General features: G+C 46.5%; 52 protein-coding genes (2 of these 52 cut by a window edge). 19 read left to right on the forward strand and 33 right to left on the reverse strand.

Annotated features, from left to right (window positions below; translation table 11 throughout):
* Both AC0VXX_RS10205 and pdsO read right to left on the reverse strand, forming a co-directional pair.
* A protein-coding gene (locus AC0VXX_RS10205; protein ID WP_475514145.1) for a marine proteobacterial sortase target protein crosses the window boundary here: on the reverse strand, nt 1–1,918 show its 5' portion. It extends 398 nt beyond the left edge of the window; the window shows 1,918 of its 2,316 coding nt (coding positions 1–1,918); the start codon lies at nt 1,916–1,918; the stop codon falls past the left edge of the window.
* Nucleotides 1,919–1,948: 30 nt separating this feature from the next.
* Nucleotides 1,949–2,731 carry a sortase-associated OmpA-like protein PdsO gene (gene pdsO, locus AC0VXX_RS10210; RefSeq protein WP_475514146.1) on the reverse strand — a complete coding sequence of 261 codons (783 nt, stop codon included), beginning with the start codon at nt 2,729–2,731 and terminating at the stop codon, nt 1,949–1,951.
* Nucleotides 2,732–2,962: 231 nt separating this feature from the next.
* Between pdsO and pdsR the strand changes: the two genes are divergently transcribed.
* From pdsR to AC0VXX_RS10225, 3 genes are all read left to right on the forward strand, one after another.
* Nucleotides 2,963–3,655 (forward strand): proteobacterial dedicated sortase system response regulator, encoded by a 693-nt coding sequence (pdsR, locus tag AC0VXX_RS10215; protein WP_475514147.1) that lies wholly within the window; start codon nt 2,963–2,965, stop codon nt 3,653–3,655.
* Nucleotides 3,656–3,657: 2 nt separating this feature from the next.
* The gene (gene pdsS / locus AC0VXX_RS10220) at nt 3,658–5,832 is read left to right on the forward strand and encodes a proteobacterial dedicated sortase system histidine kinase (RefSeq protein ID WP_475514148.1); all 2,175 of its coding nucleotides are present in this window, start codon (nt 3,658–3,660) and stop codon (nt 5,830–5,832) included.
* A gap of 90 nt (nt 5,833–5,922) precedes the next feature.
* On the forward strand, nt 5,923–7,098 hold the full coding sequence (locus tag AC0VXX_RS10225; protein WP_475514149.1) for a cystathionine beta-lyase: 1,176 nt from the start codon (nt 5,923–5,925) through the stop codon (nt 7,096–7,098).
* Nucleotides 7,099–7,354: 256 nt separating this feature from the next.
* Here AC0VXX_RS10225 and AC0VXX_RS10230 read toward each other — a convergent pair whose 3' ends face one another.
* Entirely contained in the window at nt 7,355–7,804 is a 450-nt protein-coding gene (locus AC0VXX_RS10230) for a CreA family protein (protein ID WP_475516991.1), read from the reverse strand.
* A 414-nt stretch (nt 7,805–8,218) separates the two neighbouring features.
* Complete coding sequence (gene yegD, locus AC0VXX_RS10235) at nt 8,219–9,589, reverse strand: molecular chaperone (RefSeq protein WP_475514150.1); 1,371 nt, start codon at nt 9,587–9,589, stop codon at nt 8,219–8,221.
* A gap of 391 nt (nt 9,590–9,980) precedes the next feature.
* On the opposite strand from yegD, the gene AC0VXX_RS10240 reads away from it, so the two are divergent.
* Both AC0VXX_RS10240 and AC0VXX_RS10245 read left to right on the forward strand, forming a co-directional pair.
* Nucleotides 9,981–11,492, forward strand: coding sequence for an NfeD family protein (locus AC0VXX_RS10240; RefSeq protein ID WP_475514151.1), 1,512 nt, complete (start codon nt 9,981–9,983; stop codon nt 11,490–11,492).
* Nucleotides 11,479–12,390, forward strand: a complete 912-nt coding sequence (locus AC0VXX_RS10245; protein ID WP_475514152.1) for a slipin family protein — start codon at nt 11,479–11,481, stop codon at nt 12,388–12,390. Before AC0VXX_RS10240 ends, AC0VXX_RS10245 begins: the two co-directional genes overlap by 14 nt.
* 70 nt (nt 12,391–12,460) lie before the next feature.
* On the opposite strand, the gene AC0VXX_RS10250 is transcribed toward AC0VXX_RS10245, so the two are convergent.
* From AC0VXX_RS10250 to trhO, 4 genes are all read right to left on the reverse strand, one after another.
* On the reverse strand, nt 12,461–13,492 hold the full coding sequence (locus AC0VXX_RS10250; protein WP_475514153.1) for a DUF2955 domain-containing protein: 1,032 nt from the start codon (nt 13,490–13,492) through the stop codon (nt 12,461–12,463).
* A gap of 7 nt (nt 13,493–13,499) precedes the next feature.
* Nucleotides 13,500–14,558: an HlyD family secretion protein gene (locus AC0VXX_RS10255; RefSeq protein WP_475514154.1), complete on the reverse strand. Its 1,059-nt coding sequence runs from the start codon at nt 14,556–14,558 to the stop codon at nt 13,500–13,502.
* A 10-nt stretch (nt 14,559–14,568) separates the two neighbouring features.
* Nucleotides 14,569–15,033 (reverse strand): transcriptional regulator SlyA, encoded by a 465-nt coding sequence (gene slyA / locus AC0VXX_RS10260; protein ID WP_475516992.1) that lies wholly within the window; start codon nt 15,031–15,033, stop codon nt 14,569–14,571.
* A gap of 1,127 nt (nt 15,034–16,160) precedes the next feature.
* On the reverse strand, nt 16,161–17,141 hold the full coding sequence (trhO, locus tag AC0VXX_RS10265) for an oxygen-dependent tRNA uridine(34) hydroxylase TrhO (protein ID WP_110458981.1): 981 nt from the start codon (nt 17,139–17,141) through the stop codon (nt 16,161–16,163).
* Between the two features lie 345 nt (nt 17,142–17,486).
* Here trhO and AC0VXX_RS10270 point away from each other — a divergent pair, with 345 nt between their 5' ends.
* From AC0VXX_RS10270 to AC0VXX_RS10290, 5 genes are all read left to right on the forward strand, one after another.
* Nucleotides 17,487–18,167, forward strand: coding sequence for a glutathione S-transferase (locus AC0VXX_RS10270; RefSeq protein WP_475514155.1), 681 nt, complete (start codon nt 17,487–17,489; stop codon nt 18,165–18,167).
* Nucleotides 18,168–18,373: 206 nt separating this feature from the next.
* A complete protein-coding gene (locus AC0VXX_RS10275) occupies nt 18,374–19,621 on the forward strand; it encodes a multidrug effflux MFS transporter (protein WP_239473341.1) in 1,248 nt (415 codons plus the stop codon).
* 432 nt (nt 19,622–20,053) lie between these two features.
* Entirely contained in the window at nt 20,054–21,775 is a 1,722-nt protein-coding gene (locus AC0VXX_RS10280) for an acetolactate synthase 3 large subunit (RefSeq protein WP_475514156.1), read from the forward strand.
* Nucleotides 21,775–22,269: an acetolactate synthase small subunit gene (gene ilvN, locus AC0VXX_RS10285; RefSeq protein ID WP_475514157.1), complete on the forward strand. Its 495-nt coding sequence runs from the start codon at nt 21,775–21,777 to the stop codon at nt 22,267–22,269. Before AC0VXX_RS10280 ends, ilvN begins: the two co-directional genes overlap by 1 nt.
* A gap of 424 nt (nt 22,270–22,693) precedes the next feature.
* Nucleotides 22,694–23,647 (forward strand): LysR family transcriptional regulator, encoded by a 954-nt coding sequence (locus AC0VXX_RS10290; protein ID WP_475514158.1) that lies wholly within the window; start codon nt 22,694–22,696, stop codon nt 23,645–23,647.
* Nucleotides 23,648–23,881: 234 nt separating this feature from the next.
* Here AC0VXX_RS10290 and AC0VXX_RS10295 read toward each other — a convergent pair whose 3' ends face one another.
* Nucleotides 23,882–25,867 (reverse strand): DNA topoisomerase III, encoded by a 1,986-nt coding sequence (locus AC0VXX_RS10295; protein ID WP_475514159.1) that lies wholly within the window; start codon nt 25,865–25,867, stop codon nt 23,882–23,884.
* A 176-nt stretch (nt 25,868–26,043) separates the two neighbouring features.
* On the opposite strand from AC0VXX_RS10295, the gene AC0VXX_RS10300 reads away from it, so the two are divergent.
* Nucleotides 26,044–26,307 carry a hypothetical protein gene (locus AC0VXX_RS10300; protein WP_475514160.1) on the forward strand — a complete coding sequence of 88 codons (264 nt, stop codon included), beginning with the start codon at nt 26,044–26,046 and terminating at the stop codon, nt 26,305–26,307.
* 208 nt (nt 26,308–26,515) lie between these two features.
* On the opposite strand, the gene AC0VXX_RS10305 is transcribed toward AC0VXX_RS10300, so the two are convergent.
* From AC0VXX_RS10305 to trmJ, 20 genes are all read right to left on the reverse strand, one after another.
* Nucleotides 26,516–28,633 (reverse strand): methyl-accepting chemotaxis protein, encoded by a 2,118-nt coding sequence (locus tag AC0VXX_RS10305; RefSeq protein ID WP_475514161.1) that lies wholly within the window; start codon nt 28,631–28,633, stop codon nt 26,516–26,518.
* A gap of 187 nt (nt 28,634–28,820) precedes the next feature.
* Nucleotides 28,821–30,335 carry an amidophosphoribosyltransferase gene (gene purF / locus AC0VXX_RS10310; protein ID WP_475514162.1) on the reverse strand — a complete coding sequence of 505 codons (1,515 nt, stop codon included), beginning with the start codon at nt 30,333–30,335 and terminating at the stop codon, nt 28,821–28,823.
* 98 nt (nt 30,336–30,433) lie between these two features.
* Nucleotides 30,434–30,922, reverse strand: a complete 489-nt coding sequence (locus tag AC0VXX_RS10315; RefSeq protein WP_475514163.1) for a CvpA family protein — start codon at nt 30,920–30,922, stop codon at nt 30,434–30,436.
* A gap of 292 nt (nt 30,923–31,214) precedes the next feature.
* Nucleotides 31,215–31,811, reverse strand: coding sequence for an SPOR domain-containing protein (locus AC0VXX_RS10320; RefSeq protein ID WP_475514164.1), 597 nt, complete (start codon nt 31,809–31,811; stop codon nt 31,215–31,217).
* 6 nt (nt 31,812–31,817) lie between these two features.
* Nucleotides 31,818–33,077 carry a bifunctional tetrahydrofolate synthase/dihydrofolate synthase gene (folC, locus tag AC0VXX_RS10325; protein ID WP_475514165.1) on the reverse strand — a complete coding sequence of 420 codons (1,260 nt, stop codon included), beginning with the start codon at nt 33,075–33,077 and terminating at the stop codon, nt 31,818–31,820.
* A 107-nt stretch (nt 33,078–33,184) separates the two neighbouring features.
* The gene (truA, locus tag AC0VXX_RS10330) at nt 33,185–33,970 is read right to left on the reverse strand and encodes a tRNA pseudouridine(38-40) synthase TruA (protein WP_475514166.1); all 786 of its coding nucleotides are present in this window, start codon (nt 33,968–33,970) and stop codon (nt 33,185–33,187) included.
* A 249-nt stretch (nt 33,971–34,219) separates the two neighbouring features.
* Entirely contained in the window at nt 34,220–37,021 is a 2,802-nt protein-coding gene (locus AC0VXX_RS10335) for a FimV/HubP family polar landmark protein (RefSeq protein ID WP_475514167.1), read from the reverse strand.
* A 190-nt stretch (nt 37,022–37,211) separates the two neighbouring features.
* A complete protein-coding gene (locus AC0VXX_RS10340; protein ID WP_475514168.1) occupies nt 37,212–38,228 on the reverse strand; it encodes an aspartate-semialdehyde dehydrogenase in 1,017 nt (338 codons plus the stop codon).
* Between the two features lie 2 nt (nt 38,229–38,230).
* Nucleotides 38,231–39,361: a 4-phosphoerythronate dehydrogenase gene (locus AC0VXX_RS10345; protein ID WP_475514169.1), complete on the reverse strand. Its 1,131-nt coding sequence runs from the start codon at nt 39,359–39,361 to the stop codon at nt 38,231–38,233.
* A 171-nt stretch (nt 39,362–39,532) separates the two neighbouring features.
* On the reverse strand, nt 39,533–39,964 hold the full coding sequence (gene ndk, locus AC0VXX_RS10350) for a nucleoside-diphosphate kinase (RefSeq protein WP_475514170.1): 432 nt from the start codon (nt 39,962–39,964) through the stop codon (nt 39,533–39,535).
* A 223-nt stretch (nt 39,965–40,187) separates the two neighbouring features.
* A complete protein-coding gene (gene iscX, locus AC0VXX_RS10355) occupies nt 40,188–40,388 on the reverse strand; it encodes a Fe-S cluster assembly protein IscX (protein WP_475516993.1) in 201 nt (66 codons plus the stop codon).
* Nucleotides 40,389–40,675: 287 nt separating this feature from the next.
* Nucleotides 40,676–41,011: an ISC system 2Fe-2S type ferredoxin gene (fdx, locus tag AC0VXX_RS10360; RefSeq protein WP_110458878.1), complete on the reverse strand. Its 336-nt coding sequence runs from the start codon at nt 41,009–41,011 to the stop codon at nt 40,676–40,678.
* Nucleotides 41,012–41,019: 8 nt separating this feature from the next.
* Nucleotides 41,020–42,882 carry a Fe-S protein assembly chaperone HscA gene (gene hscA / locus AC0VXX_RS10365; RefSeq protein ID WP_475514171.1) on the reverse strand — a complete coding sequence of 621 codons (1,863 nt, stop codon included), beginning with the start codon at nt 42,880–42,882 and terminating at the stop codon, nt 41,020–41,022.
* 62 nt (nt 42,883–42,944) lie between these two features.
* The gene (hscB, locus tag AC0VXX_RS10370) at nt 42,945–43,466 is read right to left on the reverse strand and encodes a co-chaperone HscB (RefSeq protein ID WP_475514172.1); all 522 of its coding nucleotides are present in this window, start codon (nt 43,464–43,466) and stop codon (nt 42,945–42,947) included.
* A gap of 17 nt (nt 43,467–43,483) precedes the next feature.
* Complete coding sequence (gene iscA / locus AC0VXX_RS10375) at nt 43,484–43,807, reverse strand: iron-sulfur cluster assembly protein IscA (RefSeq protein ID WP_475514173.1); 324 nt, start codon at nt 43,805–43,807, stop codon at nt 43,484–43,486.
* Nucleotides 43,808–43,821: 14 nt separating this feature from the next.
* Nucleotides 43,822–44,205 carry a Fe-S cluster assembly scaffold IscU gene (gene iscU / locus AC0VXX_RS10380; protein ID WP_110458874.1) on the reverse strand — a complete coding sequence of 128 codons (384 nt, stop codon included), beginning with the start codon at nt 44,203–44,205 and terminating at the stop codon, nt 43,822–43,824.
* Nucleotides 44,206–44,243: 38 nt separating this feature from the next.
* Nucleotides 44,244–45,458: an IscS subfamily cysteine desulfurase gene (locus AC0VXX_RS10385; RefSeq protein WP_475514174.1), complete on the reverse strand. Its 1,215-nt coding sequence runs from the start codon at nt 45,456–45,458 to the stop codon at nt 44,244–44,246.
* Between the two features lie 80 nt (nt 45,459–45,538).
* Nucleotides 45,539–46,000, reverse strand: a complete 462-nt coding sequence (gene iscR / locus AC0VXX_RS10390; protein ID WP_110458872.1) for a Fe-S cluster assembly transcriptional regulator IscR — start codon at nt 45,998–46,000, stop codon at nt 45,539–45,541.
* Nucleotides 46,001–46,195: 195 nt separating this feature from the next.
* Entirely contained in the window at nt 46,196–47,017 is an 822-nt protein-coding gene (cysE, locus tag AC0VXX_RS10395; RefSeq protein ID WP_475514175.1) for a serine O-acetyltransferase, read from the reverse strand.
* 4 nt (nt 47,018–47,021) lie between these two features.
* On the reverse strand, nt 47,022–47,789 hold the full coding sequence (gene trmJ / locus AC0VXX_RS10400; protein ID WP_475514176.1) for a tRNA (cytosine(32)/uridine(32)-2'-O)-methyltransferase TrmJ: 768 nt from the start codon (nt 47,787–47,789) through the stop codon (nt 47,022–47,024).
* A gap of 155 nt (nt 47,790–47,944) precedes the next feature.
* Here trmJ and suhB point away from each other — a divergent pair, with 155 nt between their 5' ends.
* From suhB to AC0VXX_RS10425, 5 genes are all read left to right on the forward strand, one after another.
* Nucleotides 47,945–48,748 (forward strand): inositol-1-monophosphatase, encoded by an 804-nt coding sequence (gene suhB, locus AC0VXX_RS10405; RefSeq protein WP_475514177.1) that lies wholly within the window; start codon nt 47,945–47,947, stop codon nt 48,746–48,748.
* Between the two features lie 483 nt (nt 48,749–49,231).
* A complete protein-coding gene (locus AC0VXX_RS10410; protein WP_475514178.1) occupies nt 49,232–49,636 on the forward strand; it encodes a phosphate-starvation-inducible protein PsiE in 405 nt (134 codons plus the stop codon).
* A 120-nt stretch (nt 49,637–49,756) separates the two neighbouring features.
* Nucleotides 49,757–50,056, forward strand: coding sequence for a PilZ domain-containing protein (locus AC0VXX_RS10415; protein ID WP_475514179.1), 300 nt, complete (start codon nt 49,757–49,759; stop codon nt 50,054–50,056).
* 82 nt (nt 50,057–50,138) lie between these two features.
* Nucleotides 50,139–50,807, forward strand: coding sequence for an AAA family ATPase (locus tag AC0VXX_RS10420; RefSeq protein ID WP_119979091.1), 669 nt, complete (start codon nt 50,139–50,141; stop codon nt 50,805–50,807).
* On the forward strand, nt 50,794–51,138 hold the full coding sequence (locus AC0VXX_RS10425) for a replication protein RepA (RefSeq protein WP_475514180.1): 345 nt from the start codon (nt 50,794–50,796) through the stop codon (nt 51,136–51,138). The genes AC0VXX_RS10420 and AC0VXX_RS10425 overlap by 14 nt, the downstream gene beginning before the upstream one ends.
* 63 nt (nt 51,139–51,201) lie before the next feature.
* Here AC0VXX_RS10425 and AC0VXX_RS10430 read toward each other — a convergent pair whose 3' ends face one another.
* Complete coding sequence (locus AC0VXX_RS10430; protein ID WP_475514181.1) at nt 51,202–51,444, reverse strand: YecH family metal-binding protein; 243 nt, start codon at nt 51,442–51,444, stop codon at nt 51,202–51,204.
* 181 nt (nt 51,445–51,625) lie between these two features.
* Here AC0VXX_RS10430 and AC0VXX_RS10435 point away from each other — a divergent pair, with 181 nt between their 5' ends.
* From AC0VXX_RS10435 to AC0VXX_RS10445, 3 genes are all read left to right on the forward strand, one after another.
* Entirely contained in the window at nt 51,626–53,320 is a 1,695-nt protein-coding gene (locus AC0VXX_RS10435) for a LytS/YhcK type 5TM receptor domain-containing protein (RefSeq protein ID WP_475514182.1), read from the forward strand.
* The gene (gene btsR / locus AC0VXX_RS10440; protein ID WP_475514183.1) at nt 53,317–54,027 is read left to right on the forward strand and encodes a two-component system response regulator BtsR; all 711 of its coding nucleotides are present in this window, start codon (nt 53,317–53,319) and stop codon (nt 54,025–54,027) included. Before AC0VXX_RS10435 ends, btsR begins: the two co-directional genes overlap by 4 nt.
* Nucleotides 54,028–54,214: 187 nt before the next feature.
* Nucleotides 54,215–55,663, forward strand: coding sequence for a carbon starvation CstA family protein (locus tag AC0VXX_RS10445; protein ID WP_475514184.1), 1,449 nt, complete (start codon nt 54,215–54,217; stop codon nt 55,661–55,663).
* An 80-nt stretch (nt 55,664–55,743) separates the two neighbouring features.
* Here AC0VXX_RS10445 and AC0VXX_RS10450 read toward each other — a convergent pair whose 3' ends face one another.
* The 3 genes from AC0VXX_RS10450 to AC0VXX_RS10460 form a co-directional block, all read right to left on the reverse strand.
* Nucleotides 55,744–56,298 carry a YaeQ family protein gene (locus AC0VXX_RS10450; RefSeq protein ID WP_475514185.1) on the reverse strand — a complete coding sequence of 185 codons (555 nt, stop codon included), beginning with the start codon at nt 56,296–56,298 and terminating at the stop codon, nt 55,744–55,746.
* Nucleotides 56,299–56,387: 89 nt separating this feature from the next.
* Entirely contained in the window at nt 56,388–57,299 is a 912-nt protein-coding gene (locus AC0VXX_RS10455; protein WP_475514186.1) for a precorrin-2 dehydrogenase/sirohydrochlorin ferrochelatase family protein, read from the reverse strand.
* A gap of 297 nt (nt 57,300–57,596) precedes the next feature.
* A protein-coding gene (locus tag AC0VXX_RS10460; protein ID WP_475514187.1) for a putative signal transducing protein crosses the window boundary here: on the reverse strand, nt 57,597–57,671 show its final stretch. It continues 243 nt past the right edge of the window; the window shows 75 of its 318 coding nt (coding positions 244–318); its start codon lies beyond the right edge, outside the window; its stop codon occupies nt 57,597–57,599.

Genomic DNA, 57,671 nt, shown 5'->3' on the forward strand with positions numbered 1-57,671 from the left:
CGACTCGCCGTTGCCACTGCGAGCCACCAAAGTTACCCGAAACGATAAGCTCATTACTCTGGTATTGATGTTGATTCGATTTGAGTTTGACCGCCACCATCACAGGCTCGCCTAAATAGAGATCGCCAATATTAACGGGCCAATAATCAGGAATAGTGCCATCGCTCAAGCGTAAATCGATATTGCTCACCAAGGGATGTTCGATCTTGGCCAGCAGCTGGCCAACTTGCGTGCTAACCTCATCCAGTTTGCCGACATAGGTGTATGTGCCACGTCCGGTTTGCGCCGCTCGTTGCATGAAAAAACCATTAGGCGCGGCGCCAATCCCCACAGTAAACAGACGACTCTGGCCAATATGATCGGCAATCAGCTCAAACAGCTGCTGCTCGTTAGCAATTGCGCCATCGGTAATAAACACCACTTGCTTAAGACGAGTATCAATTGATGGCTGTAACTCATATGGACTCGAATGGGCAAAGGCACGCAGTAACGCTGGGGCCATTTCGGTGCCACCATCGGCCACGAGATGTTGAATAAACTGATTAGCCAACCCTAAATTCGTCGCCGTGGCTGGTAATGCAGATGTCGATAATGTCTGCACTGTCGATTCGAACGCGATCACATTAAACGTGTCCGCTGGAGTCAGCCCCGCGAGCGCATATTGCAAAGCGCTTTTAGCTTGCGCCATTGAATCGCCGTGCATCGAGCCCGACGTGTCGATCACCAACAAGAGTTCCCGCGCCATCTTATCGGCGTACTCCGCTTGCGGCGGCATCACCATAACAATGGCATAGTCATTTTCGCCACCTTGCTTATCGGCAAGCACTCTATCTTCAGCCGTTGCCCGGCGGTGAGTTTTACCCGACTGAGCAAAAGCAACGGCGGTCGGTGCTCGTGTCAGTTCAGGACGCCAGCGCAAGACAAAGTCTTTATCTGCCGCTAGAGTCTGGGTTAATTGCAGCGCCATAGCCCCCTGTTCAAGTGGCGCTTGCTTGAGCCTATGATAGGGCGCATCAATACTGGCTAAAGGTAGACCCGCATCGAGATGAATATTGAGGCTAACCTTGCCAACCAAAGACGCAGAGCCGGCTTTTTTTGCCGCTAACAGCTTTGCTTGAGCATAAGTACCATTGCCATTAGCTGGGGATGAGGCCACAGCGAGAACATTATCGTAGCGAGGCGTGATCGCCAGCGGAAAACGTAAGCTAAACTCCCCCGCTTGGTAATTGACCAATTGCTGATATGCAATCTCTACTACTAAGGTTTCACCTGGGGCTAAGTTAGCCACCTCGGTGGTAAACATATTCGGCCGCTGCTGCTCGAGTAAGCTAGCTTGTTTCCCACTGGTTTTTGCCTGCTCAAACTGCTGTTTCGCCTCTGCTTTAGGAAATATCTCACCTTGCAAGCGTCGCTCACCAATATGCAATGTCATACTGTCGATGGCGGCATCGTGGGGTAACGGAAACAGGTACATGCCGTTAAGCCACTGAGCGGTGTCGTTGCGAAAAAATTGCTTCACCTGCACTCGGTTGACCCAGCCCGATATCTGCATATCGACTTGAGTATCAATCGGCAATGCACTGAACGCGAAGGCATTGGGGTGTGAAGTCCCGGATAATAAAGCCTTAGCTGACTCAGTTAACGGCTCTGATGATGACGCGGGTGAAGGACTAGATAATGAATAGATAAGCTGACTGCTCCCCAATAAGGTTTCATCATCAGACTGCGCCAGCACACTGCGGGGCAATAGGCCACTAAGGGTTAAAGTGGTGCACATCGTCAGGGCTAGCCAGCGCTGCCATTTGTGGTGATTAAGCCATAATAAAAGCGCTACAAGATTGAGTCGCGCAGCCCCCTGAGATAAAAAAGCCCCCCTCAGGGGGCAAAGGTGGGTAGAACGGTAATAGCCAATATCCATGTCTGTGTTCCTTGTCACTCGCGCTTGAGCCTAGTTGGCCGCAATGGCGGTATCAGCATTTAACAGTTGGATGGTCACGCGGCGGTCAAAGAAATCATTTTCAAAACTCTGCTCATCGTTAACCGGTGCACTGGCGCCATAGGCTTTGGCGTCAAGGCGCGTCTCATCCACACCCTGCTTAACAAGGTAACGGCGAACTTCAGCCACCCGCTGCTCAGACAAGGCTTGGTTATAACTCGAGTCACCACGGCGATCGGCGTAACCGGTTAAATCTAATGTTAATTCTGGCGACAGTGACATCAGATCCGCCACATCATTAAGCTGGCTTTGAAAATGAGGTTCTATCTCCGATGAACCGGTTTTAAACTGTACATTTAAGCCTAATGCCAGCTCTTCAAGGCCCGCTTGCTGATGCTGCTTTAATTGAGCTAACTCACGCTGCGCATGGTTGTATTGCTCACTGACCTGCTCAAATTCACGGTTTTGTTGGTTGAGCATGGCAATCTGTTGCTCTTGTTCAGTGAGCAACGCATGCTGGGTTTTTATTTCACTGTCATCGGCCACCGCTTGGCCTATCATACCGCCAGTAAAAGCCCCGATAATCGCCCCGACAGGTTCACCCACAACGGCGCCCAATATGATACCTGAGCCGACGCCAATTAGCGCTTCGGTGTCTGAGGAGGCTTCAACACTTGCTGGAGCACTGCCACCTAAATTGCCACTCTCTAAATTACTGTTATCTTGAGCACTGTAAGCAAAAGAAGAGGTCAATAGCGCGCTGGCGATCAGTACGGCAATAATCTGCTTTTTCATCTTGTTATCCTTAATGTAATGTCCCGGCAAAAATGATGGTGAAGCAAAACCGGGGACATGATGTCGATGAGTTCATTAAAACGCAGTTAAGTGGCGCAGGCAGGGAACAAAAGTGGCATTACAGCGACCAATTGTGGCAACAAAATGGCAATTCCCTTAAGTCACTTTTATCAATAAAAATTTGCTGTATAGTCACCATCCATTAAATAGTCATACTGCGATGAGAGAGCAATGAAGCGTATTGCAATAGTGGAAGATGAAGCGGCTATCCGTGAAAACTATAAAGAGGTGCTGCAGCAGCAAGGTTACAGCGTTCAAGCTTATGCCAATCGCCCCAGTGCGATGCAAGCTTTCACCACCCGTCTGCCCGACTTAGCGATTATTGATATTGGCCTTGAAAATGAAATAGATGGCGGCTTTACCCTGTGTCAATCACTGCGAGCCATGTCTAGCCAGCTGCCGATTATTTTTTTAACTGCTCGTGATAGCGATTTTGATACTGTCTGCGGCTTACGCTTAGGCGCCGATGATTACCTGAGTAAAGATGTGAGTTTTCCTCATCTTATCGCGCGTTTAGCCGCGCTGTTTCGCCGCTCAGAAATACAAGAAAGCAGCACGCAACATGCCCAGCTCATTGAGCATGGTCATCTGTCTATCGACGTTAACCGCATTCAGGTGTACTGGAAGAATCAGCCCATTGAGCTCACCGTCACTGAGTTTTGGATGGTGCATGCCTTAGCCAAACATCCGGGGCATGTGCGCAGCCGCCAAGCCTTGATGCAAGACGCCAAAATCTATGTTGACGACAGCACCATCACATCGCATGTCAAACGGATCCGCAAAAAGTTTATCGCCCAAGACGACACCTTTGACTGTATCGATACCGTCTATGGCATGGGTTATCGCTGGGATAACCAAGGCTAGTTATGTTTCCTTTGCCTATTGGGCTGCGCACCAAAGTCGCCATACTGTCTCTATTTTTGCTCTGCCTACCCTGGCTGGGCTATCAATATGTGTGGGAGATGGAAAAATACCTACGCCACGGTCAAGAAAAAACCCTCGAAGGCACGACCCAAGCATTAGCGACCGCGCTGCATGAGCGACCAAAACTGTTCGACAAACAGGCCAGTTTTTTGTCACGAGTGGAGCAAGGACGAGACTTGTACGCCTATCCACTGGCAAGCCCTATCCAGCTCGATGGCAAACTCAGCGATTGGGGTAATTATCGCCACCGCAGCCTGCATTACGGCCAAGAGCATCAACTGTTCAACCTTGACGATAATCATCCACCCGCGATCCACTTTAACCACATGGTCGGCAAGTATTCGGGCTACCTGTATGCCTTTTTTGAAGTCACAGATCCGTATGTGGTATACCGCGGCACCAATAGCTTAAGCATTGAAACTAATGACTACTTAGCCATTGCAACTCAGGCTCCCGACGGAAAATTTAAGCGTTATATTGTCGCCACCATCCGTGATGGCTGGATAAGCGCATTCCAACTGCCTGAGAACCCTAAGCGAAAAACCCCTGTCACTCCAGAGCTGAAAATTCAAGGTAAATGGCGTAAGACAAAACAAGGTTATAATATTGAGCTGCGGATCCCACTGGACATGGTGGGCAGTAAATTGGGATTTGCCATCGCCGATGTTAACGATAAACGCCACCGACAGGTAGAAGCCATTGTCGGCACCTCGGCCACAGACGATGTGAATGAATTGGGCACTGTATTGGTTCCGTCTCCTGAAATTGAAAGTATTATCAAAGGCATGAGCCATAACAGCTCACGCATTTGGGTGGTAGACAAACATGGGCGAGTCTTGGCTAAATCGGGTGATATTCACAGTAACAATAACGTTTGGGCTCAGGCGGCAACCGAGCGCAGCGATGAAAGTGCATGGGAGCATTTTAAACAAGAATATTTACACCCACTCTACTATCGCGTACTGACCACGCCAGCAAAAGACTTTGTCGACTCGCTACAAGATTCAGCTGTGCTCGAAGGTAGCCATATTAAGCGTGCCTTATCGGGCAAGTTTGGCTCAACGTGGCGCTTAACCCCCGACGGTAAAGCGGTGGTCTTGGCTGCTGCCAGCCCGATTTGGATTGACGATACCGTCATGGGTGTGGTGATTGCCGAAGAAACCACTCATGGTATTCGCACCCTGCGCAACAAGGCACTCGAAAAACTGTTTAACGTGATCATTACGGTGATGAGTATGGGGACTCTTGCCCTGTTCTTTTTCGCCTCGAGCATCTCCAGTCGCATCCGCAAACTCAGGGATGAAGCCGAACAAGCCATCGACAGCCAAGGCCGGATTAAACGGGCCATTGTGGGCTCAAAGGTGCGCGATGAAATTGGCGATTTATCACGTAGCTTTGCCAGTATTGTCAGCAGGTTAGGTCAATATACCCATTACCTTGAAAACATGTCATCACGATTATCCCATGAACTGCGCACCCCAGTTGCCGTAGTGCGTTCATCGCTGGAACACCTCAACGCCCAATCGTTGCCACCTGAGCATCAAAAATATGTCGATCGTGCCCAAGAAGGCGTCAGCCGCCTTAATATGATCCTCAATAACATGAGTGAGGCAACTCGGCTAGAAGAGGCCCTCACCCACGCCGAAGTGGATACTTTCCCACTGGCAAAAGTGATTTCGGGTTGCATGCAGGGTTATCAAATCACTTACCCTAAGCAGACGTTCGAGGTCGATATTTGCCCCGAGCCGCTTAACATGCAAGGGGTGCCAGAATATATTGCCCAGTTGATGGATAAGCTGGTCGCTAACGCCATTCAGTTTAGCCTGCCCGCAACGCCAATTGAGGTGAAACTGCACGCTAAAGGCCGTATCGCCATGCTGAGCGTTTACAACCAAGGGCCCGCACTACCTGAAAATATGAGTGAGCAAATTTTTGAATCTATGGTCTCGGTGCGCCGCCAGCCTAATCAAGATAAACCCCACTTAGGCTTAGGGTTATACATAGCGCGGCTGATCACCGATTTCCATCAGGGCAGCATTGAAGCTAAAAACATCCAGCAGGACGGCCAACACCAAGGCGTGATGATCAGCATCAAACTCCCGATCAGCGCGGTATAAAATATCTGTGTTCATTGCCCATCCGCCCTTTTATTTGGCCATTTAGATGTTAAGATGGCTAAAAATAAAATAAGGGTGGGAGTCGCTACAATGAAAAAAGAGACGCAAATAGTTAGCCTAGGCAGAGACAAAAAGTGGACTAAAGGGGTGATTAACCCACCCGTATTTCGCGCATCAACCGTGATCTTTGACACTATGGAAGAGATGCGCTTTGCCACCAAAAACCGCGCCAATGGCGAGATGTTTTATGGCCGTCGCGGCACCCCTACCCACTTTGCGTTTCAAGCCGCCATCGCCGAACTGGAAGGCGGCGTTGGTACCGCGTTATACCCTTCGGGCTCTGCTGCCATCTCGGGCGCATTATTATCGTTTTTAAAAGCAGGCGATCATCTCTTGATGGTCGATAGCGCCTACGAGCCCACCCGCGATCTGTGCGACAAGCTGCTCAAAGGCTTCGGCATTGACACCACCTATTACGATCCCATGATGGGCGCCGACATCGCCACGCTTATCCAGCCCAATACCAAAGTGTTATTTCTCGAATCCCCCGGCTCTATCACCATGGAAGTGCAGGATGTGCCCACCCTCAGCCGTATTGCCCACCAGCATAATATGGTGGTCATGTTAGATAATACCTGGGCATCACCTATCAACTCGCGTCCATTTGATATGGGGGTCGATATTTCGATTCAGGCTGCTACCAAGTATATTGTAGGTCACTCAGATGTGATGCTGGGCACGGCCACGGCAAACAGTCTGCATTGGGATCAACTACGGGAAAACAGTTACTTAATGGGCCAGTGTACCTCTGCCGACGATGTCTATCTTGCCAGCCGCGGACTGCGGACCTTAGGCGTACGTATGGCGCAGCATGAACAAAATGCGCTTAAAGTCGCTAATTGGTTAGCCAGCAGACCCGAGGTGGATCATATTCGTCACCCTGCATTTGCAAGCTGTCCAGGTCATGAGTTTTTCAAACGCGATTTCAGCGCATCCAATGGGTTATTTTCATTTGTGTTAAAGCAAGGCAACCTCAAATCGGTTACCGCACTGGTCGAAAATATGGAACACTTTAAGATGGGCTTTTCTTGGGGCGGTTATGAAAGCCTGATCTTGGGCGTATTTGGAATCGATAAACTGCGCACAGCAACCCACTGGGACAGCAGTAAACCCTTAATCCGTTTACACATAGGACTGGAAAACCCGGACGATCTCATTGACGATTTAGCCCGCGCTTTTGAGCGATTCAATCAAGCCCAAGGCTAAATGAGGCGTTAGCGCACTCAGGCTGAGGAATTAAGCAAAGCACAGGGCTAAAGGTTTAATCAGAGATTGTAATGGTTAAACCCGATGCCCCTAAGTCTGATCTGTGTCACTAAAATACCCAATGATAAACTGACCAGACTAACACTTGGCCAGTACATTGGAGGCTGAAGCGATAAATCTCGCGCCTTTACAACCTACATCACCTGCGAACTAGCGCTCACTCATTGCAACTATAAAATGGGTTAGCACATCCTTTTTAACGCACGGAGTTATCAGTCTTAGTTGCTGGGTCTTGCCAAGCTTGTGAGCCGTATAACGGCACGGTCGAGATAGCGTGCTTATGGCTGCCATTGGTTTCTTTGGTTGAGTACGACAGGTAAATTAAAGTTTGATTTTCAGCATCATAGATACGGCGCACCTTAAGCACCTTAAATAAAATACTCAGAGAGGCCTTAAACACCACCTCGCCATTTTTACTCTTATCGATTGTAGCAATATTCGCGGCGGTTATTGGCCCAGTTTGACGACAGGCGATACCCATATCAGAGGGATCGGCAAAATCAAGATTGGCTTCAATACGGCTAATATGACAGGTGACACCCGGCACTTTTGGATCGTCCAAAGCATCGATAAGCACATCTTTAGTGGTAAACAGGCCAAGGCTCACCTTGCCTACATCATCGCCGCAGCCTGTGGCCATTAACATCACGCTAGCAAGTAACAAGGAGGTTAACCCCTTAGATGAATAGGATTGGGCTGTTGGCGCTTGCGACAAAAATGATGTAAAAAATGACATAGTAGCTTCCCTGTAACTTGAACCTGAGTAACTTGAGCCTGAATAATTTGAGCTTGGGTGACTTAAATGTGAGTAGCTTGAGCTTTAGTGGCTTCACTTGAGCAACTAGCATCTGAATCACTCAAATATGAGCCTCTTGAATACGCATTTAAACGCGTACTTGAATATGAGTCACTGGATGATAATGCCTTTTAACGGTAAATACCTAAATTAATCCTATTTACCGTTAAAGGCTTAACGCGTCCGCCTTGAGTTAACAGCCTGTCTCAGAATAAAATAACCTTGGTTATCAGGCATTCATTAACCGGCTTTAATTAATCGGCTTTAATTAAAGATGCGTTGCGACCAGCGGGTTAATCCTGCCGTGACGCTACCAAAGTGATCGCCAACGACAATATCGATTGCAGGATAGATGGCCGCGATACTGTTGTAGATAGCCGGGCTTTTGGCTGTCCCGCCCGTCACGTAGATAATATCGGGCATGACACCGGATTCGGCTAACGCAGCAGCCATCAAAGATTGAATTTGCGCCACAGGCTGACTAATGGCATCGATAAACATCTGCTCGTCGACATTGGCATCCAATTGCTGGCAAATATAATCCAGCGTCACAGTGGTTTCGCTTGTCTCTGACAAGGCAATTTTCGCAGTTTCAGCACTTCTGACAATACGATAACCGAGCTGATCTTGCTGCACTTTTAACAAGCGCTGTAGCAAGTCCGCGCGCTCGGCATCGGTAATAAGCTCTTTAATCATATTGCGCGAACTCAGGCTAGCAAAATCTCGCTGAGCACTGATGTCGTTGACAGCAACCGCATTCCAAAACGGCTTACTTGGCACAGGTAGGCCATTGACCATATGACTGCCAAGGCCCATGTGCTGCATAAAGGCTTTCATCGATAAGGCGATATCCAGATCGTTACCCCCGATCCGCTGACCACTATGACCTAAGAAATCGTCGCTGCGATCGGCTTTGTCGATATGCGATGGGCCCATTTTGACCACTGAGCAGTCTGTGGTGCCGCCACCAACGTCGACAACCAACACCGTTTTATCATCGGTTAGGCTGGCTTCATAATCCATACCTGCCGCTAGCGGCTCAAACAAAAAGGCCACGGCTTCAAATCCAGCTCGGCTGGCCGCTAAACGCAAGATACCTTCGGCTTGAGCATTACTCTCTTCGCCGCCAATGCCTTGAAAATTAACCGGACGGCCAATCACCGCGTGAGTCACTTTTTGGCCGCGGCTCGCCAGCTTGGCATCGGCGAGTTGTTTGATATGTAACATCATCATAGTGACGATATCTTCGAACAAGGCCACTTGATCGGCTCGTAATCCTGTCGCACCTAAAAACGATTTCGGTGAACGGACATAAAAGCCCTCTTCTGGCATCTCAAGGTAATGTTGCACCGCTTGTTCGCCAACAAAAACCGCCTGTTCATCTGTATCTAGGTCTAACTCTCGGCGAGCTTGGCGGGCACGGCTTAGCTGCGCTGAACGTGCTGTGGCATAGGCGCTTTGCTGCTCAGCCGGCAGCGCTTTAAGCACCGCCTCACAAATAAGATCCCGGTCGAGAGCATACAAAGTTGAAACCAGATAATTTGAATCAGTTGACAAGGGTAATAGCGTTACAGTGTCTTGATCCATTATCCCCACGGCGCAATTGGCGCTACCGTAATCGAATCCAACAAACATGCTTAAGGCTCCAACGAGTAAAAAGCCGTGCAAAATAACACACTCGCACTAAAAGACAACCAGCGTCGTAAAATAATAGCGGCACCAACAGGTAAATAACCTAGCTTCGGCGTCATTGGGAGATGCATAACGCCGTGTAACTCACTGTAGCACTTGGTCACCTGCTGCCACTGAATGTGTCACTGCCGCTTTTTTCACTGCTTGTGATTTAGTGACCACATAGCGGCTACTCAATGAAGGTTAATAGACTAAACTTAACATTGGCTCGACTTAGGACGCCGTTATGACTGCACTATTACAATCAGCGAGATGGGTTAGCAAGGGTGAGTGGCTAACCCACCGCAGGCAGATAAATTGGCAATGGACTCACCGCCAACGGGCCTGCAGGATAATGACCAGAATCATAAGTTTGTTTGTGCTGCTATTACTGAGTATCTGTGCGTCTAGCTCTGCGATGGCACAGGTTGATACCAGCGCCATTTTTTCTGAGCAACCCAATGATTTATCTCCACAAGCCTCCATACAGCAGAGCGTGCCATTATTACGTTTTGAAGGGGCTATTGGTCCAGCAGTCAGCGAATACTTGGTCAGCGAAATCACTCAGGCGAATCAGCTCCCGTTATCGCAGCGCCCCCCCCTAGTGATGATCACTATGGATACGCCCGGCGGGCTTGTCAGTAGTTTACGCACCATCAATCAAGCCATATTGGCGTCAACAATACCTATCGCGTGTTTAGTCTCACCCGCCGGTGCCAGAGCCATGAGCGCAGGAACCTATATTTTGTACGCCTGCCATGTTGCGGCAATGGCGCCAGCCACAACCTTAGGTGCTGCAACGCCGGTCAAGATGGGTGGGCCTATGTCACCGCCCCCCAATGCGCCCTCGCCGAGTGCCCCTGCTCCTAATGAGTCCAGCCCCGGCGATCAAGGTGACAAAAATGGCGCAGATAACAATCGTGATAAACAGACTGCCACCGATAATAGCAGTGCAATGGAGCGTAAGGTGTTAAATGATGCCGTCGCTAGCATTCGCGCCTTAGCGACTCTGCGCAATCGTAACATCGACTTTGCCGAACGTGCCGTCACCGAAGCTGCCACCTTGACTGCAACAGAAGCCTTAGCTCAAAACGTGATCAATTTTATTGCAGATGATGCAGTCGATCTGCTGGCTCAACTTGATGGCACCCAAGTGGATATGGGGGAGCAACAGCTGACATTAACCTTAAGTAATGCCCAACTCATAGCGCATCAGCGCAGCTGGCGTAATCACTTTATTGCGACCATTACCGACCCCAATATCGCCTACATTTTAATGTTGATTGGTATTTACGGTTTATTGCTCGAGTTTTATAGCCCAGGTGTCGGCGTGGCTGGAGTGACTGGCGCCATATCACTGCTTATTGCTTTGTATGCTTTTCAACTCCTGCCGATCAATTATGTCGGATTAGGCTTGATGCTATTAGGTATCAGCTTGTTAATTGCCGAATCTATGGTGCCAAGTTTTGGTATTTTCGGTTTAGGGGGCGCGGTCGCATTTGCTCTAGGTTCCGTTTTCCTTATCGACAGTGATGTAGAGCATTTTGCAATTTCGCTGCCGCTCATTGGCGCTGTAACCGTTACTGCGCTGCTATTTTCGCTGTGGGTATTAACCACCCTGTGGCGGCAACGGCAGCATAAAGCCGTGAGTGGTGATGATGCAATTGTCGGCGCACAGGCCATAGTCGTTGAGGGATTTATTGAAAAAGGATTTGTCAGCCTTGATGGCGAACATTGGGCCGCAGTGAGCGATAAACCGACCCATACGGATCAGCGGGTTTTGGTGGTTGCTCGAGACCACCTAACCCTAACAGTCACCCCGACTCCAGCCCAGTCCTCTAAGGAGATAGTCAATGGACGCAATTAGTTATAACCCCTCGGTGTTTTTTATCGCGCTAGGATTTTTGCTACTGGCGTTATTGTTTAGTGCATTCAAAATCTTACGAGAATATGAGCGTGGCGTGATCTTTATGCTGGGACGTTTTTACCAAGTAAAGGGGCCAGGACTGATTATCGTCATTCCGTTGATCCAACAAATGGTACGGGTGGATCTGCGTACCGTGGTGATGGATGTGCCCAGTCAAGATGTGATCAGCCGCGATAATGTATCCGTTAAGGTCAATGCTGTGCTCTATTTTCGGGTGATCGATGCGCAAAAGGCGATCATTAATGTAGAAGACTACTTACAAGCCACCTCGCAGCTAGCACAAACGACCCTGCGTTCAGTGTTAGGGCAACACGAACTGGATGAAATGCTCGCCAATCGAGAGATGCTCAACACCGACATTCAATCGATATTAGATAGTCGCACCGACGGTTGGGGCATTAAAGTATCGAATGTCGAGATTAAACATGTGGATCTGAATGAAACCATGGTACGTGCCATTGCAAGACAAGCGGAAGCTGAGCGAACTCGTCGAGCCAAGGTGATACATGCCTCTGGTGAGATGGAAGCCTCGGCCAAACTGGTCACCGCCGCGCAAACCCTCGCCAAAGAGCCTAATGCGATTTTGCTGCGCTATCTGCAAACGTTAACTGAGATCGCTGGCGAAAAAAATTCGACAATTTTATTTCCGCTGCCCATGAACCTACTTAACGGCGTAATGGATAAAACCCTGTCTGGCGAAGAGTCAATGACAACAAGCGCTGCAACGGCAGGCGACAATAGCGATGTAAGTAATAGCACTATCGCTAATGTAATTGACGATACTGTTGATGATATTGTTGATGCGCCTTCTCCAGCGAGTGACTCCAAGGCGAACTAACAGCCACGCTTAAGCAGTGTCCACTCCGCTTAAGCGTGAATAGATTCACGAGAATCATTACAGCTGCACCTTACTGACCAAAGCGAGTCGTCTCAAATCGATTAAGCAAGCTATGCACGCAATAACAGGCAATAAGCGTCAATACAATCGCCACCATGATGCTGCTGGCTCGATACAAACTGCTAAATACCAAATCGTTATTTGGGGTTAAGTTTTGTCCATACAAAATGCCTAATGTCGACATGCCCGCAAAACCGACACCTGAGCCCATCGCCTCGGTAATATGTGCTTGACTGAACAGCAAGCTAAATAACCAAAACAGTGGCAATAATAACAATAATTCGTGCGACCAGTTATACAACACAAGCTGGATCAATAAGCCACTGCTCACCCCTAAAATGGTGCCCAGTGCACGCCGACGTGCGTAATCGAGCGCGCCATTCCAATGCATAGGAAACAGGAGCAACAGTGTGGTCGCCTGCGCCGATAACGAATCACGCAGATCAAACACCTGAAACAGACAAAAAGATAAGGTCGCCACACTGGCACCTAATAGAGCCTCATGTCGCATACGGTGCGGCGCTTTACTGGGCGCAGTTGGCGCGGCTCTAGGGCTAACATCGGGAAACATCAGCATCATCAATAACGCTATCGCAATTGAGACGATATGACCCCAAAAATTGCAAAATACCAAATCCATTAAGTTCGTGTCTGGATAGCTGGCAAAATGCAGCATGATACTCAAACTAATGACCCCATTGGCGCCAAACAAAAACAGGCTACCACGTGACATACAGGCAAATCGATACAGAAATAACACAAAGGCCAGCAATGACATCACTACCGGGTGTCCGCCAAATACACCCGCGATGAGGCTCACTTCAATAATAGATAACACCGATGAGGCGATCACTTGGCGGGTGACATGCATCGACATGACAGGCACTAATCCCAGCAGTAACATGGGGGTTACGGTAAAAAACACCCCATAATTAAAACCCATCACCTTGCTACATAAAAAGCCGAGACTGGCCCCCGTAGCGATACGTAAACATTGCTGCAGATCGTTGCTTGTCATCGGATGATGACGAATTAACTGCATAACCACCTCAATAAATATAGTGCAGCAAGCTAATGAGCTTTATTTGCCCACTGGCCAACAAGCGATAGACACCATTTTCTGGCTGCAGTTGCACTGTGGCTTTGGCACCTGCTGGTAAGGTATTGGGTTGTGCTCCATTCATATCCAGGTGCAACCTAAAACGCTGCGCATCGCGTACCCAGCGATTAGACTCTTCAGGGGTAGCTAAACGACCATCTGCAGCAAACTGCGCCGCACTCACACCGGCATCAACGCTACTGACTTTAGCCTGATAGACCTGACCCGGCAGACCATCAAACGCCACCCACGCGTTGGCGCCGCGACTAACATGACGCAGGCTTTTCTCACGAAAATCGGCTATAACATCGACATCCTCAAGCACCAAGGCCATCACAGGCGAACCATTATTGACCATGTTGCCAGACGCGAGCTGCACATTGGTAACGACCCCATCATGATCGGCGCGTATTTGGGTATAGCTCAGGGCTAAACGTGCTTTTTTAAGGTTATTGTGTGCTTGGCGTAATTTAAGATTACTGTCTCCAGCATCGCCACGAAGCGTACTGACCTTGGCTAATTGTGCCTTAGCGGCGCGCAGCTGAGATAAACTGGCTTTCACTTGGGTACGCGCTTGATCTATCATCTGTTGTGACACACTTTGCTGGGAATAAAGCGATTGTATGCGCTTAGCTTCGCGCTGCTTTAAGGCAAAATTAATTTCACTGGCCGCCACATCAGCCTCTGCCACAGCCATAGCCGCATCGAGTTCGGCATTATCTTGCTTTGCTTGTTCAAGGGCCAACTCAGCCTGCTCTAGCGCGAGTTGATATTCGGTAGGATCGAGCCTAAATAGCGGATCGCCTTGAGTCACTTTTTGATTATTGTTCACATAGACCTGCACCACTCTACCGCTGATCTGCGGCGCCACCTGAGTAATGGTGCGGGTTGCCATGGCCTGGGTCGTTAACGGCATTTTGATATCGGCGAGTAAAAAATAACTAAAAAGTAGCAAAAAACCCACAATGGCAAATTTGACTAACCGCGTAAATTGTTGATCTGGCGTCATATACTCTATATTACTCCTGTGCTTTAGTAACGGTAGCCTCTAATCTGGCCGCCGCATTGTGACTAATCTGATTAAGTGTTTGTTCAAACTGTGCTTGCATTTCTGGACTAACTCCCGCTAGCAGTTCGGCGCGTACCCGAATAATTTTGGCTTCCATTTGATGTAGTACTGCAAGTCCCGCCTCGGTCAGTGCGACACGTCTGACACGTTTGTCATGCTCACAGCAGTGACGTATTACCAACCCCTGCTGTTCTAACTGGCCTAAAGTACGCATCAATGAAGCCAACTCGATTTCTAGCGCCTCGGCAAGGTGCTTTTGGCTCACATCTTGGCCGATACGATACAGCTTCCACAGCGCCGTCCAGCGAGAATGCGTTAACCCCAGAGGTGCTAATTCGGCATCAGCGACCATTCGCCACAACCGATGCAAGCGGCCTAGACGCTCACCTAACGACAATTCTGAATGCTCGGCCATTGGCGCAGGATTTACATGTTCGCTCTCGGTCTTATTCACAGTACTCACCATTATTTAGTAGATGACAACTCATCCTCTACCTATTGTGTTGTTGCTCGGCTGCATGTCGCCAAGCACCAGTGTTATGTAGAGCCCATTAACCAGCGCTGAGATGACTTGTGCCTTTAAAGCAACATGTCACCTACACATGCAAACTATGTTGATATGGTTATGTCATGGAAAGGGGCAATCTTGAGGGTTATTACTTAGCCTGCTAAGCATTATATTTACTTAGCAGGCTAAGTAAATATAAAAATCAAAAAATTGCTCAGATTATAAAAATGGCTAGCATCCAAAACGCACCAGCAACATATATAGGCACGATCTCATCACTTTAATTAACAAAAAATGTCATTGGAGTGGGACACGTTATCGATCCATTTGATTCGATAATTTAGCCGTGGCTCTCATACGTCGTCAGCAATAATAGGCTATCGTGATGATAAGACTGTTAAGGCTTGAAGCTTATGATGGTGAGACTTGAATAAAGACTTCCATATAAAGAACTTACATACAAATGACTTACAATATAAAGACTGAAATAAATGAGTTAAATAAACAACGGGAAGCGTGCAACTTTCGGTAGGAAAACTGACTTTAAAGCCTTAATTATTAATTGGTTAAAATAATTAATAGCTTGTATTTTGAGTATAAAATTGACACATCTCATATACCTTTAAGTATAAGCCTTAATGATATGGTTAAGGGCAGATAAACACTCTGACGTAAGGTCGAGCCTCATGTTTATGTTGTCGGTTTATATTGCTTTTGCAAAAAAAACCAAGAAAAAGCGAGCATTGCTTAATACAATACTCGCCTTAGTTTCTTACCAAGAACGCTAATAGAGACAGTCTATCAACACCAACCCATAAGAACCTCTATTAACCCTGCAGAAGATACAGAGTGTCGCCCGATGCAACATATTCTGTAGCAGTGAGTTCAGTATAGACGCTACAGATAAAACGCCAATGCTCATTATAAAAAAATCTAAATGAGCACAGTTTTATGCCGTTTTTCTAATAACATACTAATGGCTTTATTGCTGCGCCACCACTAGGTCTGCAACAAAGGGATTAGCCTTAATCGGTTTAGCGTTCATCTTGTTGGCTTTGCTTTAAAGCCAACTTGTGTAAACGGCGCTGCTCTATCACAGAGTTAACGTCACTGCCGATATGAGTTTCACCGCGCGCTTTAGCCAGCTGAACTTGACGCTCTCGCTCAGCAAAACGCTCACGCTGCTTGTCTGATACTTTATCGACACAATATGGGCAGCTGATCCCTTTGACATAATGCTCACTGGCTTTATCAGCCTCGGTGATCGGTAAACGACAGGCATTACATTGATCGTATTCACCCTTTTCGAGTTGATGATTGACTGACACACGGTTATCGAAAACAAAACATTCACCCTGCCATAGGCTTTCTTCAGGCTGTACCTCTTCTAAGTATTTCAGCACGCCGCCTTCAAGGTGGTAGACCTCATCAAATCCCTGCTCTTTCAAATAAGCGGTCGACTTTTCACAGCGAATACCGCCAGTGCAGAACATGGCGACTTTTTTATGTTTAGCCGGATCAAGATTTTCCTTCACATAATCAGGAAACTCTCTAAAGGTTTGTGTCTTTGGGTCAACCGCATGCTTAAACGTACCAATGCTCACTTCGTAGTCATTACGGGTGTCGATAAGGAGGACGTCAGGATCTGAAATCAGTTGGTTCCAATCTTTTGGCTTGACATAGGTACCGACCACTTTGCGCGGATCGATCCCCTCAACGCCCATAGTGACAATCTCTTTTTTAAGCTTCACTTTGGTGCGATAAAAAGGCATTTCAGCATCAAATGATAACTTGTAGACAATATGGTCGAGCCCTGGCTGCTGTTCTAACCAGGCCAATAGTGAATCGATAGCCGCTTGGGTACCGGCAACAGTTCCGTTGATGCCTTCGCTGGCTAATAACAAGGTGCCTTTGATGCCCACTGATTCCATTTGAGCCAATAACGGCTGTTGGACTTCGGCAAAATGAGGCAGAGATACAAATTTATATAGCGCACAAACAACGACTTGAGACATACTTTCCTCTATATGCTGGCTGAGGCGTAATCCCCAGTGCATGTAAACCGCCTAAAAATGTGATTTCAGGCGCAAAATTGGAGCGTGATTCTACCTAAATCACACTCGAATAAACAGGCACAAAGAGTAAGGTTATTGCAAACAACCAGATCAAATCCGCAGGTTAACGACAAAGTGCACGCCCTCACCTTACCCCAAAAGTATTCCACCGTTATAAACGCCCCGCCCCTATTGGTCTATCGCCAGGGCCGACACGCAATGACAACCTCAGCCATAAACAATTGGGATTTTATTTGCGATCTGGCTCAAAACAGTGAAAATAGTCACTTAAGAAAGGAGAGAGTTATGCCCCGCGTCACCTTATATTCATTTCGTCGATGTCCATACGCTATGCGCGCCAGACTCGGATTATGGCTTGCACAACATACAGTCGAGTTGCGTGAAATCATCTTAAAGCATAAGCCTCAGGCCATGCTTGAGGCCAGCCCCAAAGGCACTGTACCCGTGTTAATCCTGCAAGATGGCACTGTTATCGATGAAAGTCTCGATATTATCAAATGGGCATTACAGCATAACGATCCTTTAGATTTACGCCGTTTGGACCAACCAACACTACAGGCGTTGAATGAATCGCTTATCCAGCAAAACGATAATGACTTTAAGCCTTACTTAGACAAATACAAATACGCCGATCGTCACCCAGAGCAACAAGCAGAGGATTATCGGGAGCAAGGGGAGCATTTTATTGCCAGACTCGAACAGCAACTGCAAATCGGTCCCTATTTACTTGGCGAACGGTTGAGCCTCGCTGACATCGCTATTTTTCCGTTTATTCGTCAATTTGCCCATGTCGACCTACCTTGGTGGCAGCAAGCGCCCTACCCTAAGGTGCAAACTTGGTTGCAAACGCTGCTTAATAGCGAAATGTTTAACGCTATCATGGGCAAATACCCCACCTGGCTCGACAGTGGTGAGGCGGTTATGTTTACAGGTGATCCCTTGCTCTTAAAAAGTAAGACGCAATAAAAAGCCCAAATAAAGCATCCATTCACCCGCGATCCCTCGCTGACAATTATTCACATAGACGTCCCCCTCCTAATAAGGTTATATCGCTCACAAACCGTTAGCCAAATGGGGGCGCGATCTCGTACAATCAATCATCTTCCTCGATAACGCTTAACCAAGCGTTATCCGCTTCAATGTTAATTAATTTCGTATCACAAGAGGTATCAGTGAACACAGCGTCTGTCCCACCATCGCACGACAAGGCTTGCGTGACTCATTTAAATTTAGCGCTATTGATCCCCATGCTAGCGGCTATTGTTGCGATTACGCCGCTGGCTATCGACATGTATTTGCCGGCGATGGCAACCCTTGCATTGAGCTTTAATTCAAGCATTACCACAGTGCAGCAATCACTAAGCCTCTATCTGGCGGGTTATGCTCTTGGCATGCTCACCTTCGGCCCTATCGCCGACAAAGTAGGTCGTAAACCATTGGTGATTATCGGACTCAGTGGCTTTATGTTGGTGAGTCTTGGCTTAGCCTTTGTGACGAATGTCGAGCTGTTTTTAGGCTTACGCTTTTTACAAGCCTTTATTGGCGCAGCAGCAACGGTTGTAGTACCCGGTTATATTAAAGAGGTATATGGCAAAAATACTGCTAAAGGGATGTCGTATGTCAGCTTGATCATGATGTTAGCCCCACTTATCGCCCCCACGATAGGCAGTATTATTTTAGAGCTCGGAGACTGGCATTTAATCTTTTTTACGCTGAGCGGTTATGCGCTCTTATTGTTGCTCTTAGTGGTCACCAAACTCAAGATGCCCAGTGATGAGCGCGGCGCGCAGCGCAGTCAAAAAAGCTTCTTTGGCGCCTATGCTGTGGTGTTTACTAAGCCCGGGGTTAAACTCAATTTGGCCAGTGGGGTGCTCACCTCGTTTGCTTTTTTCTGTTATTTAACCGCCTCGCCCTTTGTCTATATGGAGGTGTTTGGCTTAGATAAGTCACTGTTTGCAATTCTCTTTAGCACTAATGTCGGCGCACTGATGTTAGCGAATGTGGTCAATAGCAAAATTGTGATGCAATATGGCTCACGACGTATGCTCAAAGTCGCCACCCTGCTGGCAAGCGTAGCTGGAGCTGCACTACTTAGCGTTAACTTAGCCGATTTAAGTTATCACTACACCGTCGCCATGTTGATCCCGTTAATGGGCTGCTTAGGCATAATGTCGGTTAATGCCGATGCCATAGTGCTGATGAAGTTTCAGCAAGAAACAGGCACGGCAACTGCGGTTATCGGCACCTTACGCTTTGGATGCGGCGCGTTAGCCGGTCCCTTGCTGGCGCTGTTTTATACAGGCACTGCGGTGCCCTTTGCTGCACTGATGTTAGCCGCTGTGATATTGGTGGGACTGTGCCAATTTTTAGCCCATCACATAAACCCAGCTTCCGATAAAGAACCAGAACAAGCTGAATAACTTAATCCCCTCAAGCTGGGGGGGATTCTGCCTATGAGCTTGGTGCATTATAGGCCTCAAACCATAGGTCCCAAATCATAGATCCCAGACCATAAGCTAAAAACCTTGCCCTAAAAACCATAGACCCCAAACCTTGCCCCTATTTAAGGTCAGGGGCAGCAATAACCGCCCTGCACGCAACTATAACGCAACAATTCACCTGATTTATTTTCATCTGCCCAAAATATTTAAATAAAACGCTTGATTTAACAGCACTATTTTATATGATGAAATTCTGCTCAATAACGGCAGTCACTCAAGCTAACAAGCTAACACATTGATGTACGGGTGATTAACGAGTTTGAAGTACCCTTCAAACTTATCATTTCAAGCGATTACCGTCGCTGTAGCAAGATACTGCATACCGTAGCGGTAACTATTGAGGGATCAATAATGGAGAAGTTATCCGGCGCCAGCATGATCGTCCGTTCACTTATCGACGATGGCGTTAAACACATTTTCGGCTACCCTGGTGGCTCTGTTCTCGACATCTATGATGCCTTGCATCAACAATTTGGTATCGAACATATCCTTGTTAGGCACGAACAAGCCGCCGTGCATATGGCAGATGGCTACGCACGCGCAACGGGCGATGTGGGAGTGGTGCTGGTGACCTCCGGCCCAGGTGCAACTAATGCCATTACTGGTATTGCTACCGCTTACATGGACTCTATTCCATTGGTGGTGTTGTCAGGACAAGTGCCCAGTAACCTTATCGGTAATGATGCCTTTCAAGAGTGCGACATGATTGGTATTTCACGACCTGTGGTAAAACACAGTTTCTTAGTGACCGATGCTAAAGATATTCCAGAGATCATCAAAAAAGCCTTTTATATTGCCGCGACAGGCCGTCCAGGCCCCGTCGTCGTCGATATCCCCAAAGATTGCTTGAACCCACAGATATTGCATGACTATCAATATCCACAAGAGATCAACATGCGCTCCTACAATCCGACGACCTCGGGCCACAAAGGCCAAATTCGTCGCGGTTTACAAGCGCTGCTAACGGCTAAGAAACCTGTGCTTTATGTTGGCGGCGGGGCGGTTACCGCTGGCTGCGATCAGCAAATTCTTACCCTATCTGAAAAACTGGGGATCCCAGTGGTGAGCACGCTAATGGGGCTGGGAGCCTTTCCTGGCACCCACGATAACAGCGTCGGCATGCTCGGTATGCATGGCTGCTACGAAGCGAATATGACCATGCATCATTCAGATTTAATCTTCGGCATTGGGGTGCGATTTGATGATCGCACCACTAACGCCGTTGAAAAATATTGCCCAAATGCCACGATTTTACACATCGACATCGATCCGTCCTCAATTTCTAAGACAGTACATGTGGACATCCCCATCGTCGGCTCGGCAGACAGTGTACTGGATAATATGCTAGCGCGTCTGGCAGAAGACAGTCAGCTTGATAACGATAAAACGGCGATTGACCAGTGGTGGAGCCAAATCAATCAATGGCGCTCACGGGACAGCTTAGCGTATGACAAAACCAGTGGCCGAATTAAGCCTCAACAAGTGATTGAAACTCTACATAAGTTAACCAATGGCGATGCCTACGTAACCTCAGATGTGGGTCAACACCAGATGTTTGCCGCGCTTTATTACCCCTTTAATAAACCACGTCGTTGGATAAACTCTGGCGGCTTGGGCACCATGGGATTTGGTTTGCCGGCGGCGATGGGCGTTAAAATGGCTATGCCCAATGAGACAGTGATCTGCGTGACAGGCGATGGGTCGATACAGATGAACATTCAAGAGCTATCCACCGCTTTGCAATACGATACGCCAGTTAAAATTATCAACTTAAACAATCGTTTTCTTGGCATGGTTAAGCAATGGCAAGATATGATCTACTCAGGACGTCACTCACACTCCTATATGGATTCGGTACCCAATTTTGCCAAAATAGCCGAAGCCTATGGTCATGTGGGCATGACCATTAGCGATCCCGCAGAGTTGGAGGCTGGCCTAGAAAAAGCGCTGGCGATGAAAGATAAACTGGTCTTTGTTGATATTAGTGTCGATGAAACTGAGCATGTTTACCCTATGCTTATTCGCGGCGGGGCGATGAATGAAATGTGGTTAAGCAAAACGGAGAAAAGCTAATGCGTCGTATTATTTCTGTGTTACTTGAAAACCAACCCGGCGCATTATCTCGTGTGGTCGGCTTGTTCTCCCAGCGTGGCTACAATATTGAGAGTTTAACCGTTGCACCGACTGATGATGTGACCCTATCGCGTTTAAACATCACAGTGGTGGCCGACGCCGCGGTGTTAGAACAGATAGAAAAACAGCTGCATAAACTTATCGACATCTTAAAGGTCGCTAATATCACTGAGTCCAGCCATATCGAACGCGAACTGGCGTTAGTGAAAGTTAAAGCCAAAGGCGCTGGACGCGCCGAAGTGAAGCGCACTGCCGATATTTTTCGTGGTCAGATAGTCGATGTCACCGCCGAGCTTTACACCATACAGATGACAGGCACCACAGAAAAGCTTGACGCCTTTATCAGTGCTATCGGTGAAGTCACCAAAGTGATTGAGGTCTCTCGCTCTGGCGTCGTAGGCTTGTGCCGGGGTGAGAAATCGATGCGAGCCTAATGCCATCAAACTTGGTTGGTCAACAAAATGAGGTATAAAACGCCAGCGATATTGCGCTGGCGTTTTCATTTATCTGTCTTGGCCATGATATAACAACCTGCGCGGCTTACTCACTTGGTCAGTGAGCGTGATATAAGTAAGCATGGTAAAAGGTAAAGGGTAAAGGCCACATAGGCATGCACACTCGGGAAAAGACTAACTAAAGGGAGTACAAAGTTCGAATTATTTAATTAATATCAGCTGCTAAACCGCTTATCTGAGCATCCACCGGCGCACTATTCTAAACACTGAGTCATAATTCTATTTCAAGGCTAAATTCAAGGTAAACACTCAACGCGGCATCAGTTAACTTATTGATAGATTGATTAACTATATCGAAAGCCACAATAAATCGATATCATTCCCATGGTTAATACCAAAGACGATGGGGAGCGGTTCATTGAAGCAATTTGATTTTAATTTACTTACGGTACTTGAGGTATTACTCGAGGAACAAAGTGTCACTTCAGCAGCAGAGCGCCTCTATTTAAGTCAGTCGGCCGTGAGTAAGCAACTCAACAAACTGAGAGAGTCCTTCGATGATCAACTCTTTGAACGCACCGCGCATGGTTTACGCCCAACGCCCAAGGCAAAACAATTGGGACCTGAAATTCGTCAAATATTAAATCAAGTAGAGCAATTAACTCGACCAAGCCATTTTGAGCCATCAAATAGTCGCCGTCGTTTTCGCATCGAGCTAGTAGAGACGGCCTATTCATTAACTTACCCATATTTTATGCCGCAATTACTCAAGCAAGCCCCCAATATCACTGTCGATAGCCATACATGGAACAGTGAAAGCATGGACCGATTATTACGTTGTGATAATGATTTAGGTATAGCGTGCCGTGAATGGGATGACCGCTCTCAGTTACACATTAAAAACTTACCAGCATCCTTAAATTATGCCGAACTAACCCGAGATCACTCGGTCTGCCTTGTCCGTGAAGGCCATCCACTACTGGATGAAGAGTGGAATGTAGAGACATTCTTAAAATATCGGCATCTGCAGGTCACGTTTGGCGGGATCGCCCATTGGCTACTCGATGATGTATTACAAATAAAACATTTGAAGCGTGATATTGCCGTTAATCTAACGGATTTTCATTGCGCAATGCAGCTATGTGAGCAAAGTGACCTCATTCTGTGTTCGCCAGCCAAATATGCAAAAGAGATGATACGCCATTTCAAGTTGATCACCCTTCCCGTTCCAACTGAATTAGTACCTGGCACCTATGTGTTGTTATGGCACGAGCATTTTGACCTCGATCCCAGTCATCGCTGGTTGCGAGAGATGATTATTGCCTCAACTCAAACCGCGTACCGTCAACAGCTATGATATGGGCCATTTATGCATAAAACATATTCAGAGCAAAGTGCCCATATAAAACAATAACATTAGGCTGACATAGATTGCCGACACTCATACCGATACGGCGAATCATTCAGATGAACAAACAATAACGTCGGATTTAAGCCCCTCATCATAGGCAAATATAAATAGCCATGTCATACCAGCAGGTTTAACTTGGTAGATTGACATAACCCCTCTGCAACCTAGATGGATAATGCGTCACTTAACCTTGGTACGACTGCTGCGCCCACTTGATTTTTTACCGGCCAAGGTGCTGGCTTTAGCTGAACTTGCCTTACCACGGCGCTTGTTAAACTGGCCACTCGGGGCTTTAACCCCTTGCAATGATGTGGGCAATTGAGCACCAGCTTGGGCAATTAACTGCTCGAGCGAATCAATTAATGGCGTCATAAAACTCTGATACTTTGCCTCTTTACGACAAATGGCATCGAGGTGACTTTCCCATAAGGCCGTCATATCGGGTGTTGTGGCTGAGTCGGGTAAACTGTTTATCAAGCCTTTACCGACCTCGGTCGCGACAATCGATTTACCTTGGCGTTGTAAAAACCCACGTTTAAACAGCAACTCAATAATGCCTGCGCGAGTCGCCTCTGTGCCCAAGCCATCGGTATCTTTTAAGATTTTACGGATCTCAGGGTCGGTCACATAGCGATTAATGCCGGTCATAGCCGCTAGCAAGGTTGCATCCGAAAACGCTTTTGGGGCTTGGGTGTTTTTCTCAACTAACTCCGCCAGTCCCGAATGCAACGTTTGCCCCTTAATCAAAGGCGGCAACTGCTGCAACGTATCGGCCTCATCCTGCGGTGCCGATTTGCTTGTCGTCGCTGGAAACAGCTGTTTCCAGCCAAGGGCTCGGTCTTGCTTGGCTTTAGTGGTGAAGCGTCCCTTAACAATGTCCACTTCAACCTGAGTTTCATGATACAGATAAGGTGGATAAAACTGGGCTAAATATTGCCTAGCCACATGCAGATAAATTTGTTGCTCAGCCTGATTCAAACTGCCTAAGTTAGCGCGTTTTTCTGTTGGAACAATCGCGTGGTGCGCATCAACCTTGCTGTCATTCCACGCCTTCGATTTTATCTTTGGATCGGGCGATTCAATGCCTTGGACTAACTCAGGTGCGCCGCCAATGATGGCTTTAATCACACTGGGCGCCAACGTCAACTGCTCTTTAGGTAGATAGCGACTGTCTGAACGCGGATAAGTGATCAGCTTATGGCGTTCATACAGCGACTGGCAAGTATCGAGCACCGTCTTTGCACTCATACCAAAGCGTTTAGCCGCATCAATTTGAAGCGATGACAAGCTATAAGGTAGCGGCTGATGTTGTTGTTTATCTTTACTGTTAAGCCCTGTAACTACGGCAGTTTGTTGGCTTATACGGCTGATCACATTTTGGGCTAAGCCTTTAGATAGCACACGCCCTTCATCATCCATGTAGGGCAAGCAGGCTTCACTGGGTTGCCATTTGGCTTTAAAGCTTTGATCTTTGTCTGTGGTTAAATTAGCCAATACCTCATAAAAAGGTTTACTGATAAATTGCGCTATCTCGGCATCACGGCGAACCACTAACCCAAGCAGTGGGGTTTGCACTCGGCCAACCGATAACACGCCTTGATAGCCCACTTTGCGCCCTTGTAAGGTATAAGCTCGCGTCATGTTCATACCATAGAGCCAATCGGCACGTGAGCGCGCTAAGGCAGAAGTAGATAGCGGGATAAACTCGCGATTACTGCGTAGCTGACCTAAGGCGCGTTTAACCGCTTGCGGATTAAGATCGCTCACTAATAATCGCATGGTCTGGTTAAGCTTATCGCCTTTAACCCCAAGATGCGCAATTACCTCATCCACCAGCAACTGCCCTTCACGGTCTGGATCCCCTGCATTAACTAACTGAGATGCTTGTTTTACCAAGCCGCGCAGCACGGTTAATTGGCTGCGCGTTTTCGGCTTAGGTTTCATTTTCCATTGGCTAGGAATAATAGGTAAGTGTTCAAATTTCCATGATTTATATGCACTGTCATAGGTATCGGGCTCCGCTTGCTCAAGCAGATGGCCGATACACCAAGAGACACAATCCCCATTGGCGGCGGTAATGAAACCGTCGCCCTTTTTCAGCGGTTTGGGTAATACATCAGCAATGGCTCGGCCAAGGCTGGGTTTCTCGGCGATATATAAAATCATAGTACTCAGATAGTCAGGGCGAACAACTGTATAAATTAACAGTAACTTTAACTCAGCTTACCGCATGCTGCAAATCTAAAATACGGTTCATGACTTACAACATAGGGTATGTAAATTCAATTGAGAACAGTTCTCATTTGCGGGTAATATGGCGTACATTCATCGAGGAGCTAACAATGAATACCACGACTGTCACTCAACATAGGTTAGACCAAGTACTTATCTACCAATTCCTCTTGATAGCTGCATTACTTTTATTGGCCGCTCCGCTAGCGACAAAACCGTCAGAATTAGGCGTGTTACTGATGTTTAGTCTGCAGGTCATACTGACGAGCGTAGCTACCTTAGCGGCTATGGTTATCAAGCAACCCATTAATCGCATCTCGGTCACTATACTTTTTGGTATATGGTTACTGGTTTGGATTACACATTTGATGTAATAGCGATTAAGTACACTAAAAATAGCCAAGCAAATTGCAACGACTAGCTGCGCATTGTTATGAAAAGGCTGTACTGCGAGGTGTATTGCACTTACAAATGGCGTTAATGGTGCCGTGCGCCACACAATAGTTAACGGTTAGGCTCTCAAGAATGGGCAGCCAAGTTGCAATATCACTTGGCCACCAGATTAGACAACCTCTAAGGTAGTTAGGTTTTAAGCTTACCTAACTGTTGATGTTGCTGCGCCACCAACTCTGCTAGGCTAACGCTACTTTGCTGGGCTTCATCGGCAAGTCGAGCCAATTCAGCTGCGGAATCAGAAATACCAGTAATGTTACGATTAACCTCTTCAGTCACCGCGCTTTGTTCTTCCGCGGCGGTAGCAATATGAGTCACTTGGCTCGATACCTCTTCAATTTGTCCCACAATAGTATTGAGCGAGGATAAAGCGGACTCGGTTTGCTCTACGGCGCGCTGCGCTCCCTCAACACCTTGATCGATAATATGTGAGGCACTTTTGACTTCTTTCTGAAGCGAGTCGATTAATTTACCAATTTCATCGGTCGAAGTTTGAGTTTTCGACGCCAACGCCCGCACTTCATCAGCCACCACAGCAAAACCTCGGCCCTGCTCGCCTGCTCGCGCCGCCTCAATGGCCGCGTTTAATGCCAACAGATTAGTTTGCTCGGCAATGGCACTGATCACTTCCAAAATCTTACTGATATTGGTACTACTTTCGGCCACCTTACTTACCGCTTCCTTCGCTAATAGCGACTCATGAGACATAGTCGTCACGTAATTCATCGCTTGGCTGAGACTGTCTTCACCAGCTTTCACGTTGGCACTCATCGCCTCTGTTTCCATCGCCGTTTGCTCTGAAGCTTTAGCCACTTCTAATGCGGTTGCGCTCATTTCATTAACCGCAGTGACGACACTTTCTATTTCGCTGTATTGACGATTAACACTCTCACGCGTTTGCTGCGCAATATTGGCAGTGGTTTGACTCTCTGCTTGTGAGCGTTCAGCCAATACTTTCATTTCGCCAATGAGTATACGTAACTTAGTAATGAAGCTATTGATACCGCCACCAAGGGCTATCAATTCGGCGTGGGACTCTACATTAATAGTTTGAGTTAAATCACCTTCGGCACTGGCTAGGTTTTCGACCCGGCTTTGGATAACTTTTAATGGAGCAATAATATTGCGAATAACAAGGCTAATGGTCACCACGGCAATCACTGACACAATACTACCAATGATCAACAATAAGCTGCCAAGTGACGAGGCCATTTCTGTCATCGCTGTATCCATTGCGATGGCTTCTTTAAAGGCATCTTGTTTGGCCACTTCAATTAATAATGACCATTGTGCGTCAGCGAGCGGAATGTTAACGGGATAGGCGACCACAATATTATCCCCCACATCTAAATAGCCACCGTTACGATGCAAAGATTGATACTGTTTGGCTAGTGCGCTATCGATAGATTCTGCTAATGGACGCGCTTTTTTATTGTAATGACTAGCAGCTACCACTAACCCCTTGGCGCTGAGCAGTGTCACCTTAGCATTGCCGTTGTACAGCTTTTGCGACAACTCATCGATCATCGTTTGGAAAATGGGTAAGTTAACATCTGCTCCCACGACCCCTTTAAACTGATTATTGATCACCACAGGTACGATTAGCGATGTCATTAACTCGTTCTGACCAGGAGTTATCTCATAGAGGTAAGGCTCCATTAGGCAGGGTTTTTTAGTATCTCTTGCACATAGGTACCATTCGGCTTCTCTGAGGCCAAATTCGTTTAACGTGTCGATATATTTTTCATCGGCGTCGGTGACGGCTGAATGTTCGATACTGCCGCTATTGGTGCGGGTATAATAGATTTCCATGCTGCCTGCGTTGGGCACACTATGGCTAGCGCCTGCAAAGTATTCGCTGTCTTTAGTATCGTAGCCATTGGGTTCAAATTGAGCATACAAAGAGGACAGTTGACGATTTTTTTCCAAAGAGCCCCTAATTGTCACTTCAACACTGTCGCGGCTTAGTGGAGTGAGCAAGGATGTTTGCTCTAACATGCCAGAGAGTGAATAAGGTACACGGTAAGCCTCATTGATAAAAGCGGCCACCCGCTCTCCATATTCTCCAGCTCTTGCTGTCAGTTTAAATCGCGTTTCTTTTTGAATCGACTCCTGAACCTGGTCGGCTAATACGGCGTTTTTATCACTCAATGACCACCAGAGGCTCAATGATAGAATCGCCACAATGATTAAAAACAGTGCTGAGGTGATCCACAATAATTTGGTGCTTATGGATAATTGCTTCATTTAGTGCTCCTAGGCAAAAGCATGTACATCATTAAATAAGGGCATAGGCTACCGATTAAAAATAGCACTATTGTAGTAAATGATCATAAAGATCGGTAATTTACTCATCCAATGAGAAAAAAAACCGACTCACAAGGAAGTCGGTTTTAAATGGCACAGCTAAAGAGCATTATATGACTTGCTCATATTAAGGGTGACAAACATTATGCAGCTCGAGGTTTGTCCCTATATCTTTGATTCTATTCGCTTTTGTGTCATCATTGCGCAGTTGAGTCAGATGGTCTAAATAGGCTTGGTCGACATCATTGGTAATATAATGTCCATCAAAGACCGAGGTTTCGAAACGTGTGATATCAGGGTTTTGCTGACGCACGGCCTCAATTAAATCCTCAAGGTCTTGGAATATCATGCCATCGGCACCAATCAACTTAGTGATCTCTTCCACATCGCGGCCATGGGCAATCAGCTCACTGGTGGTTGGCATATCTATGCCATATACGTTTGGAAAACGAATTTCTGGGGCGGCTGATGCAAAATAAACTTTTTTGGCGCCCGCTTCACGAGCCATTTCGATGATCTGCTCAGAAGTGGTACCACGTACAATTGAATCGTCAACCAGCAGCACATTTTTACCTTCAAACTCGGCATTAATGGCGTTAAGTTTACGGCGAACCGACTTTTTACGCTCTTGCTGCCCAGGCATAATAAAGGTGCGGCCGATATAACGGTTTTTGACAAATCCCTGGCGATAAGGCAGGTCTAAGTTACGTGCGATTTCAAGCGCGATATCGCATGACGTTTCTGGAATGGGGATCACTACATCAATGTCATGGTCTTCCCACTGCTTCTTGATTTTTTCGCCAAGCATGGTGCCCATATTCACACGGCTGCCATAAACCGACACTTTATCTATAGTCGAATCAGGACGCGCAAAGTAAACATATTCAAAAATACAGGGAGAATAGCTAGGTGATGCCGCGCATTGGCGCGTATATAATTGACCATCGAGCGAGATATAAATGGCTTCACCAGGGGCAACATCTCGCACCGTTTCAAAGCCAACGGCATCGAGTGCGACACTCTCAGAGGCAACCATATATTCGGTGCCTTGCTCCGTTTCATGCTTACCTAATACTAATGGCCTGATGCCGAAAGGGTCTCTAAAAGCCACTAAGCCTTGACCAATAATCATCGCTGCTACCGCATAAGCCCCACGCGTCAACTGATGAACTTTGGTGATGGCTTGGAACACTTCATCCGCGGTGAGAAATTGGCTTTCGGTTGTTTGCAGCTCATCGGCCAGTAGATTGAGTAGAACTTCAGAATCTGAGGTGGTATTGACGTGACGTCGTTGCTTAAGCAAGCGCTCTTGTAACTCTAAAGTATTGGTTAAATTACCATTATGAGCTAGAGAGATACCAAATGGAGAGTTAACATAAAACGGCTGTGCTTCTGAGGCACTCGAGCTACCTGCGGTAGGGTAACGTACATGCCCTATCCCTGCATTGCCTTGCAGACGTTGCATATGCTTGGGCTCAAAAACGTCTTTTACCAGACCGTTTGCTTTACGCAATCTAAATGCATGTCCATCAACGGTCACAATGCCGGCCGCATCTTGGCCACGGTGTTGTAATACAGTTAACGCATCATAGATTGTCTGATTAACCGGTGTTCGGCCAACTATTCCGACGATACCACACATGGGTCGTTTTCCTCATTGTAAGATGTTCTAATCGTTATTATTGTCGAGCCCTGATCACATTAAGTCACTGTGTCAGGTCACATATGCTTTATGCATTATTATATTTTGGGTACAAAGCTTGAGGTGTTTTCCACATAGTCAAAAAACCATTGGATAACCACGCCAAATTCGGGGACCAGTTGTGAACTGCGCCACCAATCTGTATTGGGTGCTCCGGTAAAAGCATCCATAAAAAACAGCATCGCGCTAACAATTAAGGCACCTCTTAATGCACCAAAACAGAGGCCTAATACCCTATCGGTACCGGATAAGCCCGTTTTAGCCACCAATTGGCCAATGATATAATTAACAAGCGCGCCAAGAATTAAAGTCGAAATGAACAAGATAGCGATTGCAATACCGTTGCGGACGATCTCATCTTGTATTTGTGTGAGGTAAACGGCGAGGTCGGCATAAAACTGACTCGCGACGAAAAATGCTGCAAACCATACCACGAGTGACATAGCTTCTTTAACAAAACCACGGATGAGACTGATAACAGTCGATAATCCGATAACAGCAATAATGGCGTAATCGATCCAAACCATTGAATTAGGTGATCCAGCATTAGCATTAAGACGGCGCGATCTTACCAGAGACTGAAGACATTCTCACCCCCTAGTCTCATTTAAAAGCAATTAAGTTTATCCTGAATAAAAGACACTGAATTCACAAAAAAGTGACAAGGTAGTGTAGTCGCAGACCTAAACCCGTGACATACGCAAAACGCCGTCACATTAAGGTGACGGCGCTTTTTAAGCATGATTAACCGCGGTTGCAAAAGGCTTTGATTGACAATAAGGTGCTGACAAATAAGGGTTAAACAATGCCCTAGCCGCCTTACTCTACAGGGTTATAGCTTACCACAGCAGATTTAAGTTCCGTCAGTTTATCCAACTCTTTTTGCAATCGTTGCAGCTTAGCTTTAGAGATATCGGGGCCGACAAACACTTTCGTCAGTTCACCATCGACCGGCTTTTGCGGCAAGGTATAGGCTCTAAACCCTTTGGCTCTTAAACGTTTAACCAGCGCATTCACATTCGCCGCGTTTTTAAAGCTACCTAATTGCAAGGTATATGCGCCACTTGGCACGCTTTGCTCAACATTTACTGGCTTAAGTGGTTTGGCCAGAGGTTCCGTAGGCGTAACGCTAGATTGGGCCGTATCAATCGGGGGGACCTCGGGGTCTGCCGCGCTAAATTGGGCTGCCTCATCGGTTAAGTCAATAGCCTCAAAGTCCGATGATGTGTCGAGGATAGCTTCAACGGCTGGTCGCAGTGGAATCTCACTAAATTGCTCTTCTTGCTGCTGTTTTTTTCCGTCTAGAATATCAGGCAGAAAAATGACGCCCAGCGCCACCAGCACAATCACCCCAACCAGACGATTTTGAAACTGACTAGATAAGATTTTTTGTTTAACTTCTATTTCTTCGTCCACGTTGCTTTACCCAAGGTGTAAATGTTTAAACTCTGCCACAGTGTAAAAGGAGCCAAACACAATTACCACATCATCATCGCAGATATTAGCGTTGAGTGCTTTGTATGCTTGCTCAATTGATTCAAATGGATACCCTTCACTGTCTGGCGATAAACAAGCCATTAACTGACTCGCCTTAGCACTACGCGGGCAATCTAAATCAGTAAAATACCACACATCAATCACTTCACTAAGGCTTGCAATAACCGCTTGGCAATCTTTATCTTTAAGCATGCCGCACAGGGCAACAATGCGCTTATCGCGATAAACCTCAAGTCTTTGCGCTAAATACCTCGCCGCATGGGGATTGTGCGCCACATCGAGCAATGTGATGGGAGCGTCACGAAATAACTCTAAGCGCCCGGTTAAACGCGCTTGTTGCAGTCCGGTACATAGATGCGATTTATCTATCGTTGGCAATAACTGCTCGACCACGGCCAGCGCGGTAGCAGCATTGGGTAATGGCAGTTGCACTGGCGGTAAGTTATCAAGTTGCCATTGCACGCCGCTGAAATGCCAGCCCTTATCGTCTTGATGATAATTAAAATCCTCACCGACGCGAATAAGCTGGGCGCCCACTAGGCTTGCGACCTCAATCACTGATGTGGGTAAATCAGCATCGCCCACCACCAATGGCCGCCCCGCTCGGCAGATGCCGGCTTTTTCACGCCCGACCAGCTCACGGGTATCACCGAGATACTCTTGATGATCGATATCGATTGAGGTGATAACGCTAATATCGGCATCAATAATGTTGGTTGCATCTAAGCGTCCGCCGAGTCCAACTTCAAGCAGCACCAGATCCAGCGCCGATTGTTTAAAAAGATATAAACCTGCTAGCGTGGCATATTCAAAAAAGGTCAGCGAAATATCGCCTCTAGCACTATCGATAGCGCAAAAGGCATCAATCAAATCACGATCGCTAACGTCGACGCCATCAATGCGCACTCGCTCGTTATATTTCAGCATGTGGGGCGAACTATACACGCCCACTTTCCATCCTGCCGCCGCCATCATCTGCTCAATCATCACGCACGTGGTGCCTTTGCCATTAGTACCGGCAACGGTCACGACTTTGGTATCGCCTAACTGCGTTAAGCCCATGGCCTTAGCCACTTGCGACACGCGCCCTAATCCCATGTCGATTTCTGTCGGATGAATAGACAATAAGTGTGCTAGCCAAGACTCAAGGCTCGATTGCTGATTAGGTAACGCGATAGATGACATACAAGACTCTTACTAATAATTAAAAGATAAAGCGTCGTAATAACTTATGCGTCGCAAATCACTATGATGCAACCACCATCACGATAACCACGGCGCTATAAAGATAATTAATCGAGCATAAACAGTGGTCCAAGTGCTAATTTAGGCAGCTGATATGATTCTGGATAAGTCACATCGACTAAATACAAACCATTAGGCTTAGCGGTTGCCGCCGCTTGAGTACGATCTTTTAGCGCTAACAAGCCTTGAATCCAACCTATGGGTTGACGCCCGTATCCCACCTCAAGCAATGATCCGACAATATTACGCACCATATGATGTAAAAATGCATTGGCTTTAATATCGACACAAATATACATACCTTGGCGAGTCACATTGACTTCATGCACGCAGCGAAATGGGGTATTAGACTGGCATTGTATCGCCCTGAAACTGGTAAAATCTTGCTCGCCTAACAAGAACTGCGCCGCTTGATGCATCTTATGTTCATCGATATCGCCCGGGTAATGACTCACGCCAGCACGCAAGATCCCAGGACGAAGCTGATGATTATAAATCATATAACGATAACGGCGCGCGGTTGCGCTAAAACGGGCATGAAATTCATCATCAACCTCTTGAGCCCAGCGCACGGCAATATCATCGGGAAGATTAACGTTAACACCCAGAGTCCAAGCACTCAGCTTGCGGCTAGCTTTGGTGTCAAAATGTACCACTTGCCCAGTGGCATGCACCCCGGCATCGGTGCGGCCGGCACATTGAATCGCTATTGGCTCGTTGGCAACGATAGAGAGCGCTCGTTCAAGTTGAGCCTGAACCGAATCAACTTCGGCTTGACGCTGCCAGCCAAAATAACGACTGCCATCATATTCGATACCTAATGCTACGCGCATGAAATACCAATCCTTATATCAATTAAAATTGTGCTAGGCGCGCGATTCTAGCATACCGTGCTAACGAACTGGACAAATAACTCAAGCCGAACGAGTCAGGTACGGTGTCCTAGGCTAAAAACCTCCTACTCGTTCATGTATCTCACCAGTAGTGCTTATTTACTGGCATAAAAAAACGGCGCTAGCGCCGTTTTTTTATTAGCGTGTTGTCATGACAGCAACACGCGCGTTGATGAGATAATTAACGCTTTAAAGATCGCTTAGCAGATGTTTTGCTTCGCTTTGTTGGCGCTCATTACCATCAAGTTGAACCTCTTTGAGTAATGCCTTCGCGCTGTCCATATCATCTATCTCGATATAGGCACGGGCTAAGTCAAGTTTGGCATTAACCGAGTTTTCCTCATCATCGACATCGACCATGGTGGTACTGCCCATCAAATCATCGAGTTCACCCATATCAACATTTAACTCTTTGTATTGATCTATCTCGCTATGTTCTTCATCCGCTTCATTTAACAGTCTATCGATATCGATAAAGCCATTATCTTGTTGGAATGCCGTCAGATCATGCTCAGCAACCGCTTGTGCTGGCTTACGTTGGCGCTCTTGTGCATCTAACGCCGCTAATGCTTCGTCAACGGTGAGATTATCATCATCTTCCAGGGTTAATGACAATTCATCATCTGCTCCATCAAATGCCTCATTATCCGCTTGGACATCAATCTCTTGCTGCCCGCTAGCATTATCCCATTCGAGAATGTTATCGGCAGAACGCTTATTGCCTTTTAAATCGTCAAAGAATCCCGAATCATTTTTGACTTGACTATCTTTGTGATCAACCGACTCGAGATCGGCAAGCAGATCATCGAGCGACACATCATCACTTGGGAGATCGAGCGCAATATCTGCATCTTCGTCAGCGCCATGAGTCGGTGTTTGCTCAATTGGAAATGATTCAAACTCTAACGGTGCTGCGGTACTACCACGCTTAAGTGGTGCATCATTAGCGTCTGCGTCTGCCTCTACATCGTCGCTATTGCCAGCGCTGCCAAAACCAGCGAGTAAGGTATCAAGATCATCTTCCTGGGTAGCGGTAAGATCGTCTTCAGCTAACTCCGCAGCGATTTGCTCGGCAATATCTTGTTCATCAGCCTCAAAAGCGACGTCTTCGATTAAGCTATCATTAGCTAACTCTTCAGCAACCAACGCTGCCGCGTTGGCTTCATCACTGTCAGCGGCCTCTTGCTTGTCAGTATCAACTTGCTCATCAGTCTCAAATGCCACTTCTTCAATTAAACTGTCATTAGCTAAGGTTGCCGCGGCTAGCGCTTGTGCCGCTATTTCTGCGGTTTTGGCTTCATCATTGCCCGCGACCCTAGTCTCTTGAATGACGGCATCATCTTGCTCAACTGAGTTGAAATCTACCTCTTCGATTAAGGCTTCTTCGTTAGCTTTAGTATCAACAGGCGCATCAAATTCCGCTAATAAACTGTCTAAGTCGGCTTCTTCGAAACTATCATCTTCGGCGTCTTGCTCCAATTCTTGAGCAATCTGTTGCGATAGGTCTTCATTATCATCTTGCGCTTCGCTTATTTCTGATGCATCGAATTCAGCCAGTAATGCATCGAGATCTGCTTCGGTGTCGGTTGAAGACTCGCTATCAGTTGAAGACTCTGTTTCACTGGCAACAGGTTCAGTGCTGTCCATGTCGGCTAGCAAGGAATCTAGATCGTCTTGCTCTATGACGCCGTTATAAGTTTCTTCTTCCTGTTCACCCATAGCTTCAGCCCAAAGATCATCCAGTGATTGCCCCTCATCCTCTTGGGGTTCGCTTGGCGAGCTATCGCTATCGATAAACATCTCTTGGGCCATATCGAGATTTTCAGAATCGTCACTTAAATCGCTCTCTGGTTGTAATCCATCGTTCTCCACACTCATCAAAGATTCGAGCGTATCGACTTCATCGTCAAGATGCACAGCACCGGACTCATCGTCAGCTTCAGCGTTAGGTGTAAAACGTTGGGTTGCAGCCATCTCTGCTGCACTCTGAGTTGATGCCTCCTCGCTTGCTGGAGTGTTTTCATCGCTAGCGTTTCGACGCTTTAATACCAGTGCAGCAATAAGCAGTAGCAATAATGCGGGAATGGCAGCAGCAAGCCCGATATATAGCGGGTTACTCATGATGGTACGCCAACTATCGCCCGTTTCAGCAACGGGTTCTGACGGCTCAGCAGCGGTTAATTCTTGGTTAAGTTGTGTGACTTGATTACTCAGCTCCGCCTTTTGCTCTTTTTGAATAAGCAACGCTTCTTCTAATTCGGCGACTCTGGTTTCAAGTTGAGCGATTCGGTCTTGCAGCAGTTGATTATCATTGGCGGCAAGATTAAGTTTATCTTCTGCGCGAGCCAGTTCATCGGTTAATGATAAATTTTTAGCTTGTTGAGCTTCTAGCTTAGCATTCAGCGGAGCCAGTTGCGCTGCTTCAGCACTGCCCTTTGTGATTTGGTCTGCTTGAGCCGCTGGCTTAACCGTTTCAGCCACGCTTGTAGGTTTGCTATCAGGTTGACTCACTGGCTTAGGCGCAGCAACTGTTGGCGTTGGCGGCTGCGTAGCTTCAGGCCGAGGTGGCGTTGGCTGTGGTTTAGATGCTTGTGACTTACTCTGTTGCCAACCAGCATCGTTAGTCTGCGCCAGTTGCTTTGCTAAGCTCTGAGGAATGGCCGCCATCACGGCTTTGGATGGGATCAACAGGATCATGCCTTTTTCAAGGCTATTGTAATTATTGGTGGCAAACGCATGGGGGTTTGCCTCGTAAATTGCCGCCATCACTTGATATACGGTGACACTGTCATCGGGGCGCGTTTTTTGTGCGATGCTCCAAAAGGTATCAGCTGAAGTCGTTGGACCATACTGACGGATAACCTGACGTTGCTCGCCATCGGGGCCGGTAATTTTGAGGGGTTCAGCCGCCGATAACAGACCCGATGTAGCAGTGAGAATAACAAGAGCACTGGCAATGATGCCAGCGAGGTGCGATGTGCGAAGGTTCATCCATTCTTCCCTTTCAAGCTTTATAGTACTGCAAATTAGCAGCATGCTTTAGGCAATTGTATTTATTGAGATTACTATAAACCAGAATTTCATGCCCTGCTACTCTTCACGATTTAAAAACAAGTAACAACAGCAAAAAAGCCTGCAATATGCAGGCTTTTTAAAGTAAACCTTATAAAAGGTCCATAAATTAATAATAATCCCTGATCAACACCTCGGCGATCTGCACACTATTGAGTGCCGCGCCTTTTCTGATATTGTCAGAGACGATCCACAAATTAATGCCGTTAGGATGCGAAATATCTTTGCGTACTCGGCCAACATACACAGGATCGCTACCAGCCGAGTCGGTTACTGCCGTTGGGTAGTCATCATCAGACTCAAACAACTCAACACCTGGAGCATCGCGTAATACAGCTTTAACCTCTTCAGCATCAACCGCTTGCACCGTTTCCAAATGCACAGCTTCTGAGTGACCATAAAATACCGGTACCCGCACTGCGGTGGGGTTTACTTCAATTTGGGTATCACCAAATATTTTTTGTGTCTCCCACACCATTTTCATCTCTTCTTTGGTGTAGCCATTTTCCATAAACACATCAATTTGCGGCAATACGTTAAAGGCGATCTGTTTAGAATACGCCTGTGGTTCAACAGGCAAGCCTTGCAGTAACTTAGCACATTGGTTAGCTAACTCTTCAATGGCTTGCTTACCAGAACCCGACACTGACTGATAAGTCGCAACGTTAATACGTGAAATACCAAAGGCATCGTAAATGGGCTTAAGTGCCACTAACATCTGAATGGTAGAACAGTTAGGGTTAGCAATAATATTGCGATTACGGAAATCGGCAATCGCCTGTGGATTCACTTCGGGGACCACTAACGGGACATCGATGTCATAGCGAAAATGTGAGGTGTTATCAATTACAACACACCCTTGCTCGGCAGCAATGGGTGCCCATTTAGCAGAGACATCACCACCAGCAGAGAAAAAGCCTATTTGCGCTTGCGACCAGTCGAAGGTATCAACATCTAAAATTTCGACCTGTTTACCGTGGAATGTTACCGTATCACCAGCGCTGCGGCTGCTGGCTAATGGGTACAAATTCGCGACGGGAAAATTGCGCTCTTCGAGGATCTCAATCATTGTTTGACCCACGGCACCCGATGCACCTAATACGACTACGTTATATTCCTGCGACATAATTACAGACCGACTCCTGAAAAACCTAATTTGAGCACCCAATCTACATCAGAACCAGCATGATTGGCTAGCCTTAACGCACTAAATTCGCGTCTATGTTTATGATTTTTTCTCATCAGGTCAAAGCCATTATGATTAAGGAAGCGGTTGCGAAAAACCAGATCGTCATCACGTAGGTCATAAACCAGCCTAACTAGGCTCAATAATGCGTTTTCATCGGGTACTGACGCTGGGGTTAATTGCTGACTCCACAAGGGGGGCAGCAGCTCATCCATCGACTTATGGGCAGTTAACCCTAAATGTGCCATTAACGCTTCATAAAGCATAAAAGTGCCGCGGGCCTTACCTTCGAGGCTGTAACCTGCAATATGCGGGGTGGCAATGTCAACATAAGGCACCAGTTCTGCCATTGGATGGGGCTCACCCTCCCATACATCTAGCACCACTTTGAGGTCATCACGCTGCTGTTTAATCGCGAACAATGCACGATTATCAATCACCTCACCGCGGCAGCAATTTAGTAACCAGCAATCTGGGCGGAGACTGGCTAATCGCGCCTCATCGAACAGATACCAAGTGGGATACGCGCCGCTTTTGGTTAATGGCACATGTAAAGAGATCACATCACAACGGGTAATAAGCTCATCTAGGGCAACAAAGGTGCGTGGATCATCAGATGCGGCTAGCTGTGGATCATGCAGTAGTACCTTGACACCATACGCCAGCAAGCACTTTTGCAGCGCCGAGCCAGTATTACCTGCGCCAATAATGCCAACCGTCTTATTTTTTAATGGCTGTTCAAAACGCCTTGCCAGTTCGAGCATGGCAATAAAAGCATACTCACCCACCGCAGTGGCATTACACCCTGGGGCATTGGTATAACAGATATCACGCTCAGTTAAATAGGCTTGATCCAGATGATCCATGCCGATGGTGGCACTGCCAACAAATTGTAATTGTGTATTTAAGGCTAACAATTGGCGATTAACTTGGGTCACGGAGCGCACCAGCAGCACATCGGCATCACGCACCTGCGCAGGCGTGAGTTTACGTCCATCTACGCGCACCACCTCACCTACATCGGCAAACAAGGCTTCAACATAAGGCATGTTTTCATCGGCTAGGATTTTCATCGATATCTCATCTACTTGTTAAACATGGGGGAACTGCATTGCTGCCGTTAAACTCTCTCTTAGATAGATTGTCATCACAACCAATCACATCGAGCTTATTTTGCCTTAAAAACCACAGACAAAAAAGGAGCCACTTAGGCTCCTTTTTTTGCATTATGCAACACGCTCAAATTAACGAGTACGTGGGCAAAGTTCTTCAGTGCTGAAGAAGTATGCAATTTCACGCTCAGCAGATGCTACTGAATCTGAACCGTGAGCCGCATTCTCATCAATGCTTTCAGCGAAATCAGCGCGGATAGTACCAGGCGCAGCTTCTGCTGGGTTGGTCGCACCTAAGATTTCACGGTGAGCTAGCACTGCGTTTTCGCCTTCTAGTACTTGTACTACGATTGAACCAGAAGTCATGAATTCAACTAGCGCACCAAAGAAAGGACGCTCGCTGTGCTCAGCGTAAAAGCCTTCAGCTTGTTCTTTGCTTAGGTGAACCATTTTAGAAGCGATGATTTTAAGGCCAGCTGTTTCAAAACGGTTATAGATAGCGCCGATGTGGTTTTTAGCAACTGCATCAGGCTTAATGATAGAAAAAGTACGTTCGATAGCCATGTCTAGCTTCCTTTAATAAACAGGTTTTAAAAAATTCGCGCGGATTATACGAAATTAATCGACAAAAACCTACCTTTAAATAACAAGATTATTCAAGCAATAAGCTAACTACGGCTACATTGAACCTTAATGAATACAAGATGACCCCATCACAATCTCATTGAAAAAGGTAGCCCAACCTCCAGTAGCAAGACGCCCTAAATAGCAGCTGATACAAACCAGCTTAATCGTATTCGTTAATCCAGCAGCGCTGTATTGCTTCTAAAATACGCTCATTACAATGAGCTGGGTCATCGTCGAAATCATCAAGTGCTAGTACCCATTGGCGTAAATCGGTAAATCTAATCTGCTGTGGGTCGACATCTGGATGTGCTTCTAATAGTGATAAGGCGATGTCGAGAGAGTCTATCCACTGCATAAATATGCTCCTATAAAACCATAATGTTAGAAGCATAGTCGCTATCTTATACCAAGCCCATTAAAAATCTGCCCTTTGGCCTTTGAGCTTTGAGCTTTGAGCTTTGAGTAAGTATGTTAAATCCTCAGCTGAAGGCATTATTGATACCTGTCATATCGACATCACCATATATTTAGCCAAAGGTTAATTAAAGCCGGTCACGTGAAGAATAAATAGCATCAGAGAGGACATAAAAAAGCCAGTCAAAATACTGGCTTTACATGAACTAGCTGACGAGTCGCTAGTAACGGTAACTAACCTTCGCTGACCATGTTAATGGTGTACTTAGGTATATCCACCACCAGATCGCAATCAGGCACGCGAGACTGACAAGAGAGGCGGCTCTCTGGTTCTAGTCCCCAGGCTTTATCTAACATATCATCTTCCAGCTCATCGCTTTCTTCAAGTTGATCAAAGCCTTCACGAATGATCACGTGACAAGTTGTGCAAGCACAAGACTTCTCACATGCATGTTCAATATGAATACCGTTACGTAATGCAACATCCAGAACGGTTTCACCTTGCTGTGCTTCAACTACCGCCCCATCAGGACATAACTCTTCATGGGGTAAAAAAACTATTTGCGGCATACTCTTACCTATATATTGTCAACCGACTGGCCCTTAAGTGCCAACCGAATAGAATTGTCCATACGTTTTGCGGCGAAAGTTTGACTTGCATTATCTAACGCTTCAATCGCTTTTTCGATCGCATCTGCATCGCCCTGCGCCGCAGTTTGTGCCAAATGAGCCATACCTTGTTCGATGGCTGCGGCTTCCTCGGCGGTTAACAGCTCACTGTCTTTGGCCAAAGCTGCCGAGAGAGACTCTAGTACTCGCGCGGCCTCCACTTGCTGCTCTGCCGCCATGCGACGTTCAATATCTTCCTTCGCATGCGCCATTGAATCTTTGAGCATCGAACCAATTTCTTCATCGGTCAATCCAAATGAAGGTTTAACTTGGATCGTTGCCTGAACCCCTGATGACTTTTCCATTGCTGTAACGCTGAGCAACCCGTCGGCATCCACTTGGAAAGTAACCCGAATATGCGCCGCCCCGGCGGCCATCGGCGGGATACCTTTTAAGGTGAAACGCGCAAGCGAGCGGCAATCAGCCACTAATTCACGTTCACCCTGCACCACATGAAATGCCATCGCCGTTTGACCATCTTTAAAGGTGGTAAACTCTTGCGCTCTGGCGACAGGAATAGTGGTATTACGTGAAACGACCTTTTCAACCAGCCCGCCCATGGTTTCAATCCCTAGCGACAGGGGTAATACATCAAGCAATAATAGATCGGAGTCAGGTTTATTGCCCACCAAAATATCGGCTTGTATTGCGGCGCCAATAGCCACGACGCGATCGGGATCGATAGAGGTTAAAGGCTGACGACCAAAAAACTCAGCCACACGTTGACGCACAAGCGGCACGCGTGTCGAGCCCCCCACCATCACCGTTTCTAACACTTCTTCGGCTTTAATGCCGGCATCGCGCAAAGCACGGCGGCAACTGGCTATGGTCTTTTTAACCAATGACTCAATGATCGCATCAAACTGCGCTTTGGTCACCGTTTGTTGTAATTGACGTCCGTCAGCAAGCTGCAAATGCGCTAGCGTACTATCGTCTTCAGTCAATGCCTCTTTGACACGGCGGCTTTCAATTAATAACCCACGGCGTTCTTGCGCTGTTAAGCTGCTTAATTGCCAATGATCTTGCAGGTGCTGTGCTAATGCGTGGTCGAAATCATCCCCCCCCAGCGCCGAGTCACCGCCGGTGGCCATCACTTCAAACACCCCTCTATTGAGACGTAAAATAGAGATGTCAAAGGTGCCACCACCTAAATCATAAATGGCAATCATTCCCTCTTGGCCAGAATCTAAGCCGTAGGCAATAGCTGCTGCGGTTGGCTCGTTAAGTAAACGTAATACTTTAATACCAAGCAGACCCGCTGCATCTTTAGTACCTTGACGCTGTGCATCATCAAAATACGCAGGCACAGTGATCACTACACCCTCAAGCGATCCGCCTAAGGTTTTTTCGGCGCGTTCAACTAAAGGCTTTAAAATTTCGGCAGAAATTTGAATCGGATTATATTGACCACCAGCCGTATTAAATAATGGCAGACCATTAGTACTGGCAGAAAATTGATAAGGTAACGATTGATCTTGTGCTTGAATATCATCCAAGCTGCGGCCCATGAAACGCTTAACAGAAACAACCGTATTGAGCGGATCTTGAGCTGAATATCGCTCGGCTTCTACACCGACCTGTACGCCCTCTGGTGTAAAACGCACTACAGAGGCAAGTGCATGACGTCCGGTTTCATCGGCAAGGGTATCTGCCACGCCACTGCGAACAGCAGCGACTAAAGAATTGGTGGTGCCTAAATCGATCCCGACTGCCAGTCTATGTTGGTGGGGTGCTGCGCTTAGTCCGGGTTCAGCTATCTGCAAAAGTGCCATATCTATCCAACTTAAAAAATAAAGGCTCAATAGATATTGAGCCAATCAACAATTATTCGCCTCTAAAAAAGAGCATCTTCAGCTCTAGCGAGTTCATCTTGCAATTTCGCCATGAACTTGAGTTTACGGATCAGATCCGCCGCATTAACCAAGTCTTGTTGATCATCACTACCGATAAGCTGACTCATTTGCACTGTTATCTGCTCTCGATAGCTAGCAAACGAGTGATGTAATTGATCGATTAGCACATCGGGATCATCACAATGCTTGATCGCTTCAAGCGATTCACGCCATTCCATCTGCTGCATTAAAAACTGGGTATCTTTAACCGTAGTGGACTCGTGACTCAGATCGATTCCTTTCAAGCTCAGCATATGTTCGGCACGCAAAATAGGATGCTTTAACGTGTTATACCCATCATTCACCTGCGCAGTGCGCTGTACGGCAATACGTTTGTCTTGCTCGCTGGCATTAGCAAACTTGTCAGGATGCACCGTCCGCTGCAGATCGCGATAGCGTTCTGCAAGCAAGACAGTGTCGAGGTCATATACAGGCGATAAACTAAACAACTCAAAGTAGTTCATGTATTTAGATTCGGTAGTTAGACTGTAAAGCTTTCGCCACAGCCACACTCCCCTTTAGCGTTAGGGTTATTAAACTGAAATCCTTCATTGAGTCCTTCTTTAATGAAGTCTAACTCGATACCTTGAAGGTAGATAAAGCTTTTGGCATCAATGATGATTTTTACCCCATCGATATCAAAGACTTCATCATCGGCATTCAGATCATCAACAAACTCAAGTATGTAAGCCATACCTGAACATCCTGAGGTTTTTAGCCCCAAACGTAATCCAATACCTTTCCCGCGACTGGCCAAAAAGCTTTTCACCCTTTCGGCAGCCGCTGGAGTCATCGTTATTGCCATGTTAACTCCGAATATTACTTCTGATGCTTAGACTTGTAGTCTTCTAACGCCGCTTTAATCGCATCTTCTGCCAAAATTGAGCAGTGGATTTTAACAGGCGGTAATGCAAGCTCTTCAGCAATATCCGTATTTTTAATCGCTTGCGCTTGTTCAATAGTTTTACCTTTTACCCACTCGGTTACTAATGAACTTGACGCAATCGCACTGCCACAACCATACGTTTTAAACTTTGCATCTTCGATAATACCGTTATCGTCGATTTTAAGTTGTAACTTCATCACGTCACCACAGGCAGGTGCACCGACCATACCGGTAACCACTGATGGGTCGTTTTTGTCGAATGAACCTACGTTACGTGGGTTCTCATAATGATCTATTACTTTTTCACTGTAAGCCATGATTCTGCTCCAATCGCTCTATTCGTTTATTAGCCGGATTAATGATGTGCCCATTCAACCTGAGACAGGTCAACGCCATCTTTAAACATCTCCCACAATGGAGACATCTCCCTTAAGTGACCAATAGACTTGTTAATGGTCTCTATCGCGTGGTCAATCTCTTCTTCTGTAGTGAAACGACCAATTGAGAAACGGATTGAGCTATGCGCCATTTCATCGTTTAGTCCTAACGCTCGAAGCACATAGCTTGGCTCCAAGCTTGCTGATGTACAGGCCGAACCTGACGAAACAGCCAAATCTTTCAATGCCATCATCAACGACTCACCTTCAACAAAGTTAAAGCTGACATTAAAGATGCCGCAGTATCCCTGTTCTACATCGCCATTAATATAGGTTTCTTCGATATCTTTGATACCGTCCCATAATCTGTCGCGTAAGCGGCGAATGCGCGCGTTATCCGCTTCCATGTCAGCTTTGGCTACGGCAGCCGCTTCACCCAAACCGACAATTTGGTGTGTCGCCAATGTACCACTGCGCATACCGCGTTCATGACCACCGCCATGCATAATCGCTTCTAAACGGATACGTGGTTTACGACGCACATAAAGCGCACCAATGCCTTTAGGACCGTACATTTTATGGCCTGAAATCGACATCAAATCGACTTTGCTTTTCTGTAAATCGATAGGCAATTTACCCGCACTCTGCGCAGCATCGACATGGAAAATCACTTTCTTTGCACGGCACAATTCGCCAATCGCATCGATATCATGAATGACACCAAGTTCATTGTTAACGTGCATCAGGCTAAGTAAGATAGTGTCTTCACGCATCGCCGCTTCAATTTTTTCTAGCGGGATAATGCCGTTAGCACCTGGCTCTAGGTAAGTCACTTCATACCCTTCACGCTCTAGCTGACGGCAGGTATCGAGTACGGCTTTGTGTTCGGTCTTGCTGGTGATGATGTGCTTACCCTTTTTATGATAAAAATGGGCAACACCTTTAATGGCTAGGTTGTCAGATTCTGTCGCGCCAGAGGTAAATACAATCTCACGCGGATCGGCATTAATTAGCTCAGCAATCTGGTTACGAGCAATATCAACCGCTTCTTCGGCTTGCCAACCATAGCGATGCGAACGTGATGCTGGGTTACCAAAAATGCCATCCATCGTCAGGCATTGCATCATTTTTTCTGCAACACGAGGATCGACTGGCGTTGTTGCAGCATAATCTAAATAAATAGGAAGCTTCATCTCACACTCCGTACTTAGCGGACTAACACAGACCGCTTACCACGTACAAAAATAAATATTAGTTAAATAACAAAGTTAACTTAGGCAGTTACTCTTTGTTCCTGTTGTATTTTGTCCTGTTTAATTGAGATAAATTGAACATCTCGCTTGTTCATCAATCCGGCAAGACTAATGCCATTTAAAAAATCTGAAATCTGTTTGCTTAAATCACCCCAAAGTGAATGGGTTAGACAGCGAGTTCCACTTTGGCAATTTCCCAGACCTTGGCAACGGGTGGCATCAACAGACTCATCCACCGCTCTGACGACCATACCAACCGATATTTCACCGGCGTCAAATCCTAGACGATAACCACCGCCAGGACCTCTTACGCTCGAGACTAATCCATGTTTACGTAATTTAGCGAAGAGTTGCTCAAGATAGGATAGGGAGATTCCCTGACGTTCGGAGATGTCAGCTAACGGCACTGGGCCAGATGTAGAATGCATAGCAACGTCTAACATTGCCGTTACTGCATAGCGCCCTTTTGAAGTAAGTTTCATAGCTACCACTGCTCTCTAAAATGCTTAGGTCAATTCAACCATACTTGAGTAATTCAGTCAAGTATAAAACCCAGCAGTTTAGTCAGGTATTTAAGATGATAACGAAACAGATAAAATACCCTGATTCATTAGTGGGGTATTTAACCTGTTTCGCCCGCAAGATTCAATGTCACGAGACAATTAATCTGATTTTTCTTAAATTATGGGATCAAACTCATCAATCGCATGTTGGCGCTTTTCTGCAGCGGCTTGTTCTACATCGCTAAACTCATCGACATCAAGCTCAGGCAGACGCTCGGTGCAGACACTGCCGCCCATGCTTTGTACTGCTTGACACACCTCTTGAACTTTAGAGTCCATTAGGTGCATGTGATCGAGCATCTGGCCGATAGCATTGGCAACAGGATCGGGGTTATCAGGTGACACAGCATAAGCATCAAAACCGTACTTTTTGGCCATTTCGGTGCGGCGCAGGGCATGTTCTTTGGATTTCTCCGTTGGTTTAGCCACCACTCTTGCGGGGATGCCCACCACAGTCGTGTCTTTAGCCACTTCCTTAACCACCACAGAATTTGACCCCACGCGAGCACCATCGTGCATAGTGATCGGCCCCAGAATCTTGGCACCAGCCCCAATCACCACATTGTCACCCAAGGTTGGGTGACGTTTACCCGCTTGCCATGTTGTGCCCCCTAAGGTCACGCCATGATAAAGGGTACAATCATTGCCAATTTCAGCCGTTTCACCAATCACAACCCCCATACCATGGTCGATAAAAAACCGATCCCCAATGGTCGCGCCAGGATGGATCTCGACTCCCGTTAACCAGCGAGAAAAAGTCGATATCACTCGAGCCGTTAGGCGCCATTTGCGTTTCCATAATTTATGACTCAGCCGATGTATCCAAATTGCTTGCATACCTGGGTAGTTCATTAATATCTCTAAGGTGCTATTTGCCGCAGGGTCTCTGTGATAAATAGACTCGATATCGTCTTTAATTCTGGATATGACGCCCATGGACTTAATCTTCCTTTTTAACTGCCGGGTCTTGTTGCGTTTGTTGCGCGTTATCGGCCAAGGACACTTTTTTATCAACAGAGGTTAAAATACCACGCAAGATATTCATCTCTTGGCTTTCAATTCTGGCACGACTAAACAGACGACGCAGTTTAGTCATCACCTGCCCAGGGTGCTGTTTAACAATAAAACCCGTCGACAGTAACGTGTTTTCTAAATGATTAAAAAAGTTCTCTTGCTCTTTTGCCAGCGGATATTCAACGTGCTCAACTGCCTCTGGCGACTGATTAAGAAAAGCAACACGCGCTTCATAACAGATGATTTGCACCGCTTGCGCTAAGTTCAATGAGGTGTATTCAGGATTGGCTGGGATCGCCACATGATAGTTACACTTTTGCAGTTCTTCGTTAGAGAGGCCATTATTTTCACGACCAAATACAATCGCTACAGGCCCATTAACTGCTGAGGCGACTAATTTTTCCCCCGCCTGACGAGGATCAAGCATTGGCCAATCAAGGGTGCGACTACGGGCACTTGTGGCGATCACTAAGCTACAATCGGCAATTGCATCGGCAAGCGAATCAACCGTCACTGCATGCTTTAAGATATCAGACGCACCGGCGGCCAAAGCAACCGAGTGACCGTCTGGCGCCACTTTAGGTTCGGCTAAATATAGGGTAGATAATCCCATGGTCTTCATCGCACGAGCGGTAGAGCCAATATTACCAGGATGGGAGGTTCCTACGAGAACTACACGAATATTGCTAAGCATGAAACTCTTAATTTCTATCTATAGAACAGTGTCATTGATGGTATCACAGCGAAGTCAGATCCTTTATATAAAAATCTCTATTTGATATAACCGTAAAATCTCGTATAATGTGCGCCGATTATTTATATCTGTTCTTTAACATCCAGGGGATTGTAATGCATCCGATGCAGACTATTGCTGTGCGCGCCGCTCGCGCTGCCGGCCAAACGATTATGCGCGCCTACACCGAACTTGACCGTGTAGAAATTAGCGCAAAAGGTATCAATGACTACGTAACTAACGTGGATAAAGAAGCAGAAGCGGCCATTACATATCAGATTCGCAAGTCATACCCAGACCATACTATCGTTGCCGAAGAAGGTGGCGAGAATAAGGGCGACAATAAAGACTATATGTGGATTGTTGATCCCTTGGATGGCACTAACAACTTTGTTAGAGGCATCCCTCATTTCTCGGTATCGATTGCCGTACAATACAAAGGTAAAACCGAAGTCGCCGTAGTTTACGATCCAGTACGTGACGAGCTATTTACCGCAGTGCGTGGTAAAGGCGCAAAGTTAAACGATTTCCGTTTACGCGTAAGTAAAACTAACGATTTGAATGAAACAATTATTGCTACTGGTTTCCCATTCAAAGCCAAACAACACTCTGAAACCTACATGAAGCTATTTGCTGAAACCTTCAGCATGTGCGCCGATTTGCGCCGTGCGGGCTCAGCGGCTTTAGATCTAGCGTATGTAGCTGCTGGCCGTATGGATGCGTTTTTTGAGATCGGTCTTAAACCATGGGATATCGCTGCTGGCGATCTTATCGTGCGTGAAGCCGGTGGTACCGTTACTGACTTCACCGGTAACCATGGATATATGAATTCAGGCAACATCATTGCTGGTACGCCTAAAGCGACCGGATTACTCGTTAAAAGTTTCCGTCCATTACTCAGTGAAGCACTCAAGCGTTGATTCTAAGGTCACTTTACCTCGATAACGTGTGATAACTTAACAATTTAAAACCGCTCTTGATGAGCGGTTTTTTTTATATTTTTCCTTGTTCCCCTTATACTCTGACCCGCGAATGGTAATCCATCAATAGCGCAGATTAACGCTATTACTCATATTGAGGTTAAGGACCATTACTGATATTAGGGCCATTGCTGATAATAGGGCCATTATTGATATTAATATTGCACCGTAAAAATATTAAGCCTTTGCCGTTCAGACATGTCCAATTTAAGCAGACTTAAAATCCCCCCACTATTTTCAACGGTAGTGTTTAAATTTAAACACGATTCAATCCCTTAACCGACAGGCTCAACATAACATCGAGATTCAATGTCACCTTATCCGAGACATTAATGCATCACTTTGTGAATAAAATCACAAACATCTGCTAGCGCAATACGCAATTGTTGATACCATCTATAAAAACACTAATGAGAGTTGTTTATGGGAAAGCTTTATATTCGCTATGGTTCAAAAAGCATCAAGGCTGTTGAGTACTTCGTCTTAATCATTATCGCCATTGCCACCATGGTGGCGATTGGACAAGAGGTCGTACACATCATTATTATGCGCAAAGTGGCGCTAGAAGATCTGTTACTGCTGTTTATCTATCTCGAAGTGTTAGCCATGGTGGCTAATTACGCTGAGTCAGGAAAACTGCCAGTACGAATGCCACTGTATATCGCCATTGTTGCACTCGCTCGATATCTGATTTTAGATATGAAAAGCATGGACGACTGGCGTATTTTTGCCATTGCCGTTTCAACCTTTGTTTTGGCTGGCACTGTGATTGTGATCCGTTGGGGACAACTTAAATTGCCTTATCCTCGAAATGGCGATGACCTTTAATATACTGGTTAATCAAACCATAACGGCGCTTCCTGAGCGCCGTTTGTTTAGCTATGTCTTCACATCGAAATTATGCTAGCTTTAACTCATTAGGACTATTCCACACTACAAGGAAAATCAATGAACCTACAGCAAGAGCTTGATGAACGTCGTCAATCATTACGGGTAGACATGGAATCGGAGCGAATTAATATTGCCTGGACGGACGCCAGTGGCGAAACTAAATATGCTGATGCTTTATGTGTCGACCTTTCCCGTCGTGGGGTACTCATCGAATATCACCAACCTTTTACCTTAGGGGAATTACTCGATATCACCTTCAACCCTAATACCGACAAACAAAATACAATTAAAGCGCAAGTGTGCCGCTGCCAGCAACAAAATAGCGCAAACTACCGCACTGCATTGCAAATTATTTAGTCATTTCAGTGGGCTAATCTATACTAAAAAACACTTATGTAATGCTAAGTAACCCAATGCTCGACTTGATGGAGGGACACACATGATTTTGCTTGTAGGCGGTGAGAAAGGAGGCGCAGGTAAAAGCTGTATGGCGCAAAACATTGCTGTTCATATCACTCAAAAACATAACGCGAATGTGTTAATGGTCGATTGTGACCCACAGCGCACCACTTCAGATTGGATCCAAGCCCGTAATGAAGATCCCAACCTCCCAACCATCAACTGCATTCAGCTATATGGTAAAATCCGTAACGATTTACTCGGGCTCGATCAACGCTTTGATTATGTGATTGTTGATTGTGGTGGCCAAGACAACCTCGCCATGCGTGCCGCCATGTCGGTAGCCACCTATGTGCTACTGCCACTTCGACCTAAACGCCGCGATCTAAAAACCCTACCCCACATGGAAGATATGCTCAGTACCTGTAAGATGGTCAACCCCAAAATGGTCGCTGCAGTGGTTATAACTCAATGTCCATCATTGCCTAATCAGTATAAGCGCATCTTAGAAGCCAAAGAGGTGGTCGAATCCTTTGGACTAAGGGCATTAAACGCAGTCACTTTCAGCCGCAATATCTATGACGATAGCGAAGAGCAAGGCTCATCGGTACTTGAAATTGAGCCCGACGGTAAAGCCGCCATCGAAATACGTGCTATTTGCGATGAACTACTCGCCATACCACCTGAAAATTCTTATGAGCTTAACTGATCTTAAGCGGCGTAAGCCTAAGCCGCGTAAAGAACTCTCGCTCGAAGAGTTTATCGAAGATGCCAACAATTATGCATTTGGCCAACCCAGCCTATCCCAACGCACTAAGAAGAAACACAAAGCCAAGCAAACGGTTAGCCTTAAAAAGCAATCTAGTAAAATTTTTCGCCACGCCACCTTCACCCTTACCGAAAAAAGTATTGCACAGCTCAATCAACTGGCCAGTGACGCAAAAATTGCCAAGTCCCGACTTATCCGGTTGATGATAAAAGATTTTGCCGACAAGTCACCACAAGCCATACAACAACTTATTGATGAAAGCCAAGACTAACTCGATAGATGTAAGTGATGTGATAGGACAGCGTATACTGACGCCGCCCTATCACTGCAATGGCTAATGATGACAAATCTTATCGGCAGCGGTCTCAATCCCCATTGATGACTCAGTAAACTTACCTTTACGCTCTAACAAAGCAATCAGTTGCTCAGCCGACATCTCTGTTGCCGAACACGTATGATATGTGGCCTGTTCACCAAAATGAGTCGCCATTAGTTTAATAAGTTCTGTTTTCGATATAGCGCCGCCTAATGACAGCATGAGTTGCATCACTTGATGACCATGAATTGAGTCTGACATCTTAACCTCAACAAAGATTTAATTAATGTGCATGTTATAACTTATAATTGATAGTAAAACCATGCGCTATAGCGCAAAGTGAACGGTTGTGGTCTCTTAAGGGCTAGTGTTATGCTCAAGAGGCTCATTCAAACACTCAGCCAATGGCTTGGCTCATGCCATAATAGGAACATCTGTTTTTATGCCGCTCATTTTATTGCTAACCCAACAGATGTGTTTATATCTAGTGATCGTTTACTTACTGAGTAAAACACCACTATTTAAGCTATTTGCCGAAACCGCGACCCGCTTACCCCATAAAATCTACATCTACTTTATCTTTTCAGGCTTTTGTATTTTAGCCACCTACTTTGGTGAACAGACTAACGATGCCATTGCCAACACCCGTGCCATGGGCGCCGTGTTAGGCGGTCTACTCGGCGGCCCTGTTACCGGCTTTTTGGTTGGCTTAACTGGCGGTTTACATCGTTACAGCTTGGGCGGGTTTACCGATCTTGCTTGTGCGATATCCACCACATTAGAAGGCTTCTCTGCCGGACTCGTCGGCTTATATTTACGTAAATTAGACAAGAGTGAATTGGTCTATACTCCCCTGCTCGTTTGCTTGGTCACCTTTTCAGCCGAAATGATGCAGATGGGGATTATTCTCGCGGTAGCACAACCCTTAGATGATGCTGTTGAACTGGTCAAACAGATTGCACTTCCCATGCTGCTGGTTAATTCGGTCGGCGCCGCGCTGTTTATGAGTATGGTGCGCGACCAAAAAACCATGTTCGATAAGCTATCATCGGCGTTTTCGACTAAAGCACTCAGAATTGCCGAGCGCAGCGTTGGGGTGTTATCCAGAGGCTTCGATCAAGAGAGCAGTACCAAAGTCGCGCAGATCATTATTGAAGAAACCCATGTTGGCGCCGTAGCCATTACCGACCGAGAAAAACTGCTGGCCTTTATCGGCATCGGCGATGATCATCACATTCCTGGCACCCCCATTTCATCGAAAATCACCCAAGATGCAATCGAGCAAAATTGTGTCATGTTTGCCGATGGAGTGGAAACGCGTTATGCCTGTTCAATCTCTAATCAATGCCGCTTAGGTTCAAGCCTAGTGATCCCGCTGCGATGTGAGTCAGAAGTGATCGGCACGATTAAGTTATATGAACCCAAAAACAAACTATTTTTAAATATTAACAAGACATTGGGCGAAGGTATTGCACGATTAATGTCTAATCAAATCCTATATGGCCGCTACGAACAACAGCAGAATTTATTGACACAATCAGAACTAAAACTACTGCAAGCTCAGGTCAATCCTCACTTTTTGTTTAACGCCTTAAACACCATCGCTGCCATTATTGGCCGTGATCCAGTAATGGCGCGCCAACTGATCCAACACTTAGCCCAATTTTTACGCATCAACTTAAAACGCACCACAGGCCTGGTCACCCTAACGGATGAACTCGAACATATCGACGCCTACCTTATGATAGAAAAAGCGCGCTTTTTCGATAAATTAAGTGTCGAGATCGATATTCCAGCCTCGTTGCATCATCATAAATTGCCCGCATTTACCCTACAGCCCATTATCGAAAATGCCGTTAAACATGGTACATCTCACCTTATTGAGCCTGGTGAGATAAGGGTAAGTGGACGAGCCGACAACGACCAATTAATTTTGCAAGTCACCGATAACGCAGGATTATATGACACAACGCAGCAGACAGATAACTCAGGCCTGGGCATGTCGATTGTGCATAAACGCATTCAAAATCTGTTTGGCAATAGCTTTGGCGTCACGATAACATCGAGCCGCGATGAATATACGCAAATAACCATTACCTTACCGTTAACCACCAGCCCAATAGGACAGTCAAAGTGATCCGCTGTTTAATTATTGACGATGAGCCCTTTGCCCGCGATGCATTACAAGAGTTACTCAACGTCTATGACGATATTGAGGTGATCGGCCAATGTGCTAATGCCATTGAGGCGATACAATCGATTAGCAAATTAAAGCCTGATTTGATTTTTTTAGACATTCAGATGCCCAAAATTACTGGCCTTGAAATGGTTGCCATGCTGGATCCTGATACTATGCCCCGAGTAGTATTTGTCACCGCCTATGATGAATATGCAATTCAAGCTTTTGACAATCATGCTTTTGACTATCTGCTTAAGCCCATTGATGCAGCCCGCTTGCAGACCAGCATTCATCGTCTACGTAAAGATTTGCCCCAACCCTCACTGAGCGCCATTTTACCCACAACACTGGAACATGTGCCCTGTTATTGCGGCAATCGCCTCAAAGTGATTAACATCAGAGATGTCGAATACGCGTTCAGCGATTTAAGCGGCATCCATGTTACCACCGCCAATGAGCAGGTGCATACGCATCTCACCCTTAAAGTACTCGAAGAGAAGACCGCGCTAATACGTTGTCACAAGCAGTATCTTGTTGCGCCCCACGCTATCAGTGAAATTGTGATGCAGGACAATGGCGCTGATGTTATTACCCATTCAGACAAAACGATACCTGTATCACGGCGATTTTTAAAACCACTAAAACAGCTATTTGGCTTTCATTGATTAGCTCCTAGGCTCCCATTTACATGGATGACTCGACGCGCAGGGGCTTGTGCTCGCCCAGTAACCAAACCGTTAACCGCCTTAAATAACCGCTTAATCGCTTGATACGACCACTCACCTAAATGTCGATTTTATTCTCTCTCACAGACGATACACTCTGCGTGTCTTTCACTGGGGGTAAAAGATTATGATGTGGTTTCTAATGTGTGTCGGCCTGCTAATTGGCGGATACTTCATCTACGGTAAATTTGTTGAAAAAGTCTTCGGCATAAATGAGGCGCGTCAAACGCCCGCCTTTACCCAAACCGACGGGGTAGATTTTGTCCCCATGTCTAAAGGTAAGGTCTACCTTATCCAACTGCTTAATATTGCCGGTGTTGGGCCTATCTTTGGCCCTATCTTAGGTGCACTTTATGGCCCTGCCGCTATGTTATGGATTGTGCTCGGCTGTATTTTTGCTGGTGCGGTCCACGATTATTTTTCAGGCATGCTCTCGGTAAGAAATAATGGCCAGTCGGTACCTAATCTTGCCGGTAAATACCTGGGCAAAAGTGCCAAACATTTTATGAATATTTTTGCCATCATCCTACTCTTGCTGGTCGGTGTGGTGTTTATTTCTGCGCCTGCTGGTTTGCTCGGCAAGTTAACCGGCTGGGATATTAGCATCTTCGTAGGGATTATTTTTACTTACTATTTAATCGCAACCATTGTGCCAGTCGATAAAATTATCGGTCGCCTATATCCTTTCTTCGGCGCCTTATTGCTGTTCATGTCTGTAGGGTTAACCATAGCGCTAGTCGTGTCGAGCGAACACTCTCTGTTACCTGGGTTTGAAGCAAGCGATTTTTTAACCAACCTTAATCCCAATGACATGCCACTGTGGCCTGCCCTGTTTATCACTATTGCCTGCGGTGCGATATCAGGTTTCCACGCGACTCAGTCACCGCTAATGGCTCGTTGTGTAGAAAATGAATCTAACGGCCGCTTTGTGTTCTTCGGCGCCATGATAGGCGAAGGGATCATTGCACTTATCTGGTGTGCTATCGCCTTATCTTTCTTCGGCGGTGTTGAAGGGCTCAATGCCGGTATGGCAGGCAACCCCGCTAACGTAGTATATGAAGCATCAACTGGCTTGTTGGGCGCTGTGGGTGGCTTTATGGCTATCTTAGGTGTCATTATTTTGCCTATCACATCTGGCGATACGGCGTTTCGTTCGGCCCGCTTGATTTTAGCCGAGTTCTTTAAGCTACCACAAACTGCGCTACCTAAACGTCTATTATTGGCTATCCCACTGTTCATCATGGGCGCGATTTTAACTCAAGTCGATTTTGGGGTGATTTGGCGCTACTTTGGTGTGGCTAACCAAACAACCGCAGTGATGATGTTATGGACGGCATCTGCATACTTACTGCGTCACAATAAGTTCCATTGGATCTGTACCGTCCCAGCGATGTTTATGACCACAGTGGTGATAAGCTTCCTGCTCAACTCGGCAACCTTAGGCGCTGGTCTACCGATGACGCTATCAACGATTGCCGGTGTGGTGTCAACTCTAGTTATCACCGCACTCATCATGGTGAAAACCAAAGGTAAAGGCGAAGATGAGGATGAAACCTCCTTGGTAGAAAAAGCCTAACCACGCGCAAGTTACCTTGCAAACCTGTAAAAAGCCAGTCTTGAGACTGGCTTTTTTAGCACTCAACATATAAGCAAGTACTACTCTTTTAGCACCTCGTCTTTTAGCACCTCGGGAACAATCTGCACACTGCCAAGATCATTAGACATCCAAATTTCGCCTTCGCTAATGTTAAATTGCACTATCATGCTGCGACTTACCAGCTCCCCCATGGCTTTTACCGCTTCTTCGGGGATATTCCACACTTTCAAATTCTGATAACGTGCAAACGCTTGTTGATTTTGTTGCCACCATATCGGTACGCTGCGTCCACCGTAAGCAAATAACTTCACCTGTTTTGAACGGCCACTGGCTTTTCGAACCCATTTCTCATCACTTTGACCAAACTCAACCCAGAGCTCTATTTCGTCGCTTAATGATTTTTGCCACAGCTCTGGCTCATCCTCAACACATAAACCTTTGCTAAACTGCAAGCTATCGCTGGCATTAAGGGCAAATGCCAGCAGGCGCAACATCATACGAGCATCGGTTTCTGATGGGTGCTGTGCGAGGGTAAGGTTATGATCATGGTAATATCCACGATCCATATCGGCTATCTGTAGATTGGCTTTATAAACCGTTGCTTTAGGGGCCATATTAATCAAAATTGTGAATGATATGGCTAGTTTACCTTAATTACGCCAAGCAACACACAGTCGGCGCTGTGGAAATGGGTGCAATTGCGCTATAGCGACCCACCGCGCAACCACTTCGCCATGGGAAAATGAGCAACCAGCCTTGAAATCGTTGCCACCTCCGCAAACAGCAATACTCGCTCACCTTTAGCATACTGGGCATTGATAACGCTCAGAGAAGGCATACTCGCTCGCGACGCATCACGGCGGACTAATTCAACTAAATCGCTAGGCAGCGCAATATCGCTACAAAGTGTGTCTATTCGCTGTAATAAGGGCATGGCGGCTATAGGTAGCAGCTCAACTTTGGTTTGATCGTCAATCAATAAAATCTCCCCCTCATTCGATAGCTGCCTAAACGCATTTTCATAGCGCCTAGGCGTATCAGCATCAAACTTATCGCCGTTGCTGATAAAAAACTGCTCCCAAAATAGCTTACGCTGACCAAAGTCAGGTAAACGTTGCTGCACCTCAACTCGCCTCTCGGCAATAAAATCAAACAGTTCACTGAGGGAGTTAGGCAACCAAGTTTCTAAACGTGAACGTAGCTCGCGGGCAAACACCGGCGCAGCACCCGCTGTGCTTATGGCCACCTGCAGGCGACCTCGGTCTACAATAGATGGAGTAATAAAACGGCACAAGCCAGGTGAATCAACCACATTGACCCAGATCCCCTGCACGGTCGCGTGCATCGCCATATCACGGTTAAACGCATCATTACCCGTCGCGAGATATAAAAGATCGACATTTGCAATGTCATCAATGTTGGCCGCTCGCTGGTGCAGTCTGATCCGACCTTGTCTAGCATAAGAGCGTACCTCATCACAAATATCAGGCGCAATCACCTCAATTTCGGCCAAGGTTCGACTCAGCAGATCCAATTTGCGACTGGCCACTTCACCGGCACCAATAATTAAAACCCGTAGGGATTGAGTATCAACAAATAAAGGGAAGTACTGCATGAGGAGGCGCTCTCTTTAGCTAAAGCCGAGGACAAAATAGTAAGCAAATAATAGCATTAGCACACAAACAAGGCGACTGGCACGGTAGACTAACATCCACTAAAGCTGAGTCTTTTTTATCATATGACATACTTAGAATTATCATATGACATACTCATAAGTGAGGTTATATTGCTGAGGCGATGACGTAAGAGACGCTCGATAAACGTAACAACTATCGGGTAAAAATAGATTAAGCTAATTAAACTGACTCATCAAACCTGTAGTCGCTCAATCACCAACCGGCAAGATGATACCTTAACTTAAACGCTCACTGCGTTCGGCACTGCAGTGCCAACACAGTTCAAAACTGCCTTCATTCATCTCATGGCA

The organism is Shewanella sp. QJM3NY_23, from assembly GCF_056173105.1.

Coding starts and splice junctions, on each gene's coding strand:
- pdsO (WP_475514146.1), bottom strand. CDS start 2,731: ATGAAAAAGCAGATTATTGCCGTACTGATCGCCAGCGCGCTATTGACC.
- pdsR (WP_475514147.1), top strand. CDS start 2,963: ATGAAGCGTATTGCAATAGTGGAAGATGAAGCGGCTATCCGTGAAAAC.
- pdsS (WP_475514148.1), top strand. CDS start 3,658: ATGTTTCCTTTGCCTATTGGGCTGCGCACCAAAGTCGCCATACTGTCT.
- AC0VXX_RS10225 (WP_475514149.1), top strand. CDS start 5,923: ATGAAAAAAGAGACGCAAATAGTTAGCCTAGGCAGAGACAAAAAGTGG.
- AC0VXX_RS10230 (WP_475516991.1), bottom strand. CDS start 7,804: ATGTTAATGGCCACAGGCTGCGGCGATGATGTAGGCAAGGTGAGCCTT.
- yegD (WP_475514150.1), bottom strand. CDS start 9,589: ATGTTTGTTGGATTCGATTACGGTAGCGCCAATTGCGCCGTGGGGATA.
- AC0VXX_RS10240 (WP_475514151.1), top strand. CDS start 9,981: ATGACCAGAATCATAAGTTTGTTTGTGCTGCTATTACTGAGTATCTGT.
- AC0VXX_RS10245 (WP_475514152.1), top strand. CDS start 11,479: ATGGACGCAATTAGTTATAACCCCTCGGTGTTTTTTATCGCGCTAGGA.
- AC0VXX_RS10250 (WP_475514153.1), bottom strand. CDS start 13,492: ATGCAGTTAATTCGTCATCATCCGATGACAAGCAACGATCTGCAGCAA.
- AC0VXX_RS10255 (WP_475514154.1), bottom strand. CDS start 14,558: ATGACGCCAGATCAACAATTTACGCGGTTAGTCAAATTTGCCATTGTG.
- slyA (WP_475516992.1), bottom strand. CDS start 15,033: ATGGCCGAGCATTCAGAATTGTCGTTAGGTGAGCGTCTAGGCCGCTTG.
- trhO (WP_110458981.1), bottom strand. CDS start 17,141: ATGTCTCAAGTCGTTGTTTGTGCGCTATATAAATTTGTATCTCTGCCT.
- AC0VXX_RS10270 (WP_475514155.1), top strand. CDS start 17,487: ATGCCCCGCGTCACCTTATATTCATTTCGTCGATGTCCATACGCTATG.
- AC0VXX_RS10280 (WP_475514156.1), top strand. CDS start 20,054: ATGGAGAAGTTATCCGGCGCCAGCATGATCGTCCGTTCACTTATCGAC.
- ilvN (WP_475514157.1), top strand. CDS start 21,775: ATGCGTCGTATTATTTCTGTGTTACTTGAAAACCAACCCGGCGCATTA.
- AC0VXX_RS10290 (WP_475514158.1), top strand. CDS start 22,694: ATGGGGAGCGGTTCATTGAAGCAATTTGATTTTAATTTACTTACGGTA.
- AC0VXX_RS10295 (WP_475514159.1), bottom strand. CDS start 25,867: ATGATTTTATATATCGCCGAGAAACCCAGCCTTGGCCGAGCCATTGCT.
- AC0VXX_RS10300 (WP_475514160.1), top strand. CDS start 26,044: ATGAATACCACGACTGTCACTCAACATAGGTTAGACCAAGTACTTATC.
- AC0VXX_RS10305 (WP_475514161.1), bottom strand. CDS start 28,633: ATGAAGCAATTATCCATAAGCACCAAATTATTGTGGATCACCTCAGCA.
- purF (WP_475514162.1), bottom strand. CDS start 30,335: ATGTGTGGTATCGTCGGAATAGTTGGCCGAACACCGGTTAATCAGACA.
- AC0VXX_RS10315 (WP_475514163.1), bottom strand. CDS start 30,922: ATGGTTTGGATCGATTACGCCATTATTGCTGTTATCGGATTATCGACT.
- folC (WP_475514165.1), bottom strand. CDS start 33,077: ATGTCATCTATCGCGTTACCTAATCAGCAATCGAGCCTTGAGTCTTGG.
- truA (WP_475514166.1), bottom strand. CDS start 33,970: ATGCGCGTAGCATTAGGTATCGAATATGATGGCAGTCGTTATTTTGGC.
- AC0VXX_RS10335 (WP_475514167.1), bottom strand. CDS start 37,021: ATGAACCTTCGCACATCGCACCTCGCTGGCATCATTGCCAGTGCTCTT.
- AC0VXX_RS10340 (WP_475514168.1), bottom strand. CDS start 38,228: ATGTCGCAGGAATATAACGTAGTCGTATTAGGTGCATCGGGTGCCGTG.
- AC0VXX_RS10345 (WP_475514169.1), bottom strand. CDS start 39,361: ATGAAAATCCTAGCCGATGAAAACATGCCTTATGTTGAAGCCTTGTTT.
- ndk (WP_475514170.1), bottom strand. CDS start 39,964: ATGGCTATCGAACGTACTTTTTCTATCATTAAGCCTGATGCAGTTGCT.
- fdx (WP_110458878.1), bottom strand. CDS start 41,011: ATGCCGCAAATAGTTTTTTTACCCCATGAAGAGTTATGTCCTGATGGG.
- hscA (WP_475514171.1), bottom strand. CDS start 42,882: ATGGCACTTTTGCAGATAGCTGAACCCGGACTAAGCGCAGCACCCCAC.
- hscB (WP_475514172.1), bottom strand. CDS start 43,466: ATGAACTACTTTGAGTTGTTTAGTTTATCGCCTGTATATGACCTCGAC.
- iscA (WP_475514173.1), bottom strand. CDS start 43,807: ATGGCAATAACGATGACTCCAGCGGCTGCCGAAAGGGTGAAAAGCTTT.
- iscU (WP_110458874.1), bottom strand. CDS start 44,205: ATGGCTTACAGTGAAAAAGTAATAGATCATTATGAGAACCCACGTAAC.
- AC0VXX_RS10385 (WP_475514174.1), bottom strand. CDS start 45,458: ATGAAGCTTCCTATTTATTTAGATTATGCTGCAACAACGCCAGTCGAT.
- iscR (WP_110458872.1), bottom strand. CDS start 46,000: ATGAAACTTACTTCAAAAGGGCGCTATGCAGTAACGGCAATGTTAGAC.
- cysE (WP_475514175.1), bottom strand. CDS start 47,017: ATGGGCGTCATATCCAGAATTAAAGACGATATCGAGTCTATTTATCAC.
- trmJ (WP_475514176.1), bottom strand. CDS start 47,789: ATGCTTAGCAATATTCGTGTAGTTCTCGTAGGAACCTCCCATCCTGGT.
- suhB (WP_475514177.1), top strand. CDS start 47,945: ATGCATCCGATGCAGACTATTGCTGTGCGCGCCGCTCGCGCTGCCGGC.
- AC0VXX_RS10410 (WP_475514178.1), top strand. CDS start 49,232: ATGGGAAAGCTTTATATTCGCTATGGTTCAAAAAGCATCAAGGCTGTT.
- AC0VXX_RS10415 (WP_475514179.1), top strand. CDS start 49,757: ATGAACCTACAGCAAGAGCTTGATGAACGTCGTCAATCATTACGGGTA.
- AC0VXX_RS10420 (WP_119979091.1), top strand. CDS start 50,139: ATGATTTTGCTTGTAGGCGGTGAGAAAGGAGGCGCAGGTAAAAGCTGT.
- AC0VXX_RS10425 (WP_475514180.1), top strand. CDS start 50,794: ATGAGCTTAACTGATCTTAAGCGGCGTAAGCCTAAGCCGCGTAAAGAA.
- AC0VXX_RS10430 (WP_475514181.1), bottom strand. CDS start 51,444: ATGTCAGACTCAATTCATGGTCATCAAGTGATGCAACTCATGCTGTCA.
- AC0VXX_RS10435 (WP_475514182.1), top strand. CDS start 51,626: ATGCCGCTCATTTTATTGCTAACCCAACAGATGTGTTTATATCTAGTG.
- AC0VXX_RS10445 (WP_475514184.1), top strand. CDS start 54,215: ATGATGTGGTTTCTAATGTGTGTCGGCCTGCTAATTGGCGGATACTTC.
- AC0VXX_RS10450 (WP_475514185.1), bottom strand. CDS start 56,298: ATGGCCCCTAAAGCAACGGTTTATAAAGCCAATCTACAGATAGCCGAT.
- AC0VXX_RS10455 (WP_475514186.1), bottom strand. CDS start 57,299: ATGCAGTACTTCCCTTTATTTGTTGATACTCAATCCCTACGGGTTTTA.